The 57,671-nt window shown below is 40.9% G+C and carries 56 protein-coding genes and 3 riboswitches (1 of these 59 running past the window's edge); of the genes, 11 read left to right on the top strand and 45 right to left on the bottom strand.

Features of this window, described 5'->3' with window-relative positions; genetic code table 11:
* The 15 genes from N9I19_RS11770 to N9I19_RS11705 form a co-directional block, all read right to left on the bottom strand.
* Positions 1-148: the 5' portion of a cysteine desulfurase gene (locus N9I19_RS11770; RefSeq protein ID WP_061465487.1), read on the bottom strand. The gene continues 1,082 nt to the left of window position 1, outside the view; 148 of the gene's 1,230 nt are visible here — the first part of the coding sequence; the start codon lies at positions 146-148; its stop codon lies beyond the left edge, outside the window.
* Complete coding sequence (sufD, locus tag N9I19_RS11765; protein ID WP_061465488.1) at positions 148-1,449, bottom strand: Fe-S cluster assembly protein SufD; 1,302 nt, start codon at positions 1,447-1,449, stop codon at positions 148-150. Before sufD ends, N9I19_RS11770 begins: the two co-directional genes overlap by 1 nt.
* 15 nt (positions 1,450-1,464) lie before the next feature.
* The gene (gene sufC, locus N9I19_RS11760; protein WP_061465489.1) at positions 1,465-2,250 is read right to left on the bottom strand and encodes a Fe-S cluster assembly ATPase SufC; all 786 of its coding nucleotides are present in this window, start codon (positions 2,248-2,250) and stop codon (positions 1,465-1,467) included.
* A 452-nt stretch (positions 2,251-2,702) separates the two neighbouring features.
* Positions 2,703-2,843 (bottom strand): YuzK family famiily protein, encoded by a 141-nt coding sequence (locus tag N9I19_RS25460; RefSeq protein ID WP_483878241.1) that lies wholly within the window; start codon positions 2,841-2,843, stop codon positions 2,703-2,705.
* 163 nt (positions 2,844-3,006) lie between these two features.
* Positions 3,007-3,843, bottom strand: a complete 837-nt coding sequence (locus N9I19_RS11755) for a MetQ/NlpA family ABC transporter substrate-binding protein (protein WP_089361894.1) — start codon at positions 3,841-3,843, stop codon at positions 3,007-3,009.
* 15 nt (positions 3,844-3,858) lie between these two features.
* The gene (locus tag N9I19_RS11750; RefSeq protein WP_317777887.1) at positions 3,859-4,527 is read right to left on the bottom strand and encodes a methionine ABC transporter permease; all 669 of its coding nucleotides are present in this window, start codon (positions 4,525-4,527) and stop codon (positions 3,859-3,861) included.
* A complete protein-coding gene (locus N9I19_RS11745; RefSeq protein WP_317777886.1) occupies positions 4,520-5,554 on the bottom strand; it encodes a methionine ABC transporter ATP-binding protein in 1,035 nt (344 codons plus the stop codon). The genes N9I19_RS11750 and N9I19_RS11745 overlap by 8 nt, the downstream gene beginning before the upstream one ends.
* A gap of 164 nt (positions 5,555-5,718) precedes the next feature.
* Positions 5,719-5,830: riboswitch (SAM riboswitch) on the bottom strand.
* Between the two features lie 118 nt (positions 5,831-5,948).
* Positions 5,949-7,259, bottom strand: a complete 1,311-nt coding sequence (locus N9I19_RS11740; protein WP_317777885.1) for an O-acetylhomoserine aminocarboxypropyltransferase/cysteine synthase family protein — start codon at positions 7,257-7,259, stop codon at positions 5,949-5,951.
* Between the two features lie 99 nt (positions 7,260-7,358).
* Positions 7,359-7,464, bottom strand: a riboswitch (SAM riboswitch).
* A gap of 149 nt (positions 7,465-7,613) precedes the next feature.
* Positions 7,614-7,922: a thioredoxin family protein gene (locus tag N9I19_RS11735; protein ID WP_061466285.1), complete on the bottom strand. Its 309-nt coding sequence runs from the start codon at positions 7,920-7,922 to the stop codon at positions 7,614-7,616.
* A 3-nt stretch (positions 7,923-7,925) separates the two neighbouring features.
* Positions 7,926-8,291 carry a toprim domain-containing protein gene (locus N9I19_RS11730; RefSeq protein WP_061465493.1) on the bottom strand — a complete coding sequence of 122 codons (366 nt, stop codon included), beginning with the start codon at positions 8,289-8,291 and terminating at the stop codon, positions 7,926-7,928.
* A 92-nt stretch (positions 8,292-8,383) separates the two neighbouring features.
* Positions 8,384-8,767: a glycine cleavage system protein GcvH gene (gene gcvH / locus N9I19_RS11725; RefSeq protein WP_125162586.1), complete on the bottom strand. Its 384-nt coding sequence runs from the start codon at positions 8,765-8,767 to the stop codon at positions 8,384-8,386.
* 95 nt (positions 8,768-8,862) lie between these two features.
* Complete coding sequence (locus N9I19_RS11720) at positions 8,863-9,219, bottom strand: arsenate reductase family protein (RefSeq protein WP_289336870.1); 357 nt, start codon at positions 9,217-9,219, stop codon at positions 8,863-8,865.
* Positions 9,220-9,360: 141 nt separating this feature from the next.
* Positions 9,361-11,148: an acyl-CoA dehydrogenase family protein gene (locus N9I19_RS11715; RefSeq protein WP_317777884.1), complete on the bottom strand. Its 1,788-nt coding sequence runs from the start codon at positions 11,146-11,148 to the stop codon at positions 9,361-9,363.
* A gap of 71 nt (positions 11,149-11,219) precedes the next feature.
* Positions 11,220-12,398, bottom strand: a complete 1,179-nt coding sequence (locus N9I19_RS11710) for an acetyl-CoA C-acetyltransferase (RefSeq protein ID WP_317777883.1) — start codon at positions 12,396-12,398, stop codon at positions 11,220-11,222.
* A gap of 70 nt (positions 12,399-12,468) precedes the next feature.
* A complete protein-coding gene (locus N9I19_RS11705) occupies positions 12,469-14,898 on the bottom strand; it encodes a 3-hydroxyacyl-CoA dehydrogenase/enoyl-CoA hydratase family protein (RefSeq protein ID WP_411730429.1) in 2,430 nt (809 codons plus the stop codon).
* A 165-nt stretch (positions 14,899-15,063) separates the two neighbouring features.
* Here N9I19_RS11705 and N9I19_RS11700 point away from each other — a divergent pair, with 165 nt between their 5' ends.
* Positions 15,064-15,195 (top strand): YuzL family protein, encoded by a 132-nt coding sequence (locus tag N9I19_RS11700; RefSeq protein WP_089361901.1) that lies wholly within the window; start codon positions 15,064-15,066, stop codon positions 15,193-15,195.
* Between the two features lie 51 nt (positions 15,196-15,246).
* On the opposite strand, the gene N9I19_RS11695 is transcribed toward N9I19_RS11700, so the two are convergent.
* Positions 15,247-16,164: a proline dehydrogenase family protein gene (locus tag N9I19_RS11695; RefSeq protein ID WP_317777881.1), complete on the bottom strand. Its 918-nt coding sequence runs from the start codon at positions 16,162-16,164 to the stop codon at positions 15,247-15,249.
* Between the two features lie 149 nt (positions 16,165-16,313).
* On the opposite strand from N9I19_RS11695, the gene N9I19_RS11690 reads away from it, so the two are divergent.
* Both N9I19_RS11690 and N9I19_RS11685 read left to right on the top strand, forming a co-directional pair.
* Positions 16,314-16,592 carry a hypothetical protein gene (locus tag N9I19_RS11690; protein WP_317777880.1) on the top strand — a complete coding sequence of 93 codons (279 nt, stop codon included), beginning with the start codon at positions 16,314-16,316 and terminating at the stop codon, positions 16,590-16,592.
* Positions 16,593-16,605: 13 nt separating this feature from the next.
* Positions 16,606-16,941, top strand: coding sequence for a spore coat protein (locus N9I19_RS11685; RefSeq protein ID WP_317777879.1), 336 nt, complete (start codon positions 16,606-16,608; stop codon positions 16,939-16,941).
* 80 nt (positions 16,942-17,021) lie between these two features.
* Here N9I19_RS11685 and rodA read toward each other — a convergent pair whose 3' ends face one another.
* Entirely contained in the window at positions 17,022-18,194 is a 1,173-nt protein-coding gene (rodA, locus tag N9I19_RS11680) for a rod shape-determining protein RodA (protein WP_317777878.1), read from the bottom strand.
* Positions 18,195-18,350: 156 nt separating this feature from the next.
* Between rodA and N9I19_RS11675 the strand changes: the two genes are divergently transcribed.
* On the top strand, positions 18,351-18,473 hold the full coding sequence (locus N9I19_RS11675; protein ID WP_317777877.1) for a hypothetical protein: 123 nt from the start codon (positions 18,351-18,353) through the stop codon (positions 18,471-18,473).
* An 11-nt stretch (positions 18,474-18,484) separates the two neighbouring features.
* Here the strand turns inward: N9I19_RS11675 and N9I19_RS11670 are convergent, their stop codons facing one another.
* On the bottom strand, positions 18,485-18,592 hold the full coding sequence (locus N9I19_RS11670; protein WP_317777895.1) for a metal ABC transporter permease: 108 nt from the start codon (positions 18,590-18,592) through the stop codon (positions 18,485-18,487).
* A 457-nt stretch (positions 18,593-19,049) separates the two neighbouring features.
* On the opposite strand from N9I19_RS11670, the gene N9I19_RS11665 reads away from it, so the two are divergent.
* Positions 19,050-20,012 (top strand): LacI family DNA-binding transcriptional regulator, encoded by a 963-nt coding sequence (locus N9I19_RS11665; protein WP_176431801.1) that lies wholly within the window; start codon positions 19,050-19,052, stop codon positions 20,010-20,012.
* Positions 20,013-20,266: 254 nt separating this feature from the next.
* Positions 20,267-20,452, top strand: a riboswitch (Lysine riboswitch).
* 96 nt (positions 20,453-20,548) lie between these two features.
* A complete protein-coding gene (locus N9I19_RS11660) occupies positions 20,549-22,000 on the top strand; it encodes an amino acid permease (RefSeq protein WP_317777876.1) in 1,452 nt (483 codons plus the stop codon).
* A gap of 48 nt (positions 22,001-22,048) precedes the next feature.
* On the opposite strand, the gene N9I19_RS11655 is transcribed toward N9I19_RS11660, so the two are convergent.
* The 6 genes from N9I19_RS11655 to N9I19_RS11630 all read right to left on the bottom strand — a co-directional run bounded on the left by N9I19_RS11655 (position 22,049) and on the right by N9I19_RS11630 (position 29,096).
* Positions 22,049-23,728, bottom strand: coding sequence for a glycoside hydrolase family 13 protein (locus N9I19_RS11655; protein WP_317777875.1), 1,680 nt, complete (start codon positions 23,726-23,728; stop codon positions 22,049-22,051).
* 83 nt (positions 23,729-23,811) lie between these two features.
* Entirely contained in the window at positions 23,812-24,894 is a 1,083-nt protein-coding gene (locus N9I19_RS11650) for a Ger(x)C family spore germination protein (RefSeq protein ID WP_317777874.1), read from the bottom strand.
* A complete protein-coding gene (locus N9I19_RS11645) occupies positions 24,891-25,991 on the bottom strand; it encodes a GerAB/ArcD/ProY family transporter (protein ID WP_317777873.1) in 1,101 nt (366 codons plus the stop codon). Before N9I19_RS11645 ends, N9I19_RS11650 begins: the two co-directional genes overlap by 4 nt.
* Before the next feature lie 23 nt (positions 25,992-26,014).
* Complete coding sequence (locus N9I19_RS11640; RefSeq protein WP_317777872.1) at positions 26,015-27,523, bottom strand: spore germination protein; 1,509 nt, start codon at positions 27,521-27,523, stop codon at positions 26,015-26,017.
* 229 nt (positions 27,524-27,752) lie between these two features.
* Complete coding sequence (locus N9I19_RS11635) at positions 27,753-28,280, bottom strand: YhcN/YlaJ family sporulation lipoprotein (RefSeq protein ID WP_317777871.1); 528 nt, start codon at positions 28,278-28,280, stop codon at positions 27,753-27,755.
* 486 nt (positions 28,281-28,766) lie between these two features.
* Positions 28,767-29,096 (bottom strand): DUF948 domain-containing protein, encoded by a 330-nt coding sequence (locus N9I19_RS11630; protein WP_289319401.1) that lies wholly within the window; start codon positions 29,094-29,096, stop codon positions 28,767-28,769.
* A gap of 119 nt (positions 29,097-29,215) precedes the next feature.
* Here N9I19_RS11630 and N9I19_RS11625 point away from each other — a divergent pair, with 119 nt between their 5' ends.
* Together N9I19_RS11625 and N9I19_RS11620 are read left to right on the top strand one after the other, a co-directional pair.
* Positions 29,216-29,395, top strand: coding sequence for a hypothetical protein (locus N9I19_RS11625; protein WP_317777870.1), 180 nt, complete (start codon positions 29,216-29,218; stop codon positions 29,393-29,395).
* Between the two features lie 358 nt (positions 29,396-29,753).
* On the top strand, positions 29,754-30,374 hold the full coding sequence (locus N9I19_RS11620) for an RraA family protein (protein ID WP_317777869.1): 621 nt from the start codon (positions 29,754-29,756) through the stop codon (positions 30,372-30,374).
* A gap of 57 nt (positions 30,375-30,431) precedes the next feature.
* Here the strand turns inward: N9I19_RS11620 and ltaS are convergent, their stop codons facing one another.
* The 5 genes from ltaS to N9I19_RS11595 all read right to left on the bottom strand — a co-directional run bounded on the left by ltaS (position 30,432) and on the right by N9I19_RS11595 (position 37,389).
* Positions 30,432-32,399: a lipoteichoic acid synthase gene (gene ltaS / locus N9I19_RS11615; RefSeq protein WP_317777868.1), complete on the bottom strand. Its 1,968-nt coding sequence runs from the start codon at positions 32,397-32,399 to the stop codon at positions 30,432-30,434.
* 1,189 nt (positions 32,400-33,588) lie between these two features.
* Complete coding sequence (locus tag N9I19_RS11610) at positions 33,589-34,533, bottom strand: siderophore ABC transporter substrate-binding protein (protein WP_317777893.1); 945 nt, start codon at positions 34,531-34,533, stop codon at positions 33,589-33,591.
* 213 nt (positions 34,534-34,746) lie between these two features.
* Complete coding sequence (locus tag N9I19_RS11605; RefSeq protein WP_061465516.1) at positions 34,747-35,505, bottom strand: iron ABC transporter ATP-binding protein; 759 nt, start codon at positions 35,503-35,505, stop codon at positions 34,747-34,749.
* The gene (locus N9I19_RS11600; protein WP_125159746.1) at positions 35,499-36,446 is read right to left on the bottom strand and encodes an iron chelate uptake ABC transporter family permease subunit; all 948 of its coding nucleotides are present in this window, start codon (positions 36,444-36,446) and stop codon (positions 35,499-35,501) included. The genes N9I19_RS11605 and N9I19_RS11600 overlap by 7 nt, the downstream gene beginning before the upstream one ends.
* Complete coding sequence (locus tag N9I19_RS11595) at positions 36,439-37,389, bottom strand: ABC transporter permease (RefSeq protein WP_061465518.1); 951 nt, start codon at positions 37,387-37,389, stop codon at positions 36,439-36,441. Before N9I19_RS11595 ends, N9I19_RS11600 begins: the two co-directional genes overlap by 8 nt.
* 251 nt (positions 37,390-37,640) lie before the next feature.
* Between N9I19_RS11595 and N9I19_RS11590 the strand changes: the two genes are divergently transcribed.
* The 3 genes from N9I19_RS11590 (at position 37,641) to shc (ending at position 42,066) form a co-directional block, all read left to right on the top strand.
* A complete protein-coding gene (locus tag N9I19_RS11590; RefSeq protein ID WP_317777867.1) occupies positions 37,641-37,982 on the top strand; it encodes a DUF1450 domain-containing protein in 342 nt (113 codons plus the stop codon).
* 364 nt (positions 37,983-38,346) lie between these two features.
* Positions 38,347-39,996, top strand: a complete 1,650-nt coding sequence (locus N9I19_RS11585) for a M14 family metallopeptidase (RefSeq protein ID WP_317777866.1) — start codon at positions 38,347-38,349, stop codon at positions 39,994-39,996.
* A gap of 174 nt (positions 39,997-40,170) precedes the next feature.
* The gene (gene shc / locus N9I19_RS11580; protein ID WP_317777865.1) at positions 40,171-42,066 is read left to right on the top strand and encodes a squalene--hopene cyclase; all 1,896 of its coding nucleotides are present in this window, start codon (positions 40,171-40,173) and stop codon (positions 42,064-42,066) included.
* Between the two features lie 248 nt (positions 42,067-42,314).
* On the opposite strand, the gene N9I19_RS11575 is transcribed toward shc, so the two are convergent.
* From N9I19_RS11575 to N9I19_RS11500, 16 genes are all read right to left on the bottom strand, one after another.
* Positions 42,315-42,803 (bottom strand): tetratricopeptide repeat protein, encoded by a 489-nt coding sequence (locus N9I19_RS11575; RefSeq protein ID WP_317777864.1) that lies wholly within the window; start codon positions 42,801-42,803, stop codon positions 42,315-42,317.
* 216 nt (positions 42,804-43,019) lie between these two features.
* The gene (locus N9I19_RS11570; RefSeq protein WP_317777863.1) at positions 43,020-43,568 is read right to left on the bottom strand and encodes a PepSY domain-containing protein; all 549 of its coding nucleotides are present in this window, start codon (positions 43,566-43,568) and stop codon (positions 43,020-43,022) included.
* 64 nt (positions 43,569-43,632) lie between these two features.
* Positions 43,633-44,988 (bottom strand): sensor histidine kinase, encoded by a 1,356-nt coding sequence (locus tag N9I19_RS11565; RefSeq protein ID WP_317777862.1) that lies wholly within the window; start codon positions 44,986-44,988, stop codon positions 43,633-43,635.
* Positions 44,985-45,680 carry a response regulator transcription factor gene (locus N9I19_RS11560; RefSeq protein ID WP_061465524.1) on the bottom strand — a complete coding sequence of 232 codons (696 nt, stop codon included), beginning with the start codon at positions 45,678-45,680 and terminating at the stop codon, positions 44,985-44,987. Before N9I19_RS11560 ends, N9I19_RS11565 begins: the two co-directional genes overlap by 4 nt.
* Positions 45,681-46,112: 432 nt before the next feature.
* Positions 46,113-46,634, bottom strand: a complete 522-nt coding sequence (gene msrA / locus N9I19_RS11555) for a peptide-methionine (S)-S-oxide reductase MsrA (RefSeq protein WP_317777861.1) — start codon at positions 46,632-46,634, stop codon at positions 46,113-46,115.
* 124 nt (positions 46,635-46,758) lie between these two features.
* Positions 46,759-47,367 (bottom strand): response regulator transcription factor, encoded by a 609-nt coding sequence (locus N9I19_RS11550; protein ID WP_061465526.1) that lies wholly within the window; start codon positions 47,365-47,367, stop codon positions 46,759-46,761.
* A gap of 12 nt (positions 47,368-47,379) precedes the next feature.
* Positions 47,380-48,501, bottom strand: coding sequence for a sensor histidine kinase (locus N9I19_RS11545; protein WP_317777860.1), 1,122 nt, complete (start codon positions 48,499-48,501; stop codon positions 47,380-47,382).
* Between the two features lie 94 nt (positions 48,502-48,595).
* A complete protein-coding gene (gene desA, locus N9I19_RS11540; protein ID WP_317777859.1) occupies positions 48,596-49,654 on the bottom strand; it encodes a Delta(5) desaturase DesA in 1,059 nt (352 codons plus the stop codon).
* 292 nt (positions 49,655-49,946) lie between these two features.
* Positions 49,947-50,654, bottom strand: a complete 708-nt coding sequence (locus N9I19_RS11535) for a response regulator (RefSeq protein WP_230300562.1) — start codon at positions 50,652-50,654, stop codon at positions 49,947-49,949.
* Positions 50,651-50,848, bottom strand: a complete 198-nt coding sequence (locus N9I19_RS11530; protein WP_317777858.1) for an ATP-binding protein — start codon at positions 50,846-50,848, stop codon at positions 50,651-50,653. Before N9I19_RS11530 ends, N9I19_RS11535 begins: the two co-directional genes overlap by 4 nt.
* On the bottom strand, positions 50,845-52,242 hold the full coding sequence (locus tag N9I19_RS11525; protein ID WP_317777857.1) for a PAS domain-containing protein: 1,398 nt from the start codon (positions 52,240-52,242) through the stop codon (positions 50,845-50,847). The genes N9I19_RS11530 and N9I19_RS11525 overlap by 4 nt, the downstream gene beginning before the upstream one ends.
* 77 nt (positions 52,243-52,319) lie before the next feature.
* Positions 52,320-53,825: a tripartite tricarboxylate transporter permease gene (locus N9I19_RS11520; RefSeq protein WP_375166270.1), complete on the bottom strand. Its 1,506-nt coding sequence runs from the start codon at positions 53,823-53,825 to the stop codon at positions 52,320-52,322.
* 39 nt (positions 53,826-53,864) lie between these two features.
* A complete protein-coding gene (locus N9I19_RS11515) occupies positions 53,865-54,320 on the bottom strand; it encodes a tripartite tricarboxylate transporter TctB family protein (RefSeq protein ID WP_061465532.1) in 456 nt (151 codons plus the stop codon).
* A 57-nt stretch (positions 54,321-54,377) separates the two neighbouring features.
* Positions 54,378-55,400: a tripartite tricarboxylate transporter substrate binding protein gene (locus tag N9I19_RS11510; RefSeq protein WP_317777856.1), complete on the bottom strand. Its 1,023-nt coding sequence runs from the start codon at positions 55,398-55,400 to the stop codon at positions 54,378-54,380.
* Between the two features lie 159 nt (positions 55,401-55,559).
* Complete coding sequence (locus tag N9I19_RS11505; protein WP_317777855.1) at positions 55,560-56,486, bottom strand: AEC family transporter; 927 nt, start codon at positions 56,484-56,486, stop codon at positions 55,560-55,562.
* 155 nt (positions 56,487-56,641) lie between these two features.
* Positions 56,642-57,514: a LysR family transcriptional regulator gene (locus N9I19_RS11500; protein WP_317777854.1), complete on the bottom strand. Its 873-nt coding sequence runs from the start codon at positions 57,512-57,514 to the stop codon at positions 56,642-56,644.
* Positions 57,515-57,671 lie beyond the last annotated feature (157 nt).

Below are 57,671 nucleotides of genomic sequence, written 5' to 3'. Positions count from 1 at the left end.
AGTTGTATCCGCGGTAATATTGCTCAATCGCTTCAATCACTGCAGCCGGTTTTTGAGAGGTTGCAGCACTATCTAAATAAACTAATGGCTGACCATTGACTTCTTGATCTAATATTGGAAAAAGCTTACGAATTTCGTATGGGTTCATTACTGTACTTTCCTTTCAATGACCGCTACTAATTGTTTTTTAACTCCCTCAATAGGAAGCTGGTTAACAACAGGGGCCAAGAATCCGTGAATGACAAGTCTTTCTGCTTCTTTCTTTGTAATACCACGGCTCATTAAATAATACAGTTGAAGCGGGTCAACACGACCGACGGAAGCAGCATGACCAGCCGTTACATCATCTTCATCAATCAAGAGGATTGGATTGGCGTCACCGCGTGCTTTTTCACTCAGCATCAATACGCGTGATTCTTGTTCGGCATTAGCCTTTGTAGCACCAAACTCTATTTTCCCAATTCCATTAAAAATAGAGGATGCTGCGTCTTTCATGACACCGTGCTTAAGGATATAGCCCTCAGAGCGTTTGCCAAAATGAATAATGGCTGTCGTAAAGTTCTGTTTTTGTTCCCCGCGTCCGACAACAACGGATTTAGTATCACCGTGAGAGCCATCGCCCATTAGATATGTTGTATTATCTGAAATCGTATTTCCATCGTTCATCAGGCCAAGTGCCCACTCAATACGGGCGTCACGTCCTGCCACTCCACGACGGTTAACATATGTCGTAAAGCCTTTTGAAAGTGTATCGACCGCTCCGTATTCCACTTTTGCATTCGCATTCGCAAATACTTCAGTTACGATATTGGCGATGCCTTCGTTAGATTCAACATTTGAGAAATAGTTCTCCACATATGTTACCGAGCTGTTATCTTCCGCTACGATCAATACATGATTGAAAAGTGCAGTATCTGGATTATCCAACAAGAATACCGCTTGAATCGGCTCTTTGATTTCTACATTTTTCGGAACATAAAGGAATGCTCCCCCATTAACTAATGCAGCATGCAATGCTGTTAAACGATGCTCATCTATTTTAACGCCGTCTTTCATGAAATACTTTTGCACAAGCTCGGAATGGTCACGTGCCGCTGTGAAAATATCCGTAAAAATGACGCCTTGTTCTTTCACATTTGCTGACAGATTGATATGTGCCGGCGTATTGTTGCGTTGAATGTATAAGTTTCCGTTTTCTTCAATGATGGCTTTGATTTCTTCCGGAAGCTCCTCTTTGGAGGCAAAAGCTTCACTTTCAACCGCGTGGGTCTTGAAAGAAGTAAAATTCCATTTGTCGATTTTCGTTTTATCCGGCTTTGGCATCGGGAGCTTTTCAAATTCAGAAAACGCTTGAATCCGAAGCTCGGAAAGCCAAGCTGGCTCATTATTTTTAGTTGAATAAGAGCTTATATCCTCTTGTTCAAACGGTAATTTCGTTTCTGTAGTCATTGCAAATCCTCCTACTTACGCTTCTTCGCCAACAGTTTCGTCTTCAATGCCCAATTCTTGTTTGATCCAATCATAACCTTCCGCTTCCAAGCGGGCAGCAAGTTCAGGACCACCTGATTTTACGACACGTCCTTGCATCATTACGTGTACATAATCAGGAGTGATGTAATTTAATAGACGTTGGTAGTGAGTGATGATCAAGCATCCAAAGTCTTCTCCGCGCATTTCGTTGATTCCTTTTGAAACGACTTTAAGTGCATCGATGTCAAGCCCTGAATCAATCTCATCTAAAATTGCAATTTTAGGTTGAATCATCATTAATTGAAGAATCTCGTTACGTTTTTTCTCTCCGCCGGAGAAACCTTCATTTAAATAGCGTTGCGCCATATCTTCATCCATTTCAAGGAATTCCATTTTTTGATCCATTTGACGGATGAATTTCATCAATGAAATTTCATCGCCTTCTTCACGGCGTGCGTTAATGGAAGAACGTAAGAAGTCAGCGTTTGTAACGCCACTGATTTCACTTGGATATTGCATAGCAAGGAATAGACCTACACGAGCGCGCTCGTCGACTTCCATTTCCAATACGTCTTCCCCATCGAATGTGATGCTTCCGCTTGTCACTTCATATTTTGGGTGACCCATGATTGCTGATGATAAAGTGGATTTACCAGTTCCATTTGGCCCCATGATCGCATGGATTTCTCCACCTTTAACTTCAAGGTTTACCCCTTTTAAAATCTCTTTACCTTCAATTGATACGTGAAGATCTTTAACCGTTAATGTAGAAGCTGACATAATAATACCTCCGTGAACTAATTCCTATTTTATTACCAGAAAGTAAAGATAACTTTCTTTACTATAATTTGCATAAAAGCATTCTCAATTTATTCTCATTCCAATTTTATAACAAATCCAATTTAGAATCAACTAATATAGATAGGGGTTTCCACTTATTACATAGTAAAAACCTGTCCTATTCTTAGGATACTAACAGATAGGGCATATTTACAGCATATTCAGCCGTATTTTAGCTTTTGTTAAAATTATCTTATTATTCGGCAAACCTTCGTTCTTATTAATATATGTTCGACAGATTCGATTGGAAGGTATGAACGTTCCGGTTTGGAAAGAAAAAAATCGGACTGTCAGGCATTATGTAAGTTTATCCAATAAGGAAACCCTTATTTTCCGGACCACTTTCCATTTTACCTCTACAGACCGATCTTTTAAAGAACTCTTTTATATGCTTAGACGTGAATTTTGCGTTGAAGATCCAGGACCATTTTGTTGCACTTTACATGTTCCCTATCTCGTTCCTTCTCAACCTCGATACGGAGGTCTAAGTTCCTACTGTACTCACTGTAGCCAATCCCATGTGAAGACTGCATCGCCTTTTCCATTTCGCTTGTTACATTTAAATCAAGAGTATTGATAGTGAACCATCCTTTCAAATTTGTGTATCATTTTATTTCCTTCAGTAATTATTTACCCTTCAGATTCGGGATTAAACATGAAAAACGACCTGAATTTATCAGGCCGCCATTTCTTGAATCATTTATCAACCGGTACAACTGCACCATCATATTCTTTAAGGATGAAATCTTGAATCTTTTTAGAATGCAATACTTCTACTAGCGTTTTGATTTCTTCTTTATTTTCATCACCTTTGTTAACCGCAATCACGTTCACATATGGCGAGTCAGAACCTTCAATGGCAATCGAATCTTTCAATGGATTCAAGCCTGCGTCGATTGCATAGTTAGAGTTGATCAGAACTGCATCCCCTTCACCATTCTCATAAATCTTTGGAAGTAAAGCTGCTTCATAATTAGCATCAAATTTAAGGTTTTTCTTATTTTCAACGATGTCTTTTGTTGTTGCTGTCGTTTTATCGATGCCCTCTTTCAATTTGATCAGGCCATTCTTTTCCAACAGAGATAACGCACGTCCGTGGTCAGCAACCGAGCTGCTCATAATGATTGTTGCCCCTTCCGGAAGTTTAGCGATGCTTTTATATTTTTTTGAATATAGACCGATAGGCTCGATGTGAATTCCGCCCGCATTGACTAAATTATATCCATTCTCTTTATTGGCCGCCTCAAGGAAAGGTAGGTGCTGAAAATAGTTAGCATCCAATTCCTTATCATTTAAAGCCTTATTCGGTAAAACATAATCCTGGAATTTTTCAATTTTCAAATCTATTCCTTTTTCTTTAAGAAGAGGTTTAGCTTTTTCAAGAATCTCGGCATGTGGAACATTGGATGCCCCTACAACTAATTTCTTCGCTTCCTTTTCTGTATCACTGCCACTTTTGTCCTTATCGGCTCCACAAGCTGCCAGAGCAATCGATAAAACAAGGACTAATGCAAACCCTAAAAACTTTTTCATCCTATTCATCCCCCTTTATCTTTTGTCTAATTTAGATGTAATCACATCTCCAATAATTTGAATAATGAAGACGATAATCAGAATAACGATAGTCGCTACTAGCGTAACGTCATTGTGGCTTCTTTGATAGCCGTCTAGATAGGCTAGATTACCAAGCCCGCCTGCGCCGATGACCCCGGCCATTGCGGTATAGCCGACCAATGCAATCGATGTTACCGTAATCCCGGAAATAAGGGCCGGCATCGACTCCGGAAGAAGGACCTTCCAAATGATCGTACTCGTTTTTGCCCCCATGGATTTAGCCGCTTCAATTACACCTTTATCGATCTCACGGAGGCCAATTTCAACCATACGCGCATAAAATGGCGCCGCCCCGATAATAAGTGCTGGTAATGCTGCATTCTCACCAATCATAGAACCGACAAGCGCTTTAGTGAAAGGAATGAGCAGCACGATCAAAATAAGAAATGGAATGGAACGAAATATATTGACGACAGCACCAATGACTGCGTTGACCGCCCGTTTTTCCCATATATTCCCTTTGCCTGTCAAGAACAGGATCAACCCTAATAGTATGCCTATAAAAAAGGTAGCTACTACAGAGATGCTTGTCATATAAAGCGTTTCTTTCGTTGCGTCTAAAATGGATTCCCAATCTACATTCGGCAATAATTCTTTAAGCATGAGTAATCACCTCCACGCCTACCTGCTGTGCTTTTATGAATTCTATTGCGCGGAGCATTTCTTCCTCATTGCCATCAAGGTGGATAAACAACGTTCCATATGAACCGCTTCTCGTTTGGGATATTTTACCTTGAACGATATTGATATCCAACTCGAAATTACGTACGAGCTTGGTAATCAACGGGCTTTCTGCACGATCACCTACAAAAGTCAATTGAATCACTTTACCTGCAGGAAAGCGTTCAAGCAAATGGTCCATCGTTTCTTTCGTTTCTTCTGGTTCCGTTACCTGTTGCACGAAACGCTTCGTCATTTGTTCTTTAGGATTCTTGAATACAGCCAGGACAGGTCCCTCTTCAACGACTTGCCCGTTTTCCATCACGGCCACGCGATGACAGATTTTACGTATTACATGCATTTCATGTGTTATCAGGACAATTGTCAACCCCAGGCGCTGATTGATGTCAACAAGCAATTCGAGTATGGAATCGGTAGTCTGTGGATCTAAGGCAGAAGTCGCTTCATCACAAAGAAGCACCTTAGGATCATTTGCTAGGGCCCTGGCTATTCCCACCCTTTGCTTTTGCCCTCCGCTTAATTGCGAAGGATATGCCTTTTCTCTGCCTTCCAATCCGACTAGCTTGATCAATTCGTTCACACGCTTGATGCGTTCAAATTTTGAAACTCCTGCAATTTCCAACGGGAAGGATATATTTTCCTGAACCGTCCTGGACCATAATAGATTGAAATGTTGGAAAATCATGCTGATTTCCTGACGTGCCTTACGGAGCTGAGCCCCTTTAATTTTTGAAACTTCCTTCCCAGCCACCACAACGGATCCCTCTGTAGGTGTTTCCAAACCATTGAGCATTCTGATCAAAGTACTTTTCCCCGCTCCGCTGTAACCAATAATACCGAAAATCTCGCCTTTATTTATTTCAACATTCACATTATTTACTGCCTTAATAGTCTCACCGTTTCCTTTTCCTGTTCGGAAAAGCTTACTTACTTTCGTCAATGTAATCATTAATACTCACCTCTTTTATCCAATAAAACCTATGAACTTAGTTGATTTCTCTACATTATTAGTCAGTTTTTAATACCATTTTTTCCTTTCATGAAGGTTTTCCCAAATGAAATAGAAAAAACCTTTCTGCATGAGCAGAAAGGCAGGTGAAGAAGCTGGCCTTCCTCTCATCTTCCAAAGTAATTAAACTTTGTGTGAATTGGCACCTTTCCAAGGAATCTCCTTGTCGGTTGCCGGGTTTCATCGGGCACCTCCCTCCACCTCTCTTGATAAGAGCTAATATATAGAATACTTGTACAGCATTAAGTTCTTTAGTATGGGGAAATTTTATCATAGATAAAAAAGGAGTGCAATGTATATTATTTCTAGTAAAAGAATGAACTGGACTTTTTGCTTAAACCGTTTTAGACGTCAGGGAGACGATATTCGTCGCTTTTTCAATTGCCTGCTCTAAATCTTCTATTAAATCCTCTGCATTTTCAATCCCGATGGATAAACGGACCTGATCAGCACGCACTCCCGCTTTCGCCAGACCTGCATCATTCAATTGTTGGTGGGTCGTACTGGCAGGGTGGATGATTAAACTCTTAGCATCCCCTACATTAGCTACATGGGACCATAATTCCACCGAATTGATAAGTTTTGCCCCGGCTTCTCGGTCACCCTGTATTCCAAAAGTCACAACAGATCCTGCTCCCTTAGGCAAGTATTTATCCGCAAGGGCTTTATCGGGATGATCCTCTTTACCGGGATGTGAAACCCAAGTCACGGCAGGGTGATTTTCCAAATATTGAATAATAGACTTGGTGTTCGAAAGATGCTCTTTCATTCTTACATGCAGCGTTTCAAGTCCAAGCGTAAACTGGAATGCACTTTGGGCACTTAGCGCAGGACCTAAATCACGAAGCAACTGCACTCGGGCTTTCGTTATAAAAGCAGCAGGTCCAACTGCATCAGCGTATACAAGACCGTCGTAGCTTGGGTCAGGCTCCGTAAAGCCAGGGTAGTTTGGCGAGTTCCAGTCGAACTTCCCTCCATCCACTATGACACCGCCTAACGTCGTTCCATTCCCCAAAATCCATTTTGTAGCGGAATGGATGACAATATCCGCCCCAAAATCAATTGGTCTGCATAGATACGGTGTAGCGAAGGTATTATCGATAATTAAAGGTATCCCGGCTTCGTGGGCGATGTCCGCTACTGCTTCTATATCAAGGACCCTCAAACTTGGATTTCCGATCGTTTCAGCAAATATGGCTTTTGTTCTTGGCGTAATTGCCCTTTTGAAATTTTCTGGGTCATCAGGTGAAACGAACTTCACCTTAATCCCATATTTAGGAAGAGTATTTTCAAAAAGATTATACGTGCCGCCATATAATGTAGAGGCTGAAACAATTTCATCCCCTGCACCGGCAATATTCAGGATTGACAGTGAGATGGCTGCCATTCCGCTTGCAGTTGCCAATCCGCCGATACCGCCTTCCAATAAGGCCATTCTTTCCTCAAAAACACTGACCGTGGGATTATGGAGCCGTGTATATATATAACCATTCTCCTTTAAACCAAATAAATTCGCTGCATGGTCTGTGTCTTTGAACAAGTATGCATTGCTTTGGTAGATAGGGACTGCCCGGGCACCTGTTTCATCAGCTTGCAGACCGCCATGAACACTCAATGTTTCAAAACGCAACTTTTTCTCTGACATATGATTTCACCTTTTTCTATGGATTTAGTTGGAATTTCATGAAAACCTGGCCTTTCATAAACAAAAAAACCACTTCCACAAGAAGAGGTTTTAAAACACACCTCATCTTCCAGAGCCAACACTCTGCTGGAATTAGCACCGTATATAAATTTATACCGGTTGCCGGGCTTCGTCGGGCCAGTCCCTCCGCCACTCTTGATAAGAACTATTAAATTCCGCCGTTACTTTCTTAATTCAAAATATAGCATTTTAGAATTAATCAGTCAATGAATTGTTAGAATATTCTTTTTTTGATTTCAATTTGGGAGCAAAATGTTCACAATAAAAAAAACCAATCCGGTTCTGATTGGTTTCTTAGCTGATTTCCTTAAGCAATCCATACAAATAAGGAACGGATTGAAAGGCATATATTTTTTTGTGCAGCTGTCCTTTTTTGAAAAGCAATAAACAAGGGACACTTTCAATTTCATACGATTCGGCGATTGCTTGGACATAGTTCATATTCATTTTGCCTGCCTTCAATTCCGGGAAAAGTTCCATGGATATCGTCAGCATCTTGGAAGCCACCTGACAGGTACCGCATAAAGGCGTATATAAATATAAACAAAAGGTTTCCCCTTTTTCAACGGCAATCTTACACTCTTCTTCTTTCCATTCCTGCATCAATTAATCGTTCATCCTTTGACTTAAAAATTTCATTTTCACATTCATATTGGCAGATAAAAGCACAGTTGCGATATGATGTTCGGGTGAGCTTTCCACTTCTTTGTACATTTTATTAATATACAGGTGGTTCGCTTCCGGCATTTCCCTTCGGAATTGCTTCCGCAGCTTTTCTCCTGATTCATCTGCGTCAAACAGGAGATAAACATCACGTTCCATCAATTCATCCACTAATTCATCGAGCTTAGTTAATGATATGGTCCCATTCGTACATCTTATATCCACATCTTCATTTAAAACGGAGGCAACTTTTTTTCTATCGGAACTGCCTTCTACAATGATCACTTTATCGAACTCGCCCCATTCCATGTCATCACTCCATCTCACGAATTATGTGCGCAACTGCAATTGTTCAAAATGAAAAAGAGAGCAGGCCTTTTCAAGCCCCCCTCTCCTTCGTTTTAACCGTTAATCAAACTTTCATATTCTTCAGCGCTCATCAGATTTTCAATATCACTGCTATTTGATGGTTCAAGCACGATCATCCATGCTTTTTCAAAAGGAGATTCATTTACATATTCAGGGTTGTCACTTAAATCTTCGTTTACTTCAACAACCTTGCCACTGATAGGAGCATAAAGCTCAGAAACCGTCTTAACGGATTCCACACTTCCAAATGGCTCGTTCGCTTTCAGTTCATCACCGATTTCTGGAAGCTCAACGAATACGATGTCCCCAAGCTCGGACTGGGCGAACGCAGTAATTCCAATGCGCACTGTTCCATCTTCCGTTTTGACCCATTCATGTTCTTTAGTGTAACGAAGTTCTTTTGGTGTTGTTGTCATTATTAACCCTCCATATGTACATCTTATTTTATCTATTCCATTATAAGGCAGATCTTATGTTTAAGTAAGGAATTAACCAAATATTTTGTTAAATTTCAGTTCCAAACCTGATTGAATTGCTCTTCTTTGAAGCCTACCGTCACTTTGGTACCATCCGTAACAATCGGCCTTTTCAGAAGCATGCCATCTGTGGACAATATATCAAGCATCTCTGCATCAGAAGCTTCTTTCAGCTTATCCTTTAAGCCCAGCTCCCGATATTTTTGACCGCTAGTATTGAAAAACTTCTTCAACTCTAAATTGCTGATTTTATATAGTTGTTCAATTTCAGTTCGCGAAGGCGGGTTTTCCGCTATATGGATTGCTTCATATTGCAGTTCATGATTATCCAGCCACTTTTTCGCATTACGGCATGTGCCGCATTTTGGGTACCAATATAATGTTAAGCCCATCGTTTCACCACCTATCATTAGAATACCCGTTTTCACCACGCAATACAATGAAATATCCTTTGAATTCCCAATGAGATTTCATCAAAGGAAATAAAGGGAATGCCTTTACGGGCATCCCCTTTACAGATTCTGATTTATTGCTTATAGCGCATATTTTTCCGTTTCGATTACCTTAACCGAAGCTTCACGTTTTTTCGCAATGACATTGATTGGAGTGTGTCTTGTCAGCTTGCGAAGGGAAGCAAGCATGATGCGAAGTGTGTCGCCTGTTTCCACCGCAATTAACGTTTCCTTTGCATGTTGTTCTATTTCATTGAAAGCTTCCTGAACGAAAATTTCCGTATAAAGTACTTTTTGTTTGTTCTTCTCCAGCCCCGTAGACGCAATTGCTTTTTCCGTACGTAACACAACGGACTCAGCTGCATAGGCAAGGGAAGCTATATCAGCAATGTTGGAGAGGATTTCTTGTTCTTGATCAAGGTTTTTCCCGTATTTCTGTGCAGCAAGGCCACTAGCCAAAATACCGATTTTCTTAGCGTTTCTAACAAGCATTTTTTCTTGTGCCAATGGCTCATCGCCAGGCTCTTCCGGCATCATCATCATTAATTCCTCTTGCAGGCTTTGTGCCTTTTGAAGAAGTGGCAATTCCCCTTTAAGTGCTTTTTTCAGGAAAGTTCCCGGAACAAGCAATCGATTGATTTCATTTGTACCTTCAAAGATCCGGTTAATACGGGAATCACGATATGCTTTTTCGATTTCATACTCCTGCATGAAGCCATAACCACCATGAAGCTGTACGCCTTCATCCGTAACGTAATCCAATACTTCGGAGGCGAAGAATTTATTCACTGAACACTCAATTGCATATTCAGCGATTGCAGCTGCCATTGATTTTCCATCTTTCACTTGCTCATCCGTCAACTTGCTCTGTCTTTGATCATAAAGTCCAACGGTACGGTAAACAGAGCTTTCAGCAGCATAAATTTTTGCCGCCATTGTTGCAAGTTTTTCTTTCGTCAAGTTAAAATCGGAAATTTTCGTTTTGAACTGTTGGCGTTGATTCGTATAAGCAACTGTAATCTCAAGGGCACGTTTAGATCCGCCGACAGCACCCACGCCTAACTTATACCGGCCAATATTCAGGATATTGAATGCAATGACATGCCCTTTTCCTGCTACACCCAAAAGATTTTCGACTGGTACAAGAACGTCTTCAAGGATTAATGTACGTGTAGATGAGCTTTTGATCCCCATTTTCTTCTCTTCAGCACCAGTTGATACGCCTTTATAATCTCGCTCAACAATGAAAGCAGAGAATTGTTCGCCGTCGATTTTAGCGTAAACACAGAAGACATCTGCAAAACCTGCATTCGTAATCCATTGTTTTTCACCATTTAAAATATAGTGGGTTCCTTCTGCATTCAATTTCGCTGTCGTTTTTGCTCCTAAGGCATCTGAACCTGAGCTGGGTTCCGTCAATGCATACGCAGCAATTTTCTCTCCCGTTGCCAGTAAAGGGAGATATTTTTTCTTTTGTTCTTCATTCCCGAATAATACGATTGGCAAAGATCCGATACCTACGTGTGCACCATGCGTAATACCGAAGCCGCCTGCAAGTGCCATTTTTTCTGTAATTAATGCCGAACTGATTTTATCAAGACCCAATCCGCTGTATTCCTCAGGAACGTCAGCACCAAGTAAACCGATTTCACCTGCATGCTTCAGTAATTTAACAGAACGGTCAAATTCATGGTTCTCTAAATGTTCAACCTGCGGCAGAATTTCATTCACTACGAAATCCTCAGAAGTTTTGGCAATCATTTTATGCTCATCGGAATAATCTTCAGGTGTAAACACTTGATCATACGTAATATCCTCTACTAAAAAGGCTCCGCCTTTAATGAGGTTATCTTTAGTTTGATTCGACATGTTATTTCCTCCTAAATGTTAATGATAGTAAACCCGCCGGAAGCATGTTGACAGCTTCTGGAAAGGGTGGGTCACGCTAATAATTCAAATACTCCGGCAGCTCCCATTCCGCCGCCGATACACATTGTCACGATTCCGAATTGTTGGTTTCTGCGCTTCATTTCATGAAGCAGACTTAATGTCAATTTTGCTCCTGAACATCCTAGGGGATGGCCCAAGGCAATGGCTCCACCATTCACATTGACAATCTCTTCATTCAATCCCAGCTCACGAATGATTTGAATGGATTGGGAAGCGAAGGCTTCATTCAATTCAAATAAACCAATATCGGATAACTCAAGGCCTGCTAGTTTTAAAGCTTTAGGAATGGCTGCAATCGGTCCGATGCCCATAATTTCAGGTGGTACCCCCGCTACAGCAAAGGAGCGGAACTTACCAATCGGTTTCATCCCTAATGAAGATGCCTTTTCCCCATCCATGACCATGACCGCGGCTGCTCCATCACTCGTTTGTGATGAATTCCCTGCTGTTACGGATCCTGTAACAGAGAATGCAGGTCTTAGTTTTTTCAGCACTTCAATAGTCGTTCCTGGACGAACGCCCTCATCCTGCGCAAATGTGAATGATTTTTCCTTTAATTTAAGATCAGGCCCCACTGAGCGGAGGGTTACGTCAACCGGCACGATTTCATCCGAAAACTTTCCTTCTGCAATGGCCTTAGCCGCCCTTTGATGACTTTGTACAGCAAATGCATCTTGATCGGCTCGGGAAATTTCGTACTTTTTTGCAACGGCTTCAGCAGTATGGCCCATACCCATATAATATTCCGGGGCTTTTTCCGCAAGTTGCGCGTTCGGGCGTGTTACATGGCCCATCATCGGCAGAAGGCTCATGGATTCCGCTCCGCCTGCAATGACTGTATCACTTTGGCCAAGCATGATTCTCTCCGCTCCATAAGCGATACTTTGCAATCCGCTTGAACAGTAACGGTTAATGGTTATGGCTGGCACTGTATAAGGCAATCCTGCCAATGCTCCAATGTTACGCGCCATGTTCAATCCTTGCTCAGCTTCAGGCATCGCACAACCGATAATCAGATCATCGATGGTGCCTTCATAATTCCCTGCACGCTTTAACGTTTCCTTTACAACAAGAGCCCCTAAATCATCCGGGCGTACATTAGCAAGAGAACCTTTTTTCGCTCTTCCTACCGGAGTCCTTGCTCCAGCTACTATTACCGCTTCTTTCATGAGGATCCCCCTTACTCATTTTTAAGCTATCAATCTATTAACCTTCGTTTGGCCATATCTTCATCTATTATCAGTTACGGAGTGGTTTCCCTTTAACAAGCATGTGCTGCATCCTTGCTTGTGATTTTGGAGTTGAAATCAGTTTTAGGAACGCTTGTTTTTCTAGGTTCAAGATATACTGTTCATCCACTTTCGTGCCAAATGGGAGTTTCCCCCCTGCCAAGACGTATGCAAGCTCTTTGGCTATGACAAGGTCATGATCGGATAAGAATCCTGAAAGGCGCATGGATTCCGCCCCCAATAGCAGTGTGGCATAACCCGTTTCACCTACTACAGGAATCTTTGTGCAGGTTGGAGCAGTATAACCTTGTTCATACATGGAGATGACTGCCTGCTTCGCATCATATAGTTGATGATCCGCATTCACGCTTATTCCATCAGTTGAATTAAGGAAATTATCCCCGCGTGCTTCCTCAGCAGAGGTTGAAACTTTTGCCATGGCGACCGTTTCAAATACTTTGTTGGCCACTTTCTGTAAATCAAAGTCGACACCCTTCGGCATATTCCTCAATGTCTTCACATAAAGTTCTTTAGTACCGCCGCCGCCTGGGATCAAACCTACACCAGCTTCCACTAGTCCCATATACGTTTCAGTCGTTGCCTGGATGCGCGCAGCCGGAAGGGATACTTCAGCACCACCGCCAAGTGTCATATTAAACGGGGCTACCACTACCGGGACCGCACTGTACTTAATTTTAAGCATCGCCTTTTGGAATTGGCTGATGACCATATCAAGTTCGAGAATATTGTCATCTTGCGCTTCCATCAACATCATTGCAATATTAGCGCCAACACAGAAATTCTTGCCTTGGTTACCGATGACCAGGCCTTTAAAATTCGCTTCCGCTTCGTCGACCGCCGCATTGATCATTTGCATGATATCCAGACCGATTGCATTATTCGGTGAAGTGAATTCAAGAAGAGCCACTCCATCGCCGATATCTATCAAGCTTGCACCGCTGTTTTTCTTGATTACGCCTTTTTGCTTCTTGATTGCTTTAAGATTGATTACTTTAGGATTTTCGATAAGCTCTTTATATTCACCATTATCATAATAGTGGACAATGCCATTTTCTTCTTTATAGAAAGAAGTGATGCCCTTGGCGAGCATATCCTTCACCCATTGCGGAACTGTGAGGCCATCCGCTTCCATGCGGGCTACCGATTTCTCTACACCTATCGCATCCCAGGTTTCAAAAGGACCAGTGGACCATCCGAAGCCCCATTTCATCGCTTGGTCGATTGCCACTATGTCATCCGCGATGTCACCAAGCAGTTGGGCAGAATATACAATCACCGGATTCAGCACGTTCCAAAGCAATTGGCCAGCACGGTCTTCGCTATAAACAAGCGCTTTCAGTTTATTTTCCAAGCCCTTGGCCTGTTTAGCCATTTCGATGGAAGGCGTTTTTAATTTTTTTCGTTCAGCATATTCAAGGGTTTCGGGATTCAGTTCAAGGATTTCCTTGCCCCTTTTCAGGAAAAACCCTTGACCTGACTTGCTTCCAAGCCACCCATTCTTAAGCATTTCATTCATGAAATCAGGTATTTTGAAAACTTCTTTTTCTTCCCCATCCACCTGGTCATATACGTTTTTGGCAACATGTGCAAAGGTATCCAATCCAACTACATCTAGTGTCCGGAAAGTCGCGCTAGTTGCCCTTCCGATTAACGGTCCTGTAACCGAGTCGACTTCTCCGACACTGTATCCGCCTTTTTGCATTTCCCGGAGAGTGACCAATAAACCATAAGTGCCAATGCGGTTTGCGATGAAATTTGGCGTATCCTTGGCTTCGACGACACCTTTTCCCAGTACATCTTCTCCGAATCGTTTCATGTATTCGAGCACTTCTGGTGAAGTAGCTTTAGTAGGGATGATTTCCAACAATTTAAGATAACGCGGTGGATTGAAGAAGTGGGTTCCCAGGAAGTGCTTTTGAAAATCCTCCGAACGGCCTTCTGCCATCGCTTCGATTGAGATTCCGGATGTATTCGATGAAATGATGCTTCCTTTTTTACGATGCTGATCAACCTGGGCAAATACACTTTGCTTAACCTCAAGTTTTTCAACGACCACTTCAATGACCCAATCGACATCCTTTAAGCGACTTATATCATCTTCCAGGTTTCCTGCCTCGATCAATGCAATATTTCCCTTAGCAGAAAGCGGAGCTGGTTTCTGTTTTAAAAGTTTAGTAATCGCAGTTTGGCTGATGCGGTTACGCACTTGTTCATTATCTAATGTCAGACCCTTTTTCTTTTCATCCTCTGTGAGCTCACGAGGTACAATATCCAATAATAAAGTCGGAATGCCAATGTTAGCAAGGTGTGCAGCAATCCCTGATCCCATAACTCCTGACCCTAGAACAGCAGCCTTTCGTATTTGTCGAACCAAGTTTATATCCCCCTTACGAAGTATATTGAATGAATACTCATTCATTTTTAATCCAAAAAATTTTGAATATTTTTTCTTATTATTAATATAGAATAAATTTGGAAATTCCGCAATGATTAAACAGGAAAAAAAATATTTTTTCCTCCAAATTACTTTGGTTATTTCTCCTCTGTTCAGTAAAAAATAACCGGGCAGGAGGTGAATTATAAAATGAAGAGTAAAAATAATCCTTCTAAAGCAGCTGTAAGTGCAGCAAGCGTAAAAGGCAATGCCGGACCTGGCGGTGAACGTCAACATGGAATCAATAAAGTGAACAGCCAGAACAATCAATTCAAAAAATAAAGCCTTCCATTAGAGCAGCAGCCGTCCCTTATCCGGGGCGGCTCTCGCTTTCTATTTCTTGAAAAGGCCTTTTAAAACGAAAGCAATATTGGCCGGTCTCTCCGCAAGGCGGCGCATGAAATACCCATACCAATCCGTACCATAAGGAACATACACCCTAACCTTATATCCTTCTTTAGCAAGTTCAAGCTGCTTCTCATTACGTATGCCATACAACATTTGAAATTCAAATTGATCCTGGGGAATTCCCTCCCCTTTGACCAAGTCCCTCGTATAATCAATGATTTTATCATCATGTGTGGCAACGGCTGTATAATTGCCATTCAGCAAATGCTGCTTGATAATTTTCTTGAAATTTTCATCGACGTCTTTTTTCTCGGAAAAAGCCACTTCCCTTGATTCTTTATATGCTCCTTTAACAAGTCTTAGATTCGGATGGTATTCATTCAGCTCCTCAATATCCTTTTCGGTCCGATACAGATATGCTTGGATGACAGTCCCCAATTCATTATATTCAGCCTTTAAGTTTTTGAATACATCCAAAGTTGGCTGACAGCGCGGAAAATCTTCCATGTCAAGCGTCACGAAAACCTTATGGGCTTTGGCTTCCGCTAAAATCCTCCGCATGTTGTTCATTGCGACTCGTTCGGATACATCCAAGCCCATCGAGGTTAGCTTCAGAGATAACTGTGAATCCAGTTCATTTCTGCCAATCATGCGAATCGCTTCTATACACTCATCTGCCATCTTCCTTGCTTCTTGTTCCTCTTCTATGAATTCGCCTAAATAATCAATGGTAACAGCAAGCCCTTTCCTATTTAGATCTGCAATCACAACAGAGGCCAAATCCAATGTTTCTCCTGCCACGAAACGCGAGGCCCCAAACCGTAATCCGTATTTTTTCGCTGCCATTGTCATGCTTTTGTTCGTTGATAAAAAAAGAAATAGACTTCTCAATATTCTTTCCATCTGCATTCCCCTCCAAATCATTTTGGAAAATAGATGCACAAGATTATTTTACCATTTAATTCAATTTTCAGAAATTTAGAATCAAGAATAAAAAAATTTCTTGAAGGGGAAATTAAGTACGTTTAAAGAACACTGAAGGAGGTAGAATGATGGAACAGCAAAATTCGTTTAACAGCCAACAGCAGTCCACCGGCTATATGACACAGCCACCGGAAATGGTTTCGGTAAAAGACAGCTTATACTTAACCGATATGCTTGCATGGAATCTGAATGCGATTAAAAAAGCACATTTTTTTGCCACTCAATGCAAGGACCCACAAATCATTGATGCGTTAAATCGGTGCGGACTCATGCATCAACGCCATTACGATACCATTTTGAAACATTTGAATCCGGATCAAAACCAGGTTCAACAACAATACCAGTAAAGGAGGGTTCTTGATGCCCAATGAAAACAAAGTCAAAAATCCAGAATCCCCTGTAGCAAAGACTCCTCAAATGAATGACAGGGATTTTATAAATGATATGCTCACAACTGAAAAGTACTTTTGTAACTCCTTTTCCGTTGCCTTGCATGAAATGAGTAACCAAGCATTATTCCAAGACATTTTCTCCGTTTCGAAAGAAAATCAGGAGATGCAGCGTGAGCTCTATAACCTTATGTTCGAAAAAGGCTGGTATAGTTTAGAAAAGGCGCAGGCTCCGAGCCTAAGCCAATCGTATCAACAATTTTCCGGATATAAAAATCAGTTCCCACCTGGATCGAACATTCAATAAGCAAACATTCAGGGGGAGATTCTGCTTCCCTTTGTTTTTTTTGCACAAGTAAAGCCGGCCACGGGAGGCCGGCTTTATATTTAGATATCCGTAGAAAACATATACTTCTTATAGTGATACCGAATGCTGAATATTAAGCCCATGGCCATCATGTTCCCCATTAGCGAGCTTCCTCCATAACTGATAAATGGAAGTGGAATCCCCGTAATCGGTAAAAGGCCTACCGTCATGCCGATATTTTGAAAAACGTGAAACGTCAACATGCTTATAACGCCAACACAGATATATGTATAGAAGTTATTTTTCGTGTCCATTCCCGTTTTTGTTATGTGGTAAATCAATAGGAAAAACAAGGAAATCAAGATGCTTGATCCGATGAAACCGAATTCTTCACCGATGATGCTGAAAATGAAATCCGAATGACTCTCTGGGAGATACACTACCCTCTCACCTATCCCCTTACCTGTGGTCTGGCCGGAGCCGATGGCCAGTAAGGATCTGGTTAAGTGGTACCCCTCGGAGCTCGCATAATTATATGGATCAAGCCAAGAATAGATACGGCCGAATTGATAGGTTTTTACCCCTAAGTATTTTTCCAGGATCTCCGGCTTCCAAAGGACGAAGTATAGGACCGTGGAAGCGACGGCGATTCCTCCCGAAATGATAGGCAGCAGAATCTTCCATGATATACCTGATATGAAAACCATTCCGAGCATGATTGACAAGATGACAAGCCCGGTGCCTAAATCCGGCTGTTGCATGATTAACATTAGCGGGGCACCTGTAACGAGACCGATTTTAATAAGCAGCCAGATATCCGTTTGAATCGTTTTCAGCGTGTTTTTGAGATGATGGTTTGATATAAGATTTGCTAAAGCCAGGATCAGGAAAACCTTCATGAATTCCGATGGCTGAATCGAACCGACCCCTGGAATTTTGTACCAACTTCTTGCACCATTTATTTTAGGTACTACGCTTTCTGGCATTAGGATCAGCAATAAAAGCAAAAATAATCCGAATCCATAGGCATACCAGGAAATTTTTTTCAGTTGATCCGAATCAAGGGTGATAAACCCTAATACGATTCCAATCCCCACTATATACCAAAAGATTTGTTTGATTAAGAAGTTTTCCGCGTACTGTCCAGTCGTTTGGGCACTATAGATTGCTAAGCAACTTCCTACGAATAATAACAGCAATATTGTGACCAAAGAAAAATCTATTCGAGATGAAAATTTATTTTGTTCTTCCATACTTAACTCTCCCTTAAAAAGGCTCCTGCGATACAACTTTAAATACACTTATTCATTATACTTTAAACAAATAAAATCACAACTATATCGAAGAATAGTTTACAAGCTTCATGAAGTTATCTGCATGGAGCCTGCAGAAAGGGGGAATTTAAGCATGTGCCTCCTTTGATTTTCTCCAATTCCAGCACACTTCTGACCAATCCATTGCTTGGGGAAAAGAGAAAGGCCACTCCAACCATGCAACCGGATATCGTGGCATCCAAAATGGCAGCTGAATAATAACCGATGACTTAATTTAACACCCCGACCACTATACTGACCAATATCATTCTACTTAACCGATCTGTCCGCAGATAAGCCGTTGAGGCAGGTATGATGAGCATTCCAACTACTAAAATGGAGAGTGCTTTTCCTTCGGTACATGAAACGTAATGATGAAGTTATATTTATATTGTGGAGTTTTTATGGTGAATATAAACTAGGGGAGCTTTTTCTAATGTTTATGATGGGACGACGTGAAATTCACGAGTAAACGTGTGTATTTCACGAGTAAACGCGGATTTCTCGACGGGCATCTGGCATTCCATGTGCATTGCCAATCATTTTTCCGGCTTTTTTAAAGAAACTGCCAAGTACGCCAATCCCAATTCGATTCCGCAAAGTACAAACAGGCTGATTAAAGTTTGGAACATCCTGATCTCCTCCTCCGCTAAGACTTAAACCAATCTTAAAGGATGAAACCCATACCAGAACAAGACCTTATTTGAAGAAATCTTCAGCAGCCATGCTCTGTTCTCTTGCTCTGAAATGGGTTTCATACGGTACAATATAAAAAAAAGAAAAAATGGTGATCCCATGACAAACATTAAAGAAATTGCTCAATGTGCTGGTGTATCTGTCTCAACAGTATCTCGTGTATTGAATAATCATCCTTATGTAAGCCCTGATAAGAGAGAGAGCGTTTTACAAGCCATTGATCGCTTGAATTATTCGAGAAACATCAACGCCATTCATCTTTCAAAAGGCAAAACAAATCTTATCGGCATCATCATCCCCTTCACCAATCACCCATATTACGGGGCAATCGTTAACGGAATTACTAAACAGGCAAATGCAATTGGGTGTCATATAGTGATCTTTCAAACCCATTATGAAAGAGAGAAAGAAATCCAGGCTTTGAATATGCTGCAAATGAAGCAACTCGATGGCATTATCGTTTGTTCAAGAATTTCGGAAATGAAAATCCTCTTGGATTATCAAAAATACGGACCTATTATCTTATGTGAGGATACAGCCCAGGCTGAATTCTCATCCATCAGCATTGATCATTATGCAGCATTCTCCTGTGCCCTTGAATACGTGATTTCTAAAGGATATAAGAAAATTGGATACAGCCTCGGCCGTAAAAAGAGCAGGAACAGTTCTCTTCGAACAAAGGCCTTTAACGATATCATGAGTAAACATCAACTTATAAACAATAAAGAATGGTTGTTTGAAGGCAGTTATCACATCAAAGACGGTGTAAAGTTGTTTGAGGATTGGCATTCGATGATAAACAAACCTGAAGCCATCATCATCACTAATGATGACACGGCTGCTGGATTCATGCTCACCGCTAAGAAATCGGGTATGAGGGTACCTGAAGATGTGGCCATTCTGGGCTTCAATAATGATAGCCTGAGTGAGATGCTGGACATCACGACCATTTCCTTGCCTCTGGAATGGATTGGGAAAATGGCAGTGGATCTATTTGAGAATCCCGAATCGGTCCAACATGTAAAATTGGACTACGCCCTTATAAAAAGAAGGACCGTTTAATAACGGTATTGTTATCAGAATGGCTTTACTTTTATATATCGTTTCCTCTTCCAATCTTTCGAGAACTAGGGAAAAATAACCACATAAAATAATCATTGCGATATCCCAGAAGTTATTTTATAATTTTGATATAGTAAAGTTTACTCAGTTACTAGCATTCTATTAGCGATTGCATAATTTTTCATGAGTACCATCGTACGGCCAATTACAAGCTGGCGTTACGATTTAAGAAAATTGAATACTTCCTCATTTACCGATGAGTTAGAGGCTGCAGCTTATAAAAGTAGAACGGACGAGATTCTGGAAAATTCAAGACTCCGTTTGAAAGGATAAGTTGCCGAAGTTAGGGTATATTCCATGTATATTCTCGCTGGCGGTGTCACCGAACAGGAACATCACTGTCACGTTTTTTCAAAAAAGCGTGGGGAGCTATCTTCGGAAGGATAAACGGGTTTATTATAAACAGCCGTCGATCTTTTTCGACTGCTGTTTTTTTATATTTCGTTCCCTTCCAATAAAAAGGAGTGTAACATCAATTGTCAAATTCACAATCAACATCAAGCCCCACTGAATTAAAAAGGAGCCTGAAGGCGCGGCACTTAATGATGATTTCATTAGGTGGAACGATTGGAACAGGTTTATTTTTAGCAAGTGGCGGTGCCATTCATTCAGCCGGACCCGGCGGTGCCTTGGTGGCATACGCGGTCATCGGCATCATGGTTTATTACTTAATGACAAGTCTTGCAGAAATGGCAGCATTCATGCCAGTGGCCGGTTCGTTCCGTGTCTATGCATCCAAATTCGTCGATCCGTCTTTCGGTTTTGCGATTGGATGGAACTACTGGTATAACTGGGCAATCACCATTGCCGCTGAATTAGCAGCCGTTGTCTTAATTATGAAGTTCTGGTTTCCTGATACTCCCTCCTTCATCTGGAGTGCTATTGCGTTAATCACTATGTTTCTTATCAATTACATGTCCGTTAAAGGTTTTGGGGAAGCAGAATTCTGGTTTGCCATGATCAAAGTCGTGACAGTCGTCATTTTCTTGATCACTGGTGTTCTGATCATTCTCGGAATCATGGGTGGAAAAGACCCTATTGGTTTTTCCAATTTCACAATGGGCGAAGGTCCCTTTAATGGAGGGTTCTTCACGATTCTAGGTGTATTCATGGCTGCCGGCTTTTCATTCCAAGGAACAGAATTGCTTGGAGTGACGGCTGGTGAAAGTGAAGATCCAGAAAAGAATATCCCTAAGGCGATCAGATCCGTTTTCTGGCGCATCATCTTATTCTATATCCTTGCCATTTTTGTAATTGGAATGATCATTCCGTTTACGGATTCACGTTTATTGAGTGAAGATGTTGCCGTAAGTCCCTTCACGCTCGTATTTGAACGGGCTGGCCTTGCATTTGCTGCATCCATCATGAACGCGATCATTTTATCATCCGTACTTTCCGCCGGTAACTCAGGCATGTACGCTTCAACCCGTATGCTCTGGGACTTGGCACGTGATGGGAAAGCACCTAAATTCCTTGGCAAGTTAGATAAAAGAGGAGTACCCGTGAATGCACTTATCGTGACTTCTTTAGTTGGCTGCGTTGCATTCTTAGCATCATTTTTCGGAGATGGTGTCGTTTATATTTGGTTATTGAATGCTTCAGGCATGGCAGGATTCGTCACCTGGGTCGGGATTGCGATCGCCCATTATCGATTCCGCAAAGCCTACGCAGCTCAAGGCCTTGATATGAATGCTTTACCATACCGGGCCAAAGGCTTCCCATTCGGGCCAATATTCGCCCTTGTCCTATGTATTATCATTATCATCGGACAAGGCTATCAAGCTTTCAGCAGTAATGGGATCGACTGGAATTCAATGTTCGTTTCCTACATTGGCTTAATTCTATTTTTCGTCCTATGGTTCGGCTATAAAATTAAACATAAAACGAAAGTCATTCCTCTTGAGGAATGTGACCTTAAATCAAAATAATACTAAAAAGGACCTGGTCTTCTCTAACGGAGAAAACCAGGTCCTTTTTCATTTCAAATGATACACACGACATTCATATGGACGCAGAGGCATTCTCGAGATTCCTTTTTCCCCCTGTTCATAATTACCGATCAGCCTTGTAGCAGAATATGAATTTAGCTCTTCAGGCAAAGAATATGCGGCATGCTCCTCCTTAAAGTTGCATAGCACTAACAGCTTTTCATCTTCAAACGTTCTCGTATAGGCAAATATTCGTTCATCATCTGGACAGAGCAGTTCAAAACGGCCATAAACGACAATTTCATGTTTTTTGCGTAATTGGATAAGCCTTTTATAAAAATGAAAAATGGAATTTGGATCATTGTAGGCTTTTTCTGCATTAATCTCGGGAAAATTGGGATTGACCTTAATCCAAGGAGTCCCTTTCGTGAATCCTGCGTTCCGGGAGTCATTCCACTGAACCGGTGTCCTCGCATTATCCCTGCTTCGGGCGTGAATGGCTGACATCATCCGCTCTTTTGACCAGCCATGCGAATTGACGAGTTCGTCATATGAATTCAACGTTTCAATATCCCGATATTCATCAATGCTTTCAAATGCAACATTGGTCATTCCCAGCTCTTCCCCTTGATATATATAAGGTGTACCTTGAAGCATATGAAGACAGGCGGCAAGCATCTTTGCGCTTTCAATACGATACTCTCCATCATTTCCAAACCTTGAGACAATCCGGGACTGATCATGATTGTTCCAGTATAAACTGTTCCAGCCATCCTCCTCCAAACCAGTCTGCCACTTGGAAAGAATTTGTTTTAAATCGCTTAGGTTCCACTTTTCGTTACTCCATTTCCCTTCTGGTCCGCCCCCCAAATCCATATGTTCGAATTGAAAGACCATATGTAATTCACCACGATCTTTCCCTGTGAACAATTGCGCTTCCTCCGGGGTGACTCCTGGCATCTCCCCAACGGTAATCACGTCATATCCTGAAAGTGCCCGTTGATTGATTTCCTGTAAAAACTCATGTATCCGCGGGCCATTCAAGAAAAAGGGGCTTCCATCACCAAACTGCTTCCCATGCTGAATGGATCCATCTGAATAGCTCTGATCTTTTGATAGGAAGTTGATGACATCCATCCGAAAACCATCGACACCCTTATCCAGCCACCAAGTCATCATGCTGTAGATTTCTTCACGGAGCTTAGGGTTCTCCCAGTTTAAATCCGGTTGTTTCTTGCTGAATAAGTGTAAATAATATTCATCTGTTCCTTCATCATATTTCCATGCCGAACCTTTAAAAACGGACTCCCAATTATTTGGTTCTTTCCCATGCCTTCCAGGTTTCCAAATATAATAATCACGCTTTGGATTGTCTATAGAGGATCGGGATTCCTTGAACCACGAATGTTCATCTGAAGAATGGTTGACCACCAGGTCCATCATGATCTTCATTCCACGTTCATGCACCCCCTTCAGCAACCTGTCAAAATCAGCCATGGTCCCGAATTCAGTCATGATTGATTGATAATCACTGATATCGTACCCATTGTCATCATTGGGAGATTGATAAACAGGGGATAGCCATATCACGTTCACACCCAACTCCTGTAAATAATCGAGTTTCATAAAGATCCCGTTTAAATCCCCTACCCCATCTCCATCACTATCCATGAAACTCCTTGGATACACTTGATATACAACTGCCTCTTTCCACCATGCTTTGTCCATGCCTTTCCCCCCTCTTTAGCCGCATTGATATAATTACACCAATACCCCTATTATAAAGGGGGAAACTTCAGAATATTCTTCTTTTATTCTACTATTCCCGTTTGAATCATTTCAATATCCAAATCCACCTCGATTGGAATATGAGGATAGGCCTCCTCCCAATGTTTCTGATTGAAATTTCTTGTTTTACTTTTAGCGATATCACCGAGTGCAATCGGATCTATGTTGTTTTCCTGAAACATGGTTACCATCTCATGTAATTTTTCACCAATGACATGTTCTGCTTTGGCCTCTATTTTATTCAGGTCGACTGATTTACCCAAGTCATAACCTTGGACCTCTAGCAGACTCGCTTTTAATTTCACTTCAATCCTGACTTCGGGGTCTTGATTTGCATTCCTGATATCATAATGGACACGTGATTCCACGTTATTGATATCTGAAAAGTCATTTTCCTTCCATTTGATTTCATAACTCCCCAGCTTAAAATTTTCACTAAGGACTTTGAATAAAAATCCGTCCTGATAAGGGATGTATTTGCCGATATACTTGTCCCTTTTAAACAGGGCGATACCCTTTACCCGTATATGGTCTCCTGCAGTTTCCAATAGGGGCATGACCGGATCGATTCCTTTACCATGACATGCATATAAATACCTGTGCAAATCTACATCAGGCAAATTAGTCTTGATATTCTGTTCGATCAGCTCTTTCACTTGGACTCCTGGAGTTTTAATCAACTTCGGCTCCATTTTAACTACATCCTCCGCTTTGCCACGAACGATCGCTAAATATAAATCCCTTCCCACCATTGGGTCACGCCTATATGTATCAATATAATCATTCAAGCCCTTACCTGCCAATTGTTCACCATAGAGAATGACTGTCAGTCTCCCGCCGACAATCGGGAATGGTGTTTTTGCATTTTCTTGATGGCGGCCAGTCTTTATATTATGGGAGGTCGCTTCATATACTTCTCTACTTAGTTTTGCTTCTTCCCCAGGCTGAGGAACGCTGACAGCGACCGTTCCTTTCACTTTTTTGTCTCCGGCATCATCATAACCTACGACTTCAGCAATTAAAATATCTTCTAATATTTGCTGCTCCACCCCGCACGCTGTCATCATGAAACAACCTAATGTAATCAAGGGAAGTTTGATTTTCATGGATTAAGACTCCTAACTTTATAGACAATCGACTGCCATATGAATAAGAGAGGAAGGTACAAATAAACGATATAAAAACCTATTTGCGAACTGATTGTGTTAAACCTATCGATTCTATAGCGGTTATCCAAAAAATAGCAAGAAACTAAAATGATAAGCAGGATGTAAACTAACACCTTTTTCTGTCTAAATCCAAACACTCTTTTTACTGTTCTGCTCGCTGCCCAAACCCCTAGGCAAACATTCGGCAGCACCATGAACAGCCAAACGGAAATCCCTATATATTCAAACCTCTCAACGAATGGAAGGTCCACAATTTTCCATAAAGTCAATGTAGCCCAAATTACATCTTTCAGCTGATCTTGATGATAGTAGGCTAACGAGACAATAATGAAGACTAAATATATCGACATAGTAAACAACGCACCTAAGTGGGCCCACTTTTGAGAGTCTTCACGCTTTTTAATGAATGGGTAATAGATCAGGAGTAATTCAAAACCAAGGTAATTCAGGGTCATTCTCTTACAGGCCTTCATGATTTCCAAAAAGGAATGATCAAGTAAAGGACCCAAATTCTCAAAGTGGGCGTGCTTTAATGGGAAATAATTCAAAATTAATAACGGCGATCCAATAATAAGTCCGATTATACAAAAACCAGTAACGGTCCTAAACCCTCCCACCACAAAACTATACACGAGAATTAGAATGATGGTTAATAGCATCAGGACATTAACACCAGGGAACATCCAAACCTGAATGACTTCCAAATAAGTCCTGATAAGAATGATGGAGATCATTATAAAGTAGAGGATGAAAAAAATGTTGAAAGCATTTCCTACCCATTTACCAAACAAATCTTTATGGATAGCAACCAAATCCAATGTTTGGGGACCCCTGCCTAAAAGCTTGAAACACATCCAAAGCAGAACATTTATGATTAACCCTGATATGAGGACCGATATCCAAGCGTCTTGACCAGCCTCTTTCGCTATGATCCGTTCAAACCCCAATACCCCTACTCCGATCTGCATGCCTGGCAAGAGGAAAAAAACAAAAAATGGAGATATTAGTTTAGTTTCCTTTGGTTTGACTTCCATACATTTTCACCGCTTTCTTCGCCTTATTCATCAATATCACTTTGGGAGTTATTAGTTTCCTCCTTCCTCCTTAACCTTAGTGGCTTTTCTGTCCGCAGAAATTGTGGGCGTTTAGTCTGCTTTGAAAAAGGGAGGCGAATTAGACTATCTTTAAAGTCATAAATCCTTAACGGGTAAAGAGGGTCTAAGTATGGACTGCCAAGCGAAGTCAATTTCAATAAATGACTTAAAATGAATGCACTGCATAAAGCTAATCCGAACAGTCCGTATAACTGCGCTGCAATTAGAAAAGGGAAGCGGATAAGGCGAATCGTATTACTGATTTGGTAAATCGGCACTGTAAATGAAGCCAAGGCAGCCAAAGCGACAAGCATCAATAGCACATTACTGACAAATCCCGCTTCCACAGCGGCTGTACCGATGACTATACCGCCAACAATGCCGATGGTAGAGCCCACCTTAGCAGGCAGCCTAACCGCTGCTTCCCTCAGCAATTCAATCGTTCCTTCCAGCACGATCGCTTCCAAAATCGGCGGAAAAGGGATCACTCCCCTTGATGAAATTAAGATTGGCAACAAATCAGTTGGGATCACCAGATAATGATAGGTTAAAACGGCAACATACAGAGGTGAAGATAAAACGGAAAACAGGACTGCGAAAAGACGAATCAAACGGAATGAAGTACCAAGATTCCAAATTTGAAAATAATCCTCAAATGAAGAAAAGAACGAAATGATGGTGTTGGGACCAACTAATGCATGAGGCGATCCATCCAGCATAATCCCTATTTTCCCCTCTGATAATACACTGGCCAGATGGTCAGGCCGCTCCGTATCAATCAGTTGGGGAAACATCGAATTCCGATTATCCGTGATCATCTGGTTTACAAACGAAATATCCACGATCGTATCATACTCTATATCATCTATTCTCTGCATGACTGTATGGATGATCTGTTGATTTACAATCCCATCTATGTAGAGCACCACTAACCTGGTTTGCGAGATGCTCCCAACCCGAAATTCCTTGGACTGCAATTCAGGAATGGGTAACCGATTGCGAATTAGATTCAAATTCGTATCAAGCGATTCAACAAAAGCCTCCTTAGGCCCAGCGACTGTATATTCCGACTCGGGTATGGAAGTTTGCCTTTTCACACTGTGAGCACAAGGAATCAGCAAACACATTTCATCATCTTTCTTGTATTGAATCAAGATCGATCCTGCCAAAACCAACCTTTGAATAACGTTTATATCAGTCGTCACTTTCATATCTTCCATCGGAATATCGCTTTTTAATTGCTTAAGATCCTTCTTTGTTTGATTAGAGATGACAGCCAGTACTTGTTCATGGAGCTGTTGTTCACTAATCAGTGAATTGAAATAGGAGATGGTATAGCCATCTTCATTCGGGAATTGGAAGGTAAGAAAATCATTAGATGCTTCAAATTTTTTAAGAAGTTCTTGAAAGTCCTTGGAAGTAACCTGAAAGGCTGCTGCATCCGTTTTCTTCCTTCCCTTAAAAAACCTCACTAATTCCGCCTCCCATTACCTGTCTTGAATTTTTTAGTTTACCCAATTATTGTAACCACCCTCTTTAAAGTTAGTCATGATTCACCGATATCCTAAAAACCAACTCGCTGCTGATTACCTTTAGTTTTTTCCCTGAAATAGGAAAAGGCCTATCCGGATCCCATGCCTAAAAAAGCATGATATCTAACGGATAAGCCTTTGCGTCTTCATTCATTTAACTCTTTGCCAATTACTTTTGGCTTGGAAAAACGCGTGTTACAAGTTTACGGAACTCATCAACGAATCCTGCAACGGGTTTTCCATTCTGAATGTCATTCGCATACTTATGCATGCTTTGAACAAAGTCAGGGTTTGTCGAAACATAAACGTTGTCTACCGATGGATCTGCTCCTCTTGCTGCATCTGCAATCCTGCCTTTAAGGTCATTCGAGATATCTTTATCCCCGCCGTCATTTAATACTGCCCCAACATATGCATTATTATCAGTCACGATGACCCTGGCGTCCTTTACTTCCTTCAAGGCTTCAACACGATTTGAGATATCATCGGAGACCCTCATATCGTTTGCATCATTATCATTATCATTATCATTATTTATATTTCGCTTTGTATCGCTGACATTCGTCGGATGTTTTACATTATCCTGATGCGTACGATTCAGGCCAAGATTTTCATTGGCACCTTGTTTATTATTAGTAGAACAACCTGTAATCACTAAAACCATCATCACACTTGATACTATCGCCTTATAATTCATATTCTCCACTCCTTTCAAACGTTTAACATTACTATTTACGAGGAGTGGATAGATTATTCATGAGAAGTGACTTTCAATCCGATAGTACCTTCACCCAAAAAACACCAAACGCACCTCGTACCGTACATGATGCCTACCAGAACTGATCCCTGGAGCCCCTATTTCAGTCCCAATGGCATAATGGGTTCCCTAGGCAATGATTTTTATCGCCGATGATAAAAAAACTAATATCCATGCCAGCAATCATTATATTTTAAACTCATCGCCTATATTAAATATTCACGCAATCGCAATTGAATCAAAGCCATCTCTTTTTCCTCTCCCAATACAAAAAAAGCCCGATAGGTCATAATCATAACCTCTCGAGCTTTTTCCCCTCCGTGTAAGCAGATCCCTGCGCGTTTCTCCTGAACCATTCCGGTAAAATTCCAACAAATCTTTTATTACTTTACGATATCATGTGCATTTCCAAATTCGGGCAAACGCCTATGCATCACTTTTGTTTCTAAGCTTCCATTTGTCACCTTTTATTGAAAACCAAATATTTTTGAATGGTTCCGGTGTTTTTTTAGCGGCATCAACCGTATATTGTACAGCCTCTTTTTTATATTGAACATCTTCTGTGATTTCTTGCTGAGTCATGGCGAGTTGATCCGTCTCTGACTTAATCTGATCCGTTTTTGCCTGAATGCGTGAAACAGTTTCAGTAACACTTTCAATTGTCGGTTTCGAATCCTTAAATGTTTTGAAAGCAAAAAAAGCGAAATAGATGACCGATCCGATAAAGAGGGCAAGACTAATATATACAATAACCACCTATGATTCCTCCTTTTATTTTACCTTTACTATACCCGTAATCCTTGAGCAGAAAACGAATCCCCATGTATTTTCTTTTATGCCTGGTCATATTATTGAAAGAAAAAGGAGGAATGAAAATGAATCATATGCCTCTACTTAAAGCCTGTTTTAAAGCTGGAATACACTTCATTAGACATATAACCATACCACAGGCTGCCGTTATAGCAGGAATCATTTTTTTGATCATTCATCCAGAAGTTTTAAGCCCCCTTTGGCTTACATTGGCAACCTCCGTCTTGGTTTTGCTCCTGCTTTGAAGATTGTTGAAAACCACACCAGTTCCACTTAAGGACCGCTTCACTGCGCTGGCGCTTGAGGCAGGATAACTGAAGGGGGTATAAAAGATATTTCCCTCTTGAGACATAGGCGAATGAAGTAAACAGGCTATATAGAAGTACATACAGAACAAGTAGGAAACGCGATGTGTAAAGGATAATCCATGAACATGAAAATTTAATCAATCGATTGATTAAACCATTGACTTGCCTTGCCCCCTTATGACAGAAGAACTTCACCACATTTCCCATTTTACCGATAAGCAGAAATTAAATGGAAAATTACGAAATTTGTGTATAATTAGACTATATTCATAACCTTCAAGGAGGAATCATATTCATGGATACTCTCATTCAACAGTTTAGGAATTTGCCCACCACGGCCATTTCAGATGCAATGGAAGGATTGAACAATCTGGAATCAGCGATTAAACCCTTAAAAGAAGAGTTTCATTTTGCCGGACGTGCTTTAACCGTACAGATGCCCGTCGGTGATAATTCAGCCGTCTTGAAAGCAATCGGCGAAGCAAGACCTGGAGATATAATAGTCGTTGACAGCAAAGGTGATACATACCGTGCAATAGCAGGTGACTTTGTTGTCGGCATGATGCAGACCATGGAAATTGGCGGTCTCGTAGTCGATGGAGTCATTCGTGATCTTGAAGCAATTAAAGAAATGAATTTCCCTGTTTTCAGTAAAGGGACAACTGTTGCCTCAAGTGGCAAGGCTGGTGTAGGGCAAACTAATATCCCCATTTCCTGTGGAGGTGTCACAGTGTTTCCAGGTGACATCATCATAGGGGACATAGATGGAGTCGTTGTCGTGCCACAATCCATGGGTGAAGAAATCCTGATCAAAGCAAAGGATAAAATCATGAAAGATAAACTGCGTGCAGAAAAATACGCGGGAAAGCCTGAAGAAATAAGAAAGTATGTTGCCATGATGACCAATAAAGCATGATCTAACGCATATAAAAAAAACAGGCAGGAAGCAATGGCTTCCTGCCTGTTTTTCAGCTTATTTATCGGAATTGGCTTCCTTTGAACCTTCTTCATTATATGTGTAATCATAATCAGCAGGGTTAATTGGCTTAAAACCCTTTGGAGTATAGAAACGGAGTAAGTCACCGTTCACCACTTGGTCGGATAAATTGAGCATCTTTTCAACTCTCTTTTTATAATTGCGGATGTCATCATTTTCCTTGACCATTTCTCCTGTTTTCGTATCGAAGTATTTTCCTTTAATGGAAGTAACATCTGGTGTTACAAAATCACCATTCCTGAAAGGTACAACTTCACTATGATCTTTAGACAATAAGTCAGAACCGAATTGTACATAATCTTTAGATTCAATTCCTAACAAATGCAATAAAGTCGGGAGAAGGTCAATCTGTCCTCCGTATTGGTGCATTTCCCCGCCTTTAACACCTGGAACATGAATCAATAATGGTACACGTTGCAATTGGGCGTTCTCAAATGCGCCAACATCCTTGCCAAGCACTTTTGACATGGCTTCCGTATGGTTTTCCGAAATACCATAGTGATCGCCATACATAACGATTACTGAGTTATCATACAGACCGGATTTCTTCAGATAAACGAAAAACTCCCTAAGCGCTTCGTCTGCATAGCGTGCAGTTTGGAAGTAATCATCAACGGAAGCATCACCTGTCGTTTGCTTACCGATTGTTGCCTTGTCCTGGTCCATGGCATATGGGAAATGATTAGATACCGTTATGAATTTTGTATAGAAAGGCTGTTTAAGCGTTTCTAACATTGGAATCGATTCTTTAAAGAAAGGTTTATCCATCAAACCATAACTTAGCACTTCTTCTTTATTCTCCATATTATAATGGCTTGCATCGAAAAATTGATTGAACCCAAGAGCCTTATACATCTGGTCTCGGTTCCAGAAAGATTTGTAATTACCATGGAAAACAGCAGATGTGTATCCTTTTTCTCCTAAAATCGCAGGTGCCGCTTGATACGTATTTTGGGCTCGGTTTGTGAATGCTGCCCCCTGTGGTAAACCGAACAGGGAATTTTCAAGCATGAATTCAGCATCTGCCGTTTTACCTTGGCCTACTTGATGGAAGAAGTTATCAAAGTACATGAAATCTGACTTCTCATGTGCAAGTGAGTTTAGAAATGGAGTTACTTCTTCCCCGTTCAACTTATAATCGATCATGAAATTCTGCATGGATTCCAAATGCAGGTATATGACATTTTTACCTTTTGCTGCACCAAAATACTTAGGGTTCGGTTCAGCGCTTGTTGCCTTCGTATAATTGACTACTTCCGCGATATCCGTGCTATTTGCAGTTGCACGCTGAGCGTACGTTTTAGTATTCTGAACGGCATCATATACCGTATAGTTGAACATACCCAAATATTTGACAATATAATTCCGGTCGAATGTTCTTGACAATAATTGCGGACGATCCTTTTCAGCAAGCCCTAAATTAATAGCAAAAATTGCAAGCCCTGCAAGATAAATCATTCCAACCGTACGGCGTTTGACTTTGAAGTTTTCCACTTTAAAGTCTTTGAAACTATACAACACAATCAAAAGTACCGTATCAAGGAAATAAAATACATCATGGGATTTAAATAATGCTAATGTACTTGGTCCCAAGTCACTTGCATTTTGCACTTGTGTCAAAGTTGACATAGTGATGAAATCTGTAAATGAACGGTAGTAAACAATATTGAAGAATAACCATAAGGACATCAATAAGTTCAATCCGATGATCCATTTAAACGATTTTTTGCCTTTCGCCAATAGTGCCAAGCCAAAGAATAAAATGGCTGAACTAATCGGGTTTATGAACAGTAGGAACTGTTGCAGGCCATTTTCAAGCCCTAAGTTAAATTCAACTCGGTATCCAATATACGTTTTTATCCAAAACAAGACTACCGCAATAAAGAAAAAGCCTAGTATGTTATCTGCAAATAAATGCCGGCTTTTTTTAAGAAAATTATTCATGCTCTCACCTCTATTAATCTAGTGGTTTATTTATATAAATTTTTACATACTTACAAAAGACGGAAAATCGGAAACCTTATGATAGCATTCTTTCAATCAGATAGTCAAGACTGTGCAAACCACCTTTTGTCACATCAATAACCCTTATGATCCAGAACACTTCTTTAGCTTATGAACAACTTTTGAAAAAGTAACAGAGTTTCGACCGTCTTGATTTTCTATAACAAATATATAGGAATTCCATGTCTTAATCCAATAAATATCACCGTAACTTTTTTGGGTTACTGTGGATCACCGTCACTATTTAGTTTAACTTCCTTCAGGCTTTTATCATTATAAACGACTCTTTATAAAAACACCAGCACATTACAAAATATGTAAAGATATAAATCTTCAATCATTGAATGCTATTAGATATTTAGAGGATTTCTTTCCCGATAATTCGACATCTGAAATTTGATTGACGATTACATTGATGCATCGCTCCCCCGCACTTTCTATTTATCTGTAAGAACCAAAAGCCTGCTTAAGTTCACCCGTTCATTTACTGCATCCTCTCAAGTTAAAATCCCATAAAATAACAAAAGGTTTTGAGGCCTGTTTCGTAAACTCATTTCGCGTTATATCGACATCATTCCCGTCTTGACTTCAGTTGATCTACTTTTATTGAATTAATTTCTCCTGATAGTAAATGACACCAAATTTGCCTATATTACTTGAAGTAATTAGTATGATGAGGATTCAATTATTCTTAGTTTTCATGAATGTTCATGTTTTAGTTTTTAAGATTATTTACCAATCTATTTACCAATGTTCACTTAAATTACAATTTAAAACCAGACCGGAACCAGAAACTGCATCAAGCATCAATGCAGTTGACATTATAATAGGAAGAAACTATTTTTTTTACGTTGTTATTTGTTTGGCTGAAGAGTTATTTTCTTTCGGTAGCCGCCCATATAAGCCCTAGCAGCTACAACAGGGTCTAATAGGAACCTTGTCCTATTTATTTTCCCTTTATTGGGTGTGAAGACCTTACAAGCTGTTGTAACCGGCATTATTGGTTTCCCTTAAGTGATTCCTTTTCTTCCCTTTGTTATTATATATACTTTCATTCAGCTTTATTATAAAAAATAAAAAAAATCCTGTCCTCAATCGAGGGCAGGATTTGCTTTTAAACTATATTTAATTACTTAAGCCCTTTAGAAACTTCTTTAACCATTTCATCAACAGATTCTAAACCGCCGCCAGATAAGTACCAGTAGTTAGGATCAAGATAAATGATGTTTCCTTCTTTAAAAGCCTTTGTATTTTTTACAATGTCATTTTCAACAGTTTCTTTTGCTGCAGCTCCATCACCGGCAACCGCATCTCTATCTACAACGAATAGATAGTCTGGATTCTTTTCAGCAATGTATTCGAAAGAAATACTTTGACCATGTGTAGATACCTCCAATTTATCATCTACAGCAGGTACTCCGAATACATCATGGATAATTCCAAATCTTGAATTCGGTCCGTAAGCACTTACTTTTCCACCGCTAGCAAGAACGATTAAACCAGTTTTATCCGTCGGAGCTTTTTCTTTCAAAGCATTAATGTTTTCTTCAACACGTGCTAATTCTTTAGCTGCTTCGTCTTTTTTATCGAAGATTTTACCCAAAAGTGTTACATTTTCTTTAAAGGATTCCATATAATTTGCAGTATCTACACCTACATAAACAGTAGGGGCAATTTTACTTAATTCTTTATATGCTTCAGTTTGACGGCCAGAAATCAGGATTAAGTCAGGAGCCATCTCGTTGATCTTTTCGAAGTCAGGTTCTTTTAAACCGCCGGCATTTTCAGTTGTACCTTCATATTTAGAAAGGTATTTTGGAAGGCCATCATGAGGAACAGCTGCTACTTTCACACCCAATTTATCAAGAGTATCAAGAGCACCCATATCGAATACAACAACTTTTTTAGGGTTTGTTTTTACTTTCGTTTCGCCTAGTTGGTGCTTAACCGTAAATTCTTCGCTTTTAGCACTTTCTTTTTTCGTACCTGATTCTTCTTTTTCCTTAACTGATCCGCAAGCTACAGCCACTACAGCCAGCATTGCAACTAAAAGCAGTAAAGATAATTTCTTAATCATTATGGTCACCTCGAAAAGTATGTTTTTATTTAAAATTACAGATTGAATCCTCACCTTCACAGAATTCACCTGCATCGCTTTCCCTGGATATAAACAGGCGGCGGCTAAAAACCTTGGGCGCCCGCCAACTTTTAACAGCCTAATGAGCGTATGAAGTGAATCTGAGACGGCTACGAATACTGAAGTAATTTAAAACCAAATGGCTTTTTCTTACGTGAAGTACACACAGATCTTATTGTCATTGATATTTTGGATTTCAATATCCATATCATAGATTTCCTTTAATACTTCGGAGTTGATCACTTGTTCAGTAGGTCCATTATGAACAACCTTGCCATCCTTCAATGCGACAATATAGTCGGAATAACAGGATGCAAAATTAATGTCATGAATGACGATTATGACCGTTTTCCCTAATTCATCGGCCAATCTCCTCAATACCTTCATGATTTGGACGGAATGCTTCATATCAAGATTGTTCAGAGGCTCATCAAGAAGTACATACTCCGTATTCTGAGCAATAACCATGGCAATGAATGCCCGCTGCTGTTGCCCGCCGCTAAGCTGGTCAAGAAATTTATCCTGCATTTCGCCAAGTTCCATATATTCAATCGCTTCATCGACATACTTCCAATCCTCTTTAGTCAGTTTACCTTGTGAATAAGGAAAACGGCCAAAGGCGACAAGTTCACGAATCGTTAAACGGATATTGATGTGGTTAGCCTGCTTTAAGATGGCAATCTTTTTAGCAAGTTCATTGCTATTGAATTTCCCCATATCCTTCCCCTCGATCAGGACTTCTCCTGAATCCCGGGTAATGAGCCGGCTGATCATTGAAAGGACTGTACTTTTCCCCGCTCCATTAGGACCGATGAAAGATGTGATTTTCCCTTTCGTTATTTCAATGGAAACATCCTCGACAACCGTTTTACTATTATATTTTTTGAATAAATTTTTCACTTCTACCATGATTTATTCTCCTTTAATAGAAGATAGATGAAATAGACACCGCCGACAAAGTTGATAATGACACTCAAGGTGGTAGAGAACGTAAAGATCCTCTCTACAATGAATTGACCGCCGACCAAGGCAATCACACTGATCAGCATTGCACCCGGGATGATATGTTTATGCTGATAGGACTTAATGAATTGATAAGCCACATTTGCAACAAGTAATCCGAGGAACGTGATTGGACCGATCAGGGCAGTTGAAATGGAAATTAAAATCGTGACGACGATTAAAACCCGTTTCGTTACAAAATCGTAATCCACACCCAAGTTTATGGCTTGGTCCCTCCCTAGTGACATGACATCTAAATACTTCAAAAATCTCATAAAATATATCATTGCCGCTATCATGAGGATAATCGCTAATGTTAACAGGTCAGTGTTGACATTATTGAAACTGGCAAACATTTTATTTTGTATCATTTGAAATTCATTCGGGTCAATCAATACCTGCATAAATGAAGACATGCTGCCGAATAAGGTCCCGAATATGATACCGATCAACAATAGAAAGTAAATATTTCGGTTTTTCTTGAACATGAACTTGAACAGCAGGCTGGAAAAAATAAGCATGGCCGTAAGTGTAACCAGGAAATTGAGATTTTTATTCATGATCATGATATGCGTTGAACCGAAGAGGAAAATCACTCCAGTTTGGATCAGCATATACATAGAGTCCAGTCCCAAAATGCTTGGTGTCAGGATTTTATTATTCGTAACCGTTTGGAAAATCACTGTTGAAAAGGCTATCGCACAACCTACCACGATGATGGCAATGATTTTTATGACCCTTCTCGGCAGTGCATAATCCCAATTCGGGCCAAGGTCCCAAAATATGTAACCTGCCGTTAAAGCTGCTGCCAGAACAGCTAATATAATGATCTTACTTTTATTATTCATATGCCTTTCTCCTCATTATCAGATAGATAAATACGGCGCTTCCTATCACACCAACCACGAGTCCAATCGGAATTTCAAATGGATATATGATGATCCTGCCCAGAATATCGCAGATCAATAGGAATACTGCCCCTAGCAACGCTGTATGAGAAAGACTCTTTTTCAAATTATCACCAAGGTAAAGGGATACAATATTTGGTACGATCAATCCTATGAAAGGAATCGTTCCCACCGTTAACAGGACAACAGTGGAGGATAATGCCACGATGATCAGCCCAAAGTTGACTATAAGTTTATAATTTAGCCCTAGATTAATAGCAAACTCCTCACCCATCCCTGCCACAGTGAATTTATTGGCAAAGAAGTATGCGAGAATGACTAAAGGGATACTTACATATATTAGTTCGTACCTTCCCGACATGATCATCGAGAAATCACCATTCATCCATGTGTTGAGGCTTTGAATCAAATCATACTTATAAGCAAAGAATGTCGAGATGGAACCGACGATATTACCAAACATCAAACCAACCAATGGAATGAAAATCGTATCCTTATATTTCACTTGATCAAGAATTTTCATGAACAAGAATGTACCTGCCAAAGCGAATATGAAAGCGAATGCCATTTTCTCAATAAGTGCTGCCGATGGAAAAATGATAATGGCAAGAAGAAGTCCCAGCCTTGCAGAATCCATGGTACCGGCAGTCGTAGGGGATACAAATTTATTGCGGCTCAATTGCTGCATGATCAGACCGCTTATACTCATCACCACGCCGGCAATGATTATGGTCATCATTCTGGGGAAACGGCTTTGCAGCATGATTTGCACTTTATCATCACTTAGATCCAATAAATCCAGGGGGGTAATATCTTTTACACCAATGAATAATGAGGTAAATGATAAAACGATTAACGACATGACTAAATATCTTATCTTCATCTACATTTCCTACTCTTCCTATCTCAGTAAATACAGCGATAATATTTTTAATTAAAAATATATGAATAAAGACTATTGTACAATCCCCTATTGAAATGGGGTTCATGAGACAATAGTTACAGGGTTCTCACATTCATGATAATGAGATTCATTATCATTATCATTCATTCTTATTCTACCATTTCTTTGACATGTGTCAACAAATACAAGGGAATTACTTTGATAAACTCCGGATAATGGAAGAACCACTCATGCATTTCGCTACAGGAAGTGATAAAATCATAATAACAAATATTTACTCTTCTAATGAAAGAAGCGATGTGATGAAAAACTTCCTATCTAAAGTGTTCAAAAAAAAAGGGAAAATCCAGATTGAATTTTGCCAAAATAATCTTGACCGCTTCCTTGATGAACAAACGGTTGCTGATTATGGTAAATTCTTAGCGAATCCAAGGATTCAATATAAGGAATATGAATGTTTAAGTGAGTGTAAACTTTGTAAGCAAACCCCCTATGCGAAAGTGAATGGCCAGATAATGAACGCCAAGGATTCACGGAATCTTTTAAATCAGTTATATGATGAATTGAAATGATACGGGCCAAGCAAATTGCTTGAACCGTATTTTATTATGGAAATTTCAACTATCTACCTCTAAGTATACAGAATCCAGGGGATGAATAACTATGAAAAGTAATTACTAACTTTCTTTCTGCCACCATTCCCCTTAGAAAGATAAGCCCATGGGAAGGTTGTTATGCATCAGAGTCATTCCCTTATGTAATCGAAAAACATCCACACTCTTTTTTTGACAGAGAGAGTTTTACTGGGCTGCAAGCCATGGAATGCCTTTATTGATCTAGTAGATACTTCCTGTTTTTCTCTAGTTCCTACGGTTATACTGTATATATAGCTTAATATATGATAATTTATGGAAAAAGATATATAGGAGGACGTCCGTGAAAAAAATCATTCCTACAATCGTTTCATTCGTAACCCTAGGTCTTGTCACTGGATTGCCTAGCCAGAACCCCATCGCAATGACAGAAGAATTCACCCCTTATTATGGAAATGGTCCAAGCTATATTCAACCTGATAACCTCTCCTACCTTTTCCCTGAACCTAATGTTTCTTTCAAGACCCCTGCCTTTATACAAGGCAAGATCGCTTTTACGAGCCAAGAAGAAATGATTGGTCATATCAAGTCCCTCTCCCATAAAAACAAGAACATCCAAGTCAAGACGATAGGTAAATCAATAGAAGGACGCGACATTCCAATGCTTCTTTTCAGCAAGGATTCAAAAAAACTCAATAAGGATTCCCGTAAACCATTGATTTGGATACAAGGTCAGATCCATGGCAATGAACCCGCTTCAGGTGAATCAACATTAGTCATTGCACAATGGCTTGCCGAAGGAAAACTTGGTGACGTCCTCGATAAAGTGAACATTGCCATCGTTCCACGCGTAAATCCAGATGGCTCCTATTACTTCAAACGTTTTACCGCAAATGACATGGATGCGAATAGGGACTATTTAAAAGTGGAGTATCCTGAAGTACAGACTATTCATCAAACCATCAATGATTATGGGCCTGAAGTCATTCTTGATGTACATGAATATACAGTGAACCCCGCTCCCCTTAAAAAGGTAGGCGCAAATGGATCCATCGCTTCCTATGATCTGCTCATTTCATCAGCAAAGAATTTAAATATTCCGGAACAGCTTCGAAAAGCATCCGATGAACTGCTTTTACCTAATGTTTTCAAAGCATTGGAAAAAGAAAAGCTTTCCTATCATGATTACTATACACTCGATACTTCTGATACTGGAATTCTTACCGCTACTGAAGGAAGCACAGAAGCCCGCATCGGTCGCAACGCTCTCGGATTGAAAAATACAATGACCTATTTAATTGAAACAAGGGGTATCAATATCGGCCGTACTGACTTCAAACGTCGTGTTTATGCACAAGCTTCAGCTCAGGCTGCCTTCATTAAAACGACGGCTGATCAGGCCAATGAAGTAAAAAAGGTGGTCAAGCAGGCGGAAAATGAAGTGGTGAAAAAAGGGAGAAAAGCAAATGATAATGACAAAATTGTCATCACCAGCCAAAATAAATTAATGAAAAATCAAAGGTTAACAGTGGTCGATATAGCGAAAAAGGTCGATACCACCATCGATTGGCTGGATTCTACCGCTGCCTACCCTACGCTGGTTAGAGATCGTCCGACAGCCTATATCCTTCCATCCGAATATAAAGATATTGCCAAGAAACTTCAGCTATTGGGAGTAGAAGTCAAAAAATTAAAAAGACCTATGAAAGTAGCTGTTGAAAACTATAGGGTCAAGGATCTAAAAGTTTCCGCTGAACTGGAAAGCGGACATTCCACAAGGGAAGTCACGACCACCGTTACTTCCAAAACTCGGGTTTTCCCAAAAGGAAGCTATGTATTTAACATGGACCAACCTGACGCTAACTTCATTTCCCTGGCCCTCGAACCAGAAGGCATAGACAGCTACGTGACATTCAATTTCATTCCCGCTGTTAAGGGCGGAGAATTACCTATTTACCGCTACATGAAACAATCGGCATTACCAGTTAAATAATGCATTTCGATTACTTTCTAAAACGCTTTAGCAGCTTTCGTTGCTGAAGCGTTTTATTTTTGAACTCCTATTTAATTCACTTTTAAACCTATTGGCGGACTTTATTTTTTGAATGTGTTGAGAGTTTTTGAATATATATATAAACGGACGATGTGTTTAAGAGGGGGAACGACTTTGAACCAGCATGTGCAATTGGAAATGAACCGCCTTATTCATCGCTTAAAACAAGACCAATCAGCAGATGGATCTTGGAATTATCCCTTTGACACTGGGATAACAGCTGATGCCTATATGATTATTTTACTTAAAGTTTTAGAAATAGAAGATGCCTCTTTAATAGAGGCATTAGTAAAAAGGATTGAAAGCAGACAAACGGAAAACGGCTCTTGGAGACTTTTCCATGATGAAAAAGACGGTAATCTTTCAGTCACTATTGAAGCTTATTATGGTCTCCTTTATAGCGGACTGCGAAAAAAACAAGATCCTCATATGAGGAAAGCCAAACAATTCATTCTTTCCAAGGGTGGAATTAAACAGGCCAAAATGTTAACTAAAATGATGCTCACCATCACTGGACAATATAAATGGCCACTCCTATTCCCGATCCCGCTCGAAGCTATATTACTGCCGCCAACCTTCTTCTTCAGCATTTATGACCTATCCGTATATGGCCGTGTCACCATGGTCCCTTTGCTTTTACTAGGACATAAAAGGTTCCAGATCATGTCCCCAAACACACCTAGTTTAAAAGATTTATATCAAACAAGGGAGGAACGGTCTGAAGAGCATGTGTGGAAGGAATATCGAACCGACGAATACCGCTCCTTCTTTTCCAAACTTCAAACAGGTGTCAAAACTTTAATTGGTTATCCAGATTATCTTCATTCCTTGGCCCTAGAAACCACAAAACGATTTATGCTCGACCGGCTAGAACCCGACGGAACGTTGTATAATTATTTTGGGCCTACCTTTTTCATGATTTTTGCCCTACTTTCAACCGGCTACTCGAAAAAAGATCCTGTAATCCTAAAAGCTGTTTCCGGTTTGAAGGGAATGTCCTGTTCCGTTGATGGTCACACACATATCCAACTTACAACAGCACATGTTTGGAATACATCCTTAATCAGTTATGCCCTGCAAGAAGCCGGACTGCCATCAAAAGATGAAACTGTAAAGTCCGCCAATCAGTATTTACTGTCACGCCAGCATTATATGTATGGAGATTGGTTAATTCATAATCCTGACGCGGTCCCAGGTGGCTGGGGTTTCTCTGATTTGAATACAATGAATCCAGATGTAGATGATACGACGGCATCATTACGGGCGCTTGCAGGTCAAATGCAAACAAGACCTGATAATCTGGACAGCTGGCAGCGTGGTGTCGCCTTCACAATTTCCATGCAAAATGACGATGGAGGATTTCCCGCATTTGAACGAGAAAGCGATCCTAAATGGGTACATCTCATTCCTTTCGAAGGATCAAATTACCTCTTGACTGATCCGTCGACAGCTGATTTAACAGGCAGGACGCTTGAATTTCTAGGGAACTATACAAATTTGAAGAAACCTGGGAAAGTCAGCAAAAAGGCCGTAGATTGGCTCTTGAAAGATCAGGAGCAGGACGGCTCCTGGTACGGACGCTGGGGAATATGTTACCTATATGGCACATGGTCGGCACTGACTGGCATGAAGGCCGTAGGGCATTCCTCTGAACATCCTGCCATCAAAAAGGCCATCTCCTGGTTAAAGAAAATCCAAAATAAAGATGGCGGCTGGGGTGAATCTTGTTATAGTGACATCAAGCAGCATTATATGCCTCTCGGGACCAGTACCCTGACACATACGGCTTGGGCTGTGGATGCGTTGATTGCAACATCTGACAAACCCACACCTGAAATTGAAAAGGGCATCACCTATCTCACCCGCGGAGCTCAAAAAGAAGACTGGACCAATGACTATCCTGCAGGCCAGCTCATGGCAAGCGTTTTGTATACCCATTATCACAGCTATCGCTATATTTACCCGCTACTTGCCTTAAGTCACTACAGAAACAAATTCATGGATGCTTAATCGCTTTTTCAGTGATTTTTATCATATAAAGGTGAATATGTGGATTACCTGTGGAAAAGGGGTGAATAACAACGAAAAGTTATCCACAATTCGAGGTTATCCACATTATTTTGCCTGTAAAATGACTAAAAACAAGTCATCGATAAACATTTCCCTTCATTTTTGTTGAATTTTGTTGATTAATTCATTTCGAATATGTATTAATGACTTGTTTATGCACGCTTTGTGGATAGTTTGGGGATGAATGATTACGATTCCAAGAAAACTTTATCCAGTTTATCACTATAGAATTCTATGGCCTTTGCATAAGATTGTATTTCTCGATCCTTAGAGGTTTCCGCAATTATTTTCAATAAGGATTCCATCGCTAGATCATGTCGGCCCAAATTATAAAATGACATGGCCCTGAATACCAATAAAGCCCTATCCTCAGGAAACTTTGCCAGCCCCGCTTCCAATGTCCGTTTTGATTTTTCATATTCCCCAATGGTGCGATATGTGCTCCCCAGCCCTAGGTAGGCTCCTTTTGCGTCCTCATCCGGCAAACCTAGTTTGAGGGCAGCTTCATAATGGGGCACCGCCTTTACCTCTAGTCCAAGAATATCCAAACTCCAGGCACACTGATACTGTATGACTGCATCCTCTGGATTTTGCTTTGCCAAATCCATCAATAATTGATTGGATTTTTTGAATTCTTTCTTGCCCCTTAATATCAGTGCCCTTTCTAAACTCTCCATCGCCATTCCTCCATTGAATAAAATTCCTTATTGCCCCTATTCGCGAGTCCCCCATTTAATACCTTCTTAGATCGGCTGAGAAAGAGTAATTCAGAATTTATATGTAGGAAAATGGGAGTCTGGATCGGCCTCACTTTTCAATCGGATATGCCATTGTGAATAAAAAAGGATCTGCCACTTGGCAAATCCTTCACACATTTCAGTTCTAGATATTGATTAATCATCCAACTGGTTTTTCAATACTTTCCCCGTAGTGGCATCTATCACTACATCATATTCCTTTTGTCCCTGGTTTATCTCCAACTCGTACACAAGGATGCCATTCTCTGAATCAAGCTCTGCATCCGTCACTTGACCCTCCACCTCTTTCAAGGCAATCTTTTCAGCTTGATCCATGCTGATTTTTGCAATTTCCACTGCTTGTTGTGTGCTCATTTCCTCATCGTCTTCGTCTTCCATCTCCCGAGAAAGAATCTCTCCTTTTTCAGCATCGACCTCTACATCTTGATAGCCTTCATTCGTTTTAACGGTCATCTCATAGGTCATCGGCTGGTCCCAATCCTTTTCAAATTGAGTAACCTTACCGCCCAGTTTTTCTGAAATCATTTTGATAGCCTCATCCTCAGATAACGCACTCTTATTGACTGCATATACCGCAGTTCCAGCGGCACCGCCGAAAAGCAATACAGAAGCTATGGAAACCGTCAAGATTACCTTTTTCTTTTGAATGATACCTTCTTTTATCGTAGCCCACTGCTTTTTCATGAATAATTCCTCCTTTGAGTTGTTACCTTAAGAATAAACATCATTCATGAAACGAACATGAGCGCTAGATTAGAATTTGATGAGAAAGAGTAATAGTCACCAACGTCCCCTCTCCCACTTCGCTTTGAATTTCCAGTTTACCGCCGAATGACTCGACAAGTGTTCGAGCGATGGAAAGCCCGAGTCCATTGCCTCCCGTTTTCCTTGCCCTTGATGAATCCACGCGATAAAAACGTTCAAATACATGCGGTAGATGTTCTGGTGATATCCCTGCCCCTTGATCTTTAACACCAATGAAAATTTCATTAGCCCTCCGTTTTATCAGGATTTGTATATCCGATTCACTATATTTCATGGCATTGTCCAATAGGATGACAAGCACCTGTTCAAGCTTGCTGGAAATGGCCATTGCATATATTTCCTTAAACTCGGATTGTATCTTTATTTCACGGTTTGCCGTCCTTCTAAATGTTTGGGCAATCTGTTCACAAAACGAAATAAGTTCGACTTTTCCTTCAATATCCTTTGAAGGTTCACTTTCGGAAGCGGACTGAAGTAGATGTTCCGTCAGCTGTTTCATCCGGATGGCTTCATGATGGATTGCCTCCACCGCCTCCTCCAGAATCGCCTCATCCTTCATTCCCCAGCGTTTCAATAGTGAAGAGTAACTTTCTATGACCGTAATCGGTGTTTTCAATTCATGCGAAGCATCTGAAAGGAATTGCTGCTGTCGGTTATAATTCCGCTCAAGCCTTTCTATCATCCTGTTGAATGACACCCCCATTACCTGTAGCTCGTCCTTTGATTGATCCGAAAGCGGGATCCTTTTGAATTCTCCACTTTTCTCAATATCCATCATTGTCCCGCTCATGATCGATATGGGTTTGAGGATTAGATTGGCCAGCCATTTACCGGCAAAAATGGATAGAAGAATGACAAAAAGGGATGCACCACCTAATACGAGGGCAAGAGTCGATAAATTTTCAAGGAGGGTATCCTGCGGCTGTGTCACCTCGATCATTCCTAGCTTCTTCCCTTCTTCGGGATATGCGTAACGGTAGGTCAACACGTAATCCCCATCAGCTTTGCTAAAATCAAATCCTTTCTCATTAATGGATTTAACCGCTAGCCCCTCAAGGTCCTCTTCATCCGTAAACGATTTTATCAACCTTCCATCTGTGTCAAATATCCGCACCATTCCATCATCAGGGGTATACGGCTCCATTAAATCGGGATCACCGGAAATCAAATCTTTCGTCAGGATATTTTCTTCAATTAATGAAGCTTTATCTTCGAGCAGATCCCTTTCCCTCTCAACAGATATCCAAAGAAAGGCGATTAAAACGATGATACTCAACAATATAAGCATGACGCTTAAAAAAAGACTGGAGTACGATTGGATTTTCGTCCGAATCTTCATACCGGCTCCTTCAAGCTATACCCTACCCCGCGGTAAGTATGTATGAGCTGCAAATCAAAGGGGTAATCTATTTTTTTTCGTAAATAACGGATATACACATCAACCACATTCGTATCCCCTGCAAAGTCATATCCCCATACATGTGTAAGTATTTGCTCCCTTGAGAGTACTTGATTTTTATTTTGCAATAGATATACCAGCAAATCGAACTCGCGGGAAGTCAGCTCGATCCTGTTGCCTTGCCTGAGAAGGTCCCTTGTACCAAGGCTCAATTGCAGATCATGGACCTTAAGTTCATCCGCTTTCCCTTCTGATTGGCTCTCACGTACATTTGTACGAAAACAAGCACGGATCCGGGCCAGCAGCTCTTCTATCTCAAACGGTTTCGTTACATAATCATTCGCACCATGGTCCAGGCCATTCACCTTGTCTGGTACAGCATCCCTTGCGGTTAGAAGAATGACTGGTGTAGATCCATTCTTTTTCCGGAAACGTCTAAGTACTTCTATGCCATTCAACTCGGGTAGCATCACATCCAATAAGATTAAATCCCACTCTTCGGATTCTGCCCTTTGCAGACCTGTCTTTCCGGTAAAAGCCGATTCAGTTAGATAACCCTCATGATTAAGTTCCAGCTGGAGGATCCTCGCGATTTTTTCTTCATCTTCTATTATTAAAATCCTTTTATTCATGATTACCACCACCCACCTCTTAGTGTACTGAATAAAAATGAAAATATCATGAGAAATTGAACACTCCGCATAAAAATCCCATGAAATAATTACTTTAAAATTTTTGTGCCTTTAAAAGGTCAAAAAAAAAGAATCGGATGTGAAAAGTCCAAGTTGGTCTTTACAGACACCATACACAGATTCCTCACAATCATTAAAAATTTCTCCATAGCTAAATAATAAAAGCCTAAGTATCAATGGCTAACCATAATAAAAAGACTATGGAATATTTCCATAGTCACAGTTTGTCCAAAATGGGGTTCGGAACGGCTTCATCCCGAATAACTGGCTTGCCGAGACCACACTGCCGCTTGCGGCGAGGAAGCTTGGCAGACAGTCGGCGGAAAGAGAGCCGATACCTGTAATCAACTGATCGTTTAATAATGATCCAGTTCATTCACCGTTCCAATGCTGGTCAATGAATTCATCGCGTCCTGATTTCGCACGGTCCGCTTTATAATCATCTTTGTTTTTTTTATGAAAGCCTTGATGGTATTCTTCGGCAGGATAAAAGGTTTGGGCAGGAAGGACTTCCGTTACGATGGGTTTCTGGAATTTCCCGCTGGCTGCAACCTTTTCTTTCGCTTCAATGGCCAGTTTCTCTTGAGCTTCGTCATGATAAAAGATGGCCGTTCGATACTGGCTTCCCCTGTCATGGAATTGACCGCCATCGTCGGTTGGATCGATTTGCTGCCAATATAGTTCAAGCAGTCTTTCATAAGGAAATAACAGGGGATCGAAAGTGATCTCGACGACTTCATAATGTCCCGTAGTTCCCGTCTTCACTTCCTCGTAAGTAGGGTTTTCAACATGTCCCCCTGTATAACCGGATACGATTCCCCCAATCCCGGGTTGTTCTTCAAATGGTGTCACCATGCACCAAAAACAGCCTCCTGCAAATATAGCTTTTTGCATAATGGTCAACACCTTCCTGTATATATGTAATAAAATCTAATATACCATATCCTAATCTTAACACTGTGTCTTTTGATTTACGAAGCCTCCAAGCCAATCGCTCCAAAAGGGATGTACCCTTTGATCAATCTTTTGACCAGCCCTTTTCCTTGAATCTTACAATAGCTTCAACGCGATTGCTTACATCCAATTTATCAAGAATGACCGAAATATAATTACGGACCGTTCCATTGGTCAGATAAAGCTGGCTGGCAATTTCCTTCGTATTCTTACCATCTGCAATTAATTGGAGCACTTGACACTCTCTTTCAGTCAAAGGGTTTTCTTCTTCAAAAGCCATATCCACCAGCTCAGGAGCATATATGCGCCGACCGTCCATGATGACACGGATCGAGTTCGCCAGTTCCTCACTTGGACTATCCTTCAGCAGATATCCACCTACCTCGGCCTTTCTGGCTCTTTCAAAATAACCAGGGCGTGCAAACGTGGTTAAAATGATGACTTTGCATTGGTGGCCCTGATCCTTGATCTCTTCCGCTACATCAAGCCCGGTTTTAACTGGCATTTCAATATCCGTAATGCAGATATCTGGCTTTAAACGATTAACGAGATTCATTGCTTCTTCCCCATTGCTCGCTTTTCCGACAACTTCCATATCCTCTTCCAGATCAAGGATAGAACCTAGAGCGCCAAGCAGCATCCTTTGGTCTTCAGCAATTACGATTCTAATCAATGTTAATCCCACCTATCCATTATTTTTTATAGCATTCGGAACCCTTATATAAAGTGCAGTTCCATCTGTTGATTTAATATCCAGGCTGCCATTAACGAATTCAAGCCTTTCTTTCATTCCTTGAAGTCCATTACCTTTAAAAAATTCTGATTTACGTGAAAGTCCCACTCCATTATCTTGGACTTTCATCGTCACTCCTGTCTGTAATTCTTCGATGACGATATTACATGAGTCGGCACAGCTATGTTTGACGATATTTGTCACAGCTTCTTTCAAGCACATGCTTAAAACCGTTTCAACAAGCAATGGAGTATCTTGCAATTCCGTTGTGCCTTCCAAATTGAAGTCTATCTCTGCCGCTTTCAATATTTGCTTGACCCGGATGATTTCATCGCATAGCTTGGCCCCACGCATTTCCGACACCATTTCCCGTACTTCCTTGAGTGCCGTCCTCGCCGTTTGACGGATATCCTTGATTTCCTTCTTAGCCGACTCCGGATTTAAATCAATCAATTTCCCTGCAAGGTCACTTTTCAAGCCAATCAAAGAAAGTTTTTGTCCAAGTGTATCATGTAGATCACGGGCAATCCGCTGGCGTTCTTCCATTTTGCCAAGCTCGGAAATTCTTTTATGTGCATCTTCCAATTGTTCTTCCAGCCTATCACGTTTATTCCGATTATATGTGTTGAATGGGAGAAGGATCACGCCCACTACACAAATGAGCATAAAGGGAAATTGCGAAAAGAAGGTAGGGTCTTTCATGATGAATCCAATATTGACAGATACGATGGTGGCTAATAGCTGGATCGAATATAATACGAAAAAGCCAACCTTATTTTGAACATTCCCAATAAAGAATGCTAAAAAGAGTGAAAAGTAAATGTAGCTGAAAAATATGGTCATGGATATGGATATGACTATTTGTATAGCCGTCCATACGTATACGGGCCATCCCTTCGAAACGAATGAGAGACCATATGATATGAAAAACAAAATGATCATGACGATTCCAAAGACAGTCTCCAACATCGATGAAGATTTGAAAATGAAGTAAAAAGGAAGGATACAAAAAATGATCCAGACATAAGGGCTCAGCCCTGTGTTCTTAGGAAAGATATGATACCAACTTTGCATGGCGCCGCCTCTATTTCTTTTTCTCCTAGTATATACTAAGGTGTTTAATCAAAAAACCATCCAATGGAAATTGAATGGTTTTTTGATTAACTATTTATTTCCCTTGAAGACTTGGACGTTTATTATTGATTTCCAACTTTGATTTTTTCTCATTTAGACGTTCCTTAATCTCTTTAAAACTTACAAACGTCTTGTTTTCCCCATCATAAAGGCGGAATCGAAGTGATTTTAAACTTGAACTAAGGGTGATTGTCGTTGCCTGCTGCAAAGGCAGGGTGGAATCATGGACTTTTTCCAGATTATAGTTCGGCACTCTTGGACTAAGATGATGCACGTGGTGAAAACCGATATTACCAGTTACCCATTGTAAAACCTTCGGAAGTTTATAATAAGAACTTCCATCAATGGCAGCCTTCACATAATCCCATTCCGATTCCTCTTCGAAATAAGAATCTTCGAACTGATGCTGTACATAAAACAGCCAGATGCCCAGGGATCCAGTTACAAAAAGAAGCGGTACCTGAATCATCAGGAATGCCTGCCATCCGATAGCCAAGCATAACAAACCATAAATCACCACGATTGCGGCATTAGTCAAATACGTATTCATGCGTTCCTTCTTTTTTGCGCCTTTTTTATTCAGACGATTCGATACAAGGAATAGATAGAATGGACCTAATCCAAACATGACGATCGGATTTCTATATAAACGGTAAGCCAGACGCCCCCAGAATGAAGCGGCGATATATTCATCAACGGTCATGATCCAAATATCTCCTGTACCGCGTTTGTTTAAATTACTGCTTGTTGCATGATGTATGGAGTGGCTATGCTTCCATTGCTCATACGGAAATAATGTAACGATTCCACTGATTGTACCCAGGATGCTATTCGCTTTCCTGCTTTTGAAAAACGATTGATGACAGCAATCATGGAAAATGATGAAAATCCTGACTACGAATCCTGAAGCCAGGACGGCAAATAAAAGGGTCAGCCCGTATGAAATGGTTAAGCTTTGATAAGCTAAAAACCATAACAGGAAAAATGGCGGAAATGTATTTATGAGCTGTTTCACGCTTGATTTAGTATTGGATTTTTCAAAAGGGGCAATATCTTTTCTCAATTGTTTTTGATTATGATTATGATGACTCATGATTTCCTCCTCATAATATATAGGAATGGGTGTTTAAATGGATTGGTTATGCTTCCATTTCTTCTTTTATTATAGGAATAATAACCGATTTTCTATAGTCATAAACGTCAATTCCCTGCCATGACACTTGTCATATACTTGTCTGCTTCAACACTTTCACACCTATTTTTTCCTCTTTCATCATTTTTACCCTTCAAAAAAAACGATGACTTCCAATCAATCTGATTCCAAGAAAATGCCTGACATTCATTCGATCAAATAAAAAAAAGATCCGCCGGCTTGGCGAACCCATTTATAACTTGATGGCATACACCCGTTCAGGACGTCCTACCGTACCATATGTTAAATCGGCATCAATTTTTTCCTCTGACATCAAGTGCTCCAGATAACGCCTTGCCGTTGTCCTGCTCACCCCGATTTCCTTTGCCACTATTTCGGCCGTTAACCCAGGGGAGGATTTCCCCAACACAGCCATCACCTTCTCCAAAGTCATCCGATCGATCCCTTTTGGCAGTGAAGACTGTTCCCTCTCTTTTTCTTTCATTTCCTTTCGCAAAAGCTTATCAACCTGTTGCTGCGTTACGGGAAAATTGCCCTTTTCCAATTCTGATAGTTTAATGTGATACTCTTGATATCTGTGTAAGGACTGCTTGAAACGTTCAAATGCCACAGGCTTGATAATATAATCAAATATGCCGATCTTGATGGCTTCCTGGACTTTTTCGATTTCTTTAGCCGCCGTTATCATAATGACATCCATTTGTTTGCTTTGCTGCTTGATTTCCTTCAGGATATCGAGCCCATTCATATCCGGGAAATACATGTCGAGCAGCAATAGATCCGGCTGCATGATTTCAATGAAGCTTTTAGCTTCGTCATAGCTTGAGGCGATCCCGATCGTTTGAAAACCCTCAAGCTTTTCGATGAATAGCTTTTGTATCTCAGCAATCCGCAGGTCATCTTCTACGATTAAAACTTCTATATCGCGATTCGCCATCATGAAATCACCCCTCTGTTTTTTGGCAGTGCTATAGTAAAGATCGTATATTCCCCTTCTTTCGTCGAAAAAGTGATATATCCCCCTAATCCATCAATCGCTTCCTGAACAAGGCCCAAACCTATACCTGAATTGGTTTGATGGCTTTTCGTCGTAAAACCGTCCTGGAAAATACGTTCGGTAACTTCTGAATTCATCCTTTCCCATTATCTTCAACTTCAATGATCAACTCTTTACCCAGATCCGTCACGAACAACGATACCCTTTTTTCCTCCCTTTGATTTTCGCGTACAGCTTCGAAGGCATTATTGATAAGGTTGCCGATGATCGTCACTAATAAATCCCGATCTATTTCGGGCGGAATATCTTTAAAACTGCTTTCTCTATCAATAGTAAAATCAATTTTCAGCTCGCTGGCTAAACTTACTTTCCCTAAAATGAACCCGGCAATAATCGGATCAGGCACTTCCTTCATCAGAAAGTGAATGAAGCCTTGAGTGACATCCACTTCCTTCGATATGAAATCAATCGCTTCTTTATAGGATCCCAGTTGGATCAGGCCTAATAGAGTATAGAGCCGATTGGAATATTCATGTGTCTGGGCCCTGAGCCCTTCTGCATACGCCTTTACATGTGATAGTTCTTGAAGGAGATTGGATAGTTCCGACTTATTCCGCAAACTTGCAACAGCACCGATGACTTCACCCTGTCCATTCAAAATGGGAATCCGGCTTGCCAAAAAAATTTCACCGTCAATCATGAATTCCTGGTCATACTCGGCCTGTGCCGTGCTGACCACATCCAGCAAATGTGTATGCCTGATGACTTCTTCAATTTTTTCCCCGCGAAGCATGACGTCTTTAGGGATATCCAGGATTTTATGTGCCGTTTCATTGACGACGGTGATTTTCCCATGAACATCAATGGCGATGATGCCTTCATGAATCGTTTCCAAAATGGCATGCTTTTCTTGAAACATCCAGGCAATCTCTTTCGGCTCAAGACCCAATATCGCCTTTTTTATATTTAATGAAATGAAAAAGGCTATTAATAAACCGCCGATTAAGATAAAAGAGATGGTCCATACTATCTTTCGTTGTATTCTGGACACTTCTTTTTCAATATCATCCTGAAGGTAGCCAACAGAGACTACACCAATGACTTTTCCATTTGCCATTATCGGGGATTTCCCCCTTATGGAAGGACCCAATGTCCCAGTCGATTCCGTGATGATGGATTTCCCATTCCAAACCTCGCCGTTATCCCCCCCTACCATTTTCTTCCCGATCAAGTTTGGATTCGGATGGGACAGCCGTGTTTCATTCTCATCTCCTATTACTATGAATTCCGCATCGATCTGCCTGCGAATCTTTTCCGCGATGGGCTGAATGATTACAGAAGGATTTTCCGTCCGAAAAGCTTGTTTAATCTCAGGCAGCAAAGAAATGGTCTGGGCAACCGACAATGCTTTTTCCCCTGTTTCCTGTTTCAGGTTATTTTCTAAGATATTTATAAAAATAACTTCAAAGATTCCCCCCATTAAGATGATTAACGTACAGATGCCCAGCATCAGCTTGGTGTGTAAACGCATTCAATCACCTCTTCATACATCATATAAAAAAAAACCCCTTTAAAAAAGGGGTTTTCATAACATTCAGAAAATATCAGTTAACCTTCAATATTAATGACAACATCCTTCCCCCTCTTCTTAAGTAAAACCGGAATGAGCAGCCATAATGCCGTTACAATCAGGAAGGTTAGGGAAAGCGGCCGAGTGAAAAACAAACTGTAATCCCCATCGGATATCGTCAAGGCCCTGCGCATATTATTTTCTATCATCGGTCCTAAGACCAGCCCTAATACCAATGGGGCGATAGGATAATCATTTTTACTTAAGAAATATCCCAAGACCCCGCATCCTAATAATAGCAATAAATCATAAGTCGATACTTGTACCGCATAAACGCCAAAAATGGAAATTGCGATAATGATCGGAATCAAATATTTCTTTGGCGTTTCAATGATTTTCGCAAAAACCTTAACGAGCGGTAGATTAAGGATGAGGAGCATCAGATTCCCAATGAACATACTTGCGATAAGTCCCCAAGCCACCTGAGGATGATCTTCGAATAATAATGGACCAGGCTGGACATTGTACATCATGAGTGCACCCATTAAAATGGCCGTTGTACCAGAACCTGGAATCCCCAGCGTCAATAATGGAATCATCGCTCCCCCAGACGCGGCGTTATTGGCCGTTTCAGGTCCAGCCACTCCAGCAATCGCCCCCGTGCCAAATTTCTCGGGTTTTTTTGAAATCCGTTTTTCCATAAGGTATGAGAAGAAAGAAGCAAGAGTGGCCCCTGCACCCGGCAGGATTCCTACAAAGAAACCCAAGAGCGATCCCCGGGCAATGGGACCCGCAGATTCCTTGAACTCTTCTCTGGAAGGAATCAAATTACTAATCTTCGCGATTTCCCCGTCATCCTCTTCTTTTTCTAAGATCGTCTTGAACACTTCTCCAAGGGCGAATAATCCTACTGCAATTGTCAGGAATTCAATCCCCTGATATAACCAGGGAACATCGAAAGTAAAACGAGCTATTCCTGATACATTATCAATGCCTATCGTCCCAATCAGCAAGCCGCAAACAGTCATAATTAACGCCTTTGTTACGGATTTTCCCGCGAGACCACTGACAGCCGCCAAACCTAGAATCATGAGCGAAAAATACTCAGCCGGACCGAATTTAATGGCAATCGTCGATAATGGCTGAGCTAAGGCAATCATGGCAATAAGTGTGACTATCCCTCCAACGAAGGAACCGATGGCCGAAATGGATAACGCACTCCCGGCTCTGCCCTTCTTCGCCATTTGGTAGCCATCCAATGTCGTGACGACAGAGGAAGATTCGCCCGGTGTATTCAATAGGATGGAGGTCGTCGACCCTCCATACATCGCTCCATAATAAACACCTGCAAGTAAAATGATGGCACTTGTCGCCGCCTGCTCTGGTGGAAGTCCACCTGTAATCGAGGCGGTTACCGGAATTAAAAGAGCCACACCGCTCATCGGTCCGATCCCAGGCAAAACGCCGACAGCGGTTCCGATCAATACCCCGACAAATGCAAAAAGTATGTTATACCAAATAAGTGCCGTTTCAAATCCCTGCATTAAATAAACAAAAGTGTCCACTTCCCATCCTCCTTTCTTTTATGAAAACCAGATTGGCCAACCCGGCAATGTTCCCTTTAAAACGTTCACGAATAAAAAATAGACGATTCCGGAAAATCCTGCGGAAATGATGAGCGATGTCACCCACTTATTCCGTTCCATCGTTTGAAAGCAAACAAATAAAAAGAGAAAGGTCGTAATGACATATCCTATCGTTTCCAGTGTCAAAATATAAATCAAGGTTGAAATAAAAATAATGATAAAGGGCTTATACTCCAGCTTTTCCTTACTCGACTCTTGTCTCCTGCTACGATACGCCTCATAGAACAGGCGAATGCTTAAAGCGGCAAGGACCAATCCCAATACAAAAGGGAAAATGTCCGGTCCTACCGAACTTCCATAAGAAGAACTGGATAGCTTCCTGCTACCTATCATAAACAGCACTCCGACAGCCAGAAAAGCTACGGATGCAAAGCGATCGAATTTCACGTCCATCCTTATCCCTCCATTTCAGAAAATAAGAAGAAGGTGAAAGCACCTCCTTCTTCTCCATTATTTTTCCATGCCTAAAGCTTCTAATAATTTCTGCTCCTGTTTCTCCTGCTCTTCTAAAAACTTACTGAATTCTTCACTATTTTTATATTCTTGTTCCCATCCTTGAACTTCCACTTCCTTTTTCCATTCAGAGGTTTCAACTAACTTTGCAATGGATCCGTCCCAAAAGGTTTTCGCTTCCTCAGACATATTCTGAGGTCCAAAAACGCCTCTCCAAATCGTGAATACCGCATCGACACCCTGTTCCTTTGCCGTCGGTATGTCTTTAAGATCTCCACCCAAGCGTTCAGTCGAGGTTACGGCCAACACTCTAATCTTTCCTGCTTTTAAAAATTCCCTGACACTGGATGCATCCGTTCCGATCACATCCGCATTTCCACCAAGCAACGCCGTAATCGCTTCTCCGCCACCGTCGTACGAGACGTATTTAAGTTCAGTTGGATTCAAGCCATATTCATAGGCTGGAAGAATGGAAATCAAATGATCCATGGATCCCGGAGCCGATCCTCCCGCAAAGGTTAACTTACGAGGATCTTTCTTCACCACTTCCAGCATTGATTTCAAATCCTTGAATTCAGAATCCGCCTTTACCACTATCGCTCCATAATCTTTTGTCAGCTGCGCCAATGGAGTCGTATTTTTATATCCATAAGGACTGTTTCCCTCTTTTTTAAGGTTATTGATGATGACAGGCGGTGAATTCACGAAAAGCATGTCATTATTATCTGCTTGCTGTGTCGCATAATCCGCCATGAAGACAGCACCCCCGCCACCGGGTTTGTTTTCGACGGTTAATGGCTGGTTCACCAGTTTTGTCTCCCCCAAGACCTTTGTAAATGAACGGGCCGTTAAATCCCATCCCCCACCTGCACCCGAAGGAGCAACGATCGTAATGGCCTTTTTCGGATAACCTGTACTTTCTTTCTTCTCTCCTGATGTATCCGAACTGCTGCATGCACCTAAACTTAAAGCTAGAGAACCTGCCAATATGACCGCATAAATCTTTTTACGAGAAAACATATGAATCCCCCTTTTGAAAGCGTTTTCTTAATTCTACAAAATTATCTTCCTTTTCTTTAATTATTCACCTAAAATACATAAATTTCATAATCTCCATATTGTTCATAAAGTTTTATGGGTGGACATGTGGAAAAAGACTGCCCATTGCGAGCAGCCCTGCTAGAATAGTATTTTTGATAGATATACGACCATTGTTACCGTTATACTGCTGAATAAAGTCGACATCAAGACCGCCTGTGCCGCATACTCCGGATGGTTGTCATATTCCAAAGCGAATAATGCGCTGTTTCTAGATGTTGGAAATGAACTTGCGATAAATAACCCCTGAGCGACAGTCCCTTCCAAGCCCAGCATGAGAATGATCAGGAATGCGATGGATGGCGAGAGTATTAAACGTCCAATCAAGCTAAGGATAAGCGGAAGAGGGAAATGCGTCATTTTCAAGTAGGCACTCTGTGCACCCAATGTAATCAAGGCTATGGCTATGAAAGCACTCGCGATATTATTAATCGGGGTCCATAGGAACAGAGGAATTTCGAAAGAAGTGGCCTGTAATAGTAGACCGAGTAAAAGAGCATAAATGACGGGGTTCTTCAGGAACTCGCGAATGGCACCCTTGGCACTTTTTGTATGGACGGAAACGGAATTCATCAATCCATAGGTATAGGTCAACAGGTTTTGAAAAATGATCACGATGACTTGGATCGACAGGCCAAGAGGATTGGCCTGAAAAACCATCTGACTGACGGGTAACCCGAAATTGGCTGAGTTATTCAAGACCACACTATTTTTAAACGTGGCAGAGAGACTTTGATCGAACCTGGCAAGTTTAGCAATCACTGAGCTCACGATGATGAGGCTTACTGCTTGAAGAGCAAGGAAGCTGAATATCTGGACAATCATCCCCCCGCCCATATTGCTTTGATATATATTGACAAAGCTAATGGCCGGCATGAGCAGGAAGTTATTCAATTTAGACAGCGTATTCAGATCCAGCTTGAATTTACGATGCATAATGGCCCCCGCCCCTATAAGGAAAAAGACCGGCACAATGACATTCAATACGATTAGAAACAGGACACTCACTTGACTTCCTCTCCATTCCTTAGGCTAATTCCTGTTGATTTACATCTCCCATCTATCATAATGCCGGGAAAACCATAATTAAAATACCAATAAATTATCGTTAACCATTCAAAAATGGAATGGCAAAAAAAGCACAGAGGTTTCTGCGCTTCTATTTAAATATCACTCATGAAATCGACATCTTTGACAAATTCGACAAACGCTTTGACCAGTTTTAATTCCAGCGACTTTTCATGATATAACATCCATGTATTCCTGATAAGTGGATTTCCTTGCTTATCCTTAAGGTCCATTTGATGGAGGCTTTGGTCTTTCTCCAATAAAACACTAGGAAGGATCCCATATCCCAGTCCATTCCTGACCATTTCTTTGCATGTATCCCCTTTATCCACTTCCATACCCACCAAAGGAGGTCCTGAAAAATTGTCCCTCCACCAATTTTCGATCATTGTTTTTAAAAGGGCATCGGTCCTATAATCGATCCTCGGCAATGAGGGCAGGTCCCGAACTTCGATTTTTTCCTTAGAAGCAATACAAATCGTTTCCTCAAATAGATGATGCCTTGATCCTGACCATTGATAGTCCCCCCGTACGATCCCGACATGCACTTCTTCCTTGTAAATGAGATTCAGTACTTCTTTACTCCATCCAGTAGTCACATGGAAATCCACTTTAGGATATCGTTCACGAAATAATCTCAACAGGCCAGGCAATTTATGCAGCGTAATATAGTTGGAAACACCCAGCCGTAATGTTCCACTGATCTCCTGACCCATATTGAATGCTGTCTCTTTTATCTGCCGGAGCCTGATCAGCATCTCATCCGCACAGATGGCCAAATATTCCCCTTGAGGGGTGAACTGCACTCCTCTTGTTCCCCGCTCCACAATCTTTAGATTGAATTCCTTCTCTATTTGTTGAATCCGTTTCGTTAAAGAAGGTTGTGAAATATATAAATTTTGCGCCGTTTTAGTAATATTCTTATGTTCATGCAACACCTTTAAAATATGCCAATCCCTTTCGTTCATAACCCTTCCTCCGATACGCTTTTCCTTGAATGTTTTATTAAAAATGTACCATAAATGGCCTTTTGGAGATATCATTTAACAAGGCTGTTTTCACATACTTTGTTGCTATTTACCAGGTAGTGAGTTGTGGTTGATTTCCCCTCCAGATGCTCGCTTT

This window comes from Peribacillus sp. CSMR9 (assembly GCF_033141925.1).
GTDB classification, from domain to species: Bacteria; Bacillota; Bacilli; order Bacillales; family DSM-1321; genus Peribacillus; species Peribacillus simplex_A.
The sequence above is the reverse complement of the archived record's forward strand: the minus strand, read 5'-3'. Positions and strand labels throughout refer to the sequence as shown.

Excerpts from the sequence above, each read along its gene's own strand:
- sufD (WP_061465488.1), bottom strand. The coding sequence starts at position 1,449 with ATGACTACAGAAACGAAATTACCGTTTGAACAAGAGGATATAAGCTCT.
- sufC (WP_061465489.1), bottom strand. The coding sequence starts at position 2,250 with ATGTCAGCTTCTACATTAACGGTTAAAGATCTTCACGTATCAATTGAA.
- N9I19_RS25460 (WP_483878241.1), bottom strand. The coding sequence starts at position 2,843 with ATGCAGTCTTCACATGGGATTGGCTACAGTGAGTACAGTAGGAACTTA.
- N9I19_RS11755 (WP_089361894.1), bottom strand. The coding sequence starts at position 3,843 with ATGAAAAAGTTTTTAGGGTTTGCATTAGTCCTTGTTTTATCGATTGCT.
- N9I19_RS11750 (WP_317777887.1), bottom strand. The coding sequence starts at position 4,527 with ATGCTTAAAGAATTATTGCCGAATGTAGATTGGGAATCCATTTTAGAC.
- N9I19_RS11745 (WP_317777886.1), bottom strand. The coding sequence starts at position 5,554 with ATGATTACATTGACGAAAGTAAGTAAGCTTTTCCGAACAGGAAAAGGA.
- N9I19_RS11740 (WP_317777885.1), bottom strand. The coding sequence starts at position 7,259 with ATGTCAGAGAAAAAGTTGCGTTTTGAAACATTGAGTGTTCATGGCGGT.
- N9I19_RS11735 (WP_061466285.1), bottom strand. The coding sequence starts at position 7,922 with ATGCAGGAATGGAAAGAAGAAGAGTGTAAGATTGCCGTTGAAAAAGGG.
- N9I19_RS11730 (WP_061465493.1), bottom strand. The coding sequence starts at position 8,291 with ATGGAATGGGGCGAGTTCGATAAAGTGATCATTGTAGAAGGCAGTTCC.
- gcvH (WP_125162586.1), bottom strand. The coding sequence starts at position 8,767 with ATGACAACAACACCAAAAGAACTTCGTTACACTAAAGAACATGAATGG.
- N9I19_RS11720 (WP_289336870.1), bottom strand. The coding sequence starts at position 9,219 with ATGGGCTTAACATTATATTGGTACCCAAAATGCGGCACATGCCGTAAT.
- N9I19_RS11715 (WP_317777884.1), bottom strand. The coding sequence starts at position 11,148 with ATGTCGAATCAAACTAAAGATAACCTCATTAAAGGCGGAGCCTTTTTA.
- N9I19_RS11710 (WP_317777883.1), bottom strand. The coding sequence starts at position 12,398 with ATGAAAGAAGCGGTAATAGTAGCTGGAGCAAGGACTCCGGTAGGAAGA.
- N9I19_RS11705 (WP_411730429.1), bottom strand. The coding sequence starts at position 14,898 with ATGAATGAGTATTCATTCAATATACTTCGTAAGGGGGATATAAACTTG.
- N9I19_RS11700 (WP_089361901.1), top strand. The coding sequence starts at position 15,064 with ATGAAGAGTAAAAATAATCCTTCTAAAGCAGCTGTAAGTGCAGCAAGC.
- N9I19_RS11695 (WP_317777881.1), bottom strand. The coding sequence starts at position 16,164 with ATGGAAAGAATATTGAGAAGTCTATTTCTTTTTTTATCAACGAACAAA.
- N9I19_RS11690 (WP_317777880.1), top strand. The coding sequence starts at position 16,314 with ATGGAACAGCAAAATTCGTTTAACAGCCAACAGCAGTCCACCGGCTAT.
- N9I19_RS11685 (WP_317777879.1), top strand. The coding sequence starts at position 16,606 with ATGCCCAATGAAAACAAAGTCAAAAATCCAGAATCCCCTGTAGCAAAG.
- rodA (WP_317777878.1), bottom strand. The coding sequence starts at position 18,194 with ATGGAAGAACAAAATAAATTTTCATCTCGAATAGATTTTTCTTTGGTC.
- N9I19_RS11665 (WP_176431801.1), top strand. The coding sequence starts at position 19,050 with ATGACAAACATTAAAGAAATTGCTCAATGTGCTGGTGTATCTGTCTCA.
- N9I19_RS11655 (WP_317777875.1), bottom strand. The coding sequence starts at position 23,728 with ATGGACAAAGCATGGTGGAAAGAGGCAGTTGTATATCAAGTGTATCCA.
- N9I19_RS11650 (WP_317777874.1), bottom strand. The coding sequence starts at position 24,894 with ATGAAAATCAAACTTCCCTTGATTACATTAGGTTGTTTCATGATGACA.
- N9I19_RS11645 (WP_317777873.1), bottom strand. The coding sequence starts at position 25,991 with ATGGAAGTCAAACCAAAGGAAACTAAACTAATATCTCCATTTTTTGTT.
- N9I19_RS11635 (WP_317777871.1), bottom strand. The coding sequence starts at position 28,280 with ATGAATTATAAGGCGATAGTATCAAGTGTGATGATGGTTTTAGTGATT.
- N9I19_RS11625 (WP_317777870.1), top strand. The coding sequence starts at position 29,216 with ATGAATCATATGCCTCTACTTAAAGCCTGTTTTAAAGCTGGAATACAC.
- N9I19_RS11620 (WP_317777869.1), top strand. The coding sequence starts at position 29,754 with ATGGATACTCTCATTCAACAGTTTAGGAATTTGCCCACCACGGCCATT.
- ltaS (WP_317777868.1), bottom strand. The coding sequence starts at position 32,399 with ATGAATAATTTTCTTAAAAAAAGCCGGCATTTATTTGCAGATAACATA.
- N9I19_RS11605 (WP_061465516.1), bottom strand. The coding sequence starts at position 35,505 with ATGGTAGAAGTGAAAAATTTATTCAAAAAATATAATAGTAAAACGGTT.
- N9I19_RS11600 (WP_125159746.1), bottom strand. The coding sequence starts at position 36,446 with ATGAATAATAAAAGTAAGATCATTATATTAGCTGTTCTGGCAGCAGCT.
- N9I19_RS11595 (WP_061465518.1), bottom strand. The coding sequence starts at position 37,389 with ATGAAGATAAGATATTTAGTCATGTCGTTAATCGTTTTATCATTTACC.
- N9I19_RS11590 (WP_317777867.1), top strand. The coding sequence starts at position 37,641 with ATGCATTTCGCTACAGGAAGTGATAAAATCATAATAACAAATATTTAC.
- N9I19_RS11575 (WP_317777864.1), bottom strand. The coding sequence starts at position 42,803 with ATGGAGAGTTTAGAAAGGGCACTGATATTAAGGGGCAAGAAAGAATTC.
- N9I19_RS11570 (WP_317777863.1), bottom strand. The coding sequence starts at position 43,568 with ATGAAAAAGCAGTGGGCTACGATAAAAGAAGGTATCATTCAAAAGAAA.
- N9I19_RS11565 (WP_317777862.1), bottom strand. The coding sequence starts at position 44,988 with ATGAAGATTCGGACGAAAATCCAATCGTACTCCAGTCTTTTTTTAAGC.
- N9I19_RS11560 (WP_061465524.1), bottom strand. The coding sequence starts at position 45,680 with ATGAATAAAAGGATTTTAATAATAGAAGATGAAGAAAAAATCGCGAGG.
- msrA (WP_317777861.1), bottom strand. The coding sequence starts at position 46,634 with ATGCAAAAAGCTATATTTGCAGGAGGCTGTTTTTGGTGCATGGTGACA.
- N9I19_RS11545 (WP_317777860.1), bottom strand. The coding sequence starts at position 48,501 with ATGCAAAGTTGGTATCATATCTTTCCTAAGAACACAGGGCTGAGCCCT.
- desA (WP_317777859.1), bottom strand. The coding sequence starts at position 49,654 with ATGAGTCATCATAATCATAATCAAAAACAATTGAGAAAAGATATTGCC.
- N9I19_RS11535 (WP_230300562.1), bottom strand. The coding sequence starts at position 50,654 with ATGATGGCGAATCGCGATATAGAAGTTTTAATCGTAGAAGATGACCTG.
- N9I19_RS11530 (WP_317777858.1), bottom strand. The coding sequence starts at position 50,848 with ATGAATTCAGAAGTTACCGAACGTATTTTCCAGGACGGTTTTACGACG.
- N9I19_RS11525 (WP_317777857.1), bottom strand. The coding sequence starts at position 52,242 with ATGCGTTTACACACCAAGCTGATGCTGGGCATCTGTACGTTAATCATC.
- N9I19_RS11520 (WP_375166270.1), bottom strand. The coding sequence starts at position 53,825 with ATGCAGGGATTTGAAACGGCACTTATTTGGTATAACATACTTTTTGCA.
- N9I19_RS11515 (WP_061465532.1), bottom strand. The coding sequence starts at position 54,320 with ATGGACGTGAAATTCGATCGCTTTGCATCCGTAGCTTTTCTGGCTGTC.
- N9I19_RS11510 (WP_317777856.1), bottom strand. The coding sequence starts at position 55,400 with ATGTTTTCTCGTAAAAAGATTTATGCGGTCATATTGGCAGGTTCTCTA.
- N9I19_RS11500 (WP_317777854.1), bottom strand. The coding sequence starts at position 57,514 with ATGAACGAAAGGGATTGGCATATTTTAAAGGTGTTGCATGAACATAAG.